At 68.1% G+C, this 57,350-nt stretch carries 53 protein-coding genes and 4 pseudogenes (1 of these 57 running past the window's edge); 34 read left to right on the top strand and 23 right to left on the bottom strand.

Features of this window, described 5'->3' with window-relative positions; genetic code table 11:
* Positions 1-176: the end of a family 2 encapsulin nanocompartment cargo protein terpene cyclase gene (locus SNA_RS10100; protein ID WP_030063753.1), read on the top strand. It extends 1,312 nt beyond the left edge of the window; 176 of the gene's 1,488 nt are visible here — the last part of the coding sequence; the start codon falls outside the window, past its left edge; it ends in the stop codon at positions 174-176.
* A gap of 14 nt (positions 177-190) precedes the next feature.
* Positions 191-1,075, top strand: a complete 885-nt coding sequence (locus SNA_RS10095; protein WP_030063752.1) for a geranyl diphosphate 2-C-methyltransferase — start codon at positions 191-193, stop codon at positions 1,073-1,075.
* An 84-nt stretch (positions 1,076-1,159) separates the two neighbouring features.
* Here the strand turns inward: SNA_RS10095 and SNA_RS10090 are convergent, their stop codons facing one another.
* On the bottom strand, positions 1,160-1,375 hold the full coding sequence (locus tag SNA_RS10090; protein WP_030063751.1) for a hypothetical protein: 216 nt from the start codon (positions 1,373-1,375) through the stop codon (positions 1,160-1,162).
* A 316-nt stretch (positions 1,376-1,691) separates the two neighbouring features.
* On the bottom strand, positions 1,692-2,039 hold the full coding sequence (locus tag SNA_RS10085) for a VOC family protein (RefSeq protein ID WP_030063750.1): 348 nt from the start codon (positions 2,037-2,039) through the stop codon (positions 1,692-1,694).
* 674 nt (positions 2,040-2,713) lie between these two features.
* Between SNA_RS10085 and SNA_RS10080 the strand changes: the two genes are divergently transcribed.
* Both SNA_RS10080 and SNA_RS42170 read left to right on the top strand, forming a co-directional pair.
* Complete coding sequence (locus SNA_RS10080) at positions 2,714-2,923, top strand: hypothetical protein (protein ID WP_030063749.1); 210 nt, start codon at positions 2,714-2,716, stop codon at positions 2,921-2,923.
* 338 nt (positions 2,924-3,261) lie between these two features.
* Complete coding sequence (locus SNA_RS42170; protein WP_157879879.1) at positions 3,262-3,435, top strand: hypothetical protein; 174 nt, start codon at positions 3,262-3,264, stop codon at positions 3,433-3,435.
* A 30-nt stretch (positions 3,436-3,465) separates the two neighbouring features.
* Here the strand turns inward: SNA_RS42170 and SNA_RS10075 are convergent, their stop codons facing one another.
* Positions 3,466-4,260 carry an alpha/beta fold hydrolase gene (locus SNA_RS10075; RefSeq protein WP_030063748.1) on the bottom strand — a complete coding sequence of 265 codons (795 nt, stop codon included), beginning with the start codon at positions 4,258-4,260 and terminating at the stop codon, positions 3,466-3,468.
* 177 nt (positions 4,261-4,437) lie between these two features.
* Here SNA_RS10075 and SNA_RS10070 point away from each other — a divergent pair, with 177 nt between their 5' ends.
* On the top strand, positions 4,438-5,406 hold the full coding sequence (locus SNA_RS10070) for a LysR family transcriptional regulator (protein WP_044364388.1): 969 nt from the start codon (positions 4,438-4,440) through the stop codon (positions 5,404-5,406).
* Positions 5,407-5,434: 28 nt separating this feature from the next.
* On the opposite strand, the gene SNA_RS10065 is transcribed toward SNA_RS10070, so the two are convergent.
* Entirely contained in the window at positions 5,435-6,514 is a 1,080-nt protein-coding gene (locus SNA_RS10065) for an HD domain-containing protein (protein ID WP_241779592.1), read from the bottom strand.
* Between the two features lie 366 nt (positions 6,515-6,880).
* Between SNA_RS10065 and SNA_RS10060 the strand changes: the two genes are divergently transcribed.
* From SNA_RS10060 to SNA_RS10035, 6 genes are all read left to right on the top strand, one after another.
* A complete protein-coding gene (locus SNA_RS10060; RefSeq protein ID WP_030063745.1) occupies positions 6,881-7,606 on the top strand; it encodes a WXG100-like domain-containing protein in 726 nt (241 codons plus the stop codon).
* The gene (locus tag SNA_RS38220) at positions 7,603-8,415 is read left to right on the top strand and encodes a hypothetical protein (RefSeq protein WP_052808893.1); all 813 of its coding nucleotides are present in this window, start codon (positions 7,603-7,605) and stop codon (positions 8,413-8,415) included. The genes SNA_RS10060 and SNA_RS38220 overlap by 4 nt, the downstream gene beginning before the upstream one ends.
* A 40-nt stretch (positions 8,416-8,455) precedes the next feature.
* Positions 8,456-9,334 carry an SUKH-4 family immunity protein gene (locus tag SNA_RS10050; RefSeq protein ID WP_078969808.1) on the top strand — a complete coding sequence of 293 codons (879 nt, stop codon included), beginning with the start codon at positions 8,456-8,458 and terminating at the stop codon, positions 9,332-9,334.
* The gene (locus SNA_RS10045) at positions 9,331-11,508 is read left to right on the top strand and encodes a hypothetical protein (protein WP_044364387.1); all 2,178 of its coding nucleotides are present in this window, start codon (positions 9,331-9,333) and stop codon (positions 11,506-11,508) included. The genes SNA_RS10050 and SNA_RS10045 overlap by 4 nt, the downstream gene beginning before the upstream one ends.
* A 35-nt stretch (positions 11,509-11,543) precedes the next feature.
* Positions 11,544-13,274: an SUKH-4 family immunity protein gene (locus SNA_RS10040; protein ID WP_030063738.1), complete on the top strand. Its 1,731-nt coding sequence runs from the start codon at positions 11,544-11,546 to the stop codon at positions 13,272-13,274.
* A 168-nt stretch (positions 13,275-13,442) separates the two neighbouring features.
* Positions 13,443-14,027, top strand: coding sequence for an HAD family acid phosphatase (locus tag SNA_RS10035; RefSeq protein ID WP_030063737.1), 585 nt, complete (start codon positions 13,443-13,445; stop codon positions 14,025-14,027).
* A gap of 28 nt (positions 14,028-14,055) precedes the next feature.
* On the opposite strand, the gene SNA_RS10030 is transcribed toward SNA_RS10035, so the two are convergent.
* The 3 genes from SNA_RS10030 to SNA_RS10020 form a co-directional block, all read right to left on the bottom strand.
* Positions 14,056-15,204 carry a baeRF2 domain-containing protein gene (locus tag SNA_RS10030; RefSeq protein WP_044364385.1) on the bottom strand — a complete coding sequence of 383 codons (1,149 nt, stop codon included), beginning with the start codon at positions 15,202-15,204 and terminating at the stop codon, positions 14,056-14,058.
* A gap of 131 nt (positions 15,205-15,335) precedes the next feature.
* The gene (polX, locus tag SNA_RS10025; RefSeq protein WP_030063732.1) at positions 15,336-17,066 is read right to left on the bottom strand and encodes a DNA polymerase/3'-5' exonuclease PolX; all 1,731 of its coding nucleotides are present in this window, start codon (positions 17,064-17,066) and stop codon (positions 15,336-15,338) included.
* A gap of 115 nt (positions 17,067-17,181) precedes the next feature.
* Positions 17,182-19,602, bottom strand: a complete 2,421-nt coding sequence (locus SNA_RS10020) for an ATP-binding cassette domain-containing protein (RefSeq protein ID WP_044364400.1) — start codon at positions 19,600-19,602, stop codon at positions 17,182-17,184.
* A gap of 194 nt (positions 19,603-19,796) precedes the next feature.
* Here SNA_RS10020 and SNA_RS10015 point away from each other — a divergent pair, with 194 nt between their 5' ends.
* From SNA_RS10015 to SNA_RS41155, 10 genes are all read left to right on the top strand, one after another.
* The gene (locus SNA_RS10015) at positions 19,797-20,288 is read left to right on the top strand and encodes a helix-turn-helix domain-containing protein (protein WP_420823466.1); all 492 of its coding nucleotides are present in this window, start codon (positions 19,797-19,799) and stop codon (positions 20,286-20,288) included.
* A gap of 10 nt (positions 20,289-20,298) precedes the next feature.
* Complete coding sequence (locus SNA_RS10010; RefSeq protein WP_030063728.1) at positions 20,299-20,715, top strand: VOC family protein; 417 nt, start codon at positions 20,299-20,301, stop codon at positions 20,713-20,715.
* A 459-nt stretch (positions 20,716-21,174) separates the two neighbouring features.
* Complete coding sequence (locus SNA_RS10005) at positions 21,175-22,230, top strand: LuxR C-terminal-related transcriptional regulator (RefSeq protein WP_157879878.1); 1,056 nt, start codon at positions 21,175-21,177, stop codon at positions 22,228-22,230.
* Between the two features lie 88 nt (positions 22,231-22,318).
* Positions 22,319-23,599 (top strand): aspartate aminotransferase type Ic, encoded by a 1,281-nt coding sequence (locus SNA_RS10000; protein ID WP_030063726.1) that lies wholly within the window; start codon positions 22,319-22,321, stop codon positions 23,597-23,599.
* 562 nt (positions 23,600-24,161) lie between these two features.
* Positions 24,162-25,502 (top strand): KamA family radical SAM protein, encoded by a 1,341-nt coding sequence (locus tag SNA_RS09995; protein WP_030063725.1) that lies wholly within the window; start codon positions 24,162-24,164, stop codon positions 25,500-25,502.
* Positions 25,499-26,356 carry an N-acyl homoserine lactonase family protein gene (locus SNA_RS09990; RefSeq protein ID WP_044364382.1) on the top strand — a complete coding sequence of 286 codons (858 nt, stop codon included), beginning with the start codon at positions 25,499-25,501 and terminating at the stop codon, positions 26,354-26,356. Before SNA_RS09995 ends, SNA_RS09990 begins: the two co-directional genes overlap by 4 nt.
* Positions 26,353-28,212: an FAD/NAD(P)-binding protein gene (locus SNA_RS09985; RefSeq protein WP_044364381.1), complete on the top strand. Its 1,860-nt coding sequence runs from the start codon at positions 26,353-26,355 to the stop codon at positions 28,210-28,212. The genes SNA_RS09990 and SNA_RS09985 overlap by 4 nt, the downstream gene beginning before the upstream one ends.
* Positions 28,175-28,651, top strand: coding sequence for a cupin domain-containing protein (locus SNA_RS09980; protein ID WP_044364380.1), 477 nt, complete (start codon positions 28,175-28,177; stop codon positions 28,649-28,651). The genes SNA_RS09985 and SNA_RS09980 overlap by 38 nt, the downstream gene beginning before the upstream one ends.
* Positions 28,648-29,922 (top strand): MFS transporter, encoded by a 1,275-nt coding sequence (locus SNA_RS09975; RefSeq protein ID WP_051877113.1) that lies wholly within the window; start codon positions 28,648-28,650, stop codon positions 29,920-29,922. Before SNA_RS09980 ends, SNA_RS09975 begins: the two co-directional genes overlap by 4 nt.
* A 43-nt stretch (positions 29,923-29,965) precedes the next feature.
* Positions 29,966-30,765 (top strand): IS5 family transposase gene (locus SNA_RS41155; RefSeq protein ID WP_198535016.1). Its coding sequence is split into 2 segments (ribosomal slippage): positions 29,966-30,305 and positions 30,305-30,765, totalling 801 coding nucleotides; the frame shifts between segments, so codons are not numbered across the junction.
* Here the strand turns inward: SNA_RS41155 and SNA_RS09965 are convergent.
* Entirely contained in the window at positions 30,755-31,333 is a 579-nt protein-coding gene (locus tag SNA_RS09965) for a hypothetical protein (protein ID WP_051877538.1), read from the bottom strand. The two genes, SNA_RS41155 and SNA_RS09965, sit on opposite strands and share 11 nt — an antisense overlap.
* Positions 31,334-31,433: 100 nt before the next feature.
* Complete coding sequence (locus tag SNA_RS39325; protein WP_078969805.1) at positions 31,434-31,703, bottom strand: helix-turn-helix transcriptional regulator; 270 nt, start codon at positions 31,701-31,703, stop codon at positions 31,434-31,436.
* Between the two features lie 1,123 nt (positions 31,704-32,826).
* Here SNA_RS39325 and SNA_RS09960 point away from each other — a divergent pair.
* From SNA_RS09960 to SNA_RS42165, 3 genes are read left to right on the top strand one after another with little or no spacing between them, the layout of a single operon-like run.
* On the top strand, positions 32,827-33,561 hold the full coding sequence (locus SNA_RS09960; protein ID WP_044364378.1) for a WXG100-like domain-containing protein: 735 nt from the start codon (positions 32,827-32,829) through the stop codon (positions 33,559-33,561).
* The gene (locus SNA_RS09955) at positions 33,558-37,412 is read left to right on the top strand and encodes a DUF6531 domain-containing protein (RefSeq protein WP_241779591.1); all 3,855 of its coding nucleotides are present in this window, start codon (positions 33,558-33,560) and stop codon (positions 37,410-37,412) included. The genes SNA_RS09960 and SNA_RS09955 overlap by 4 nt, the downstream gene beginning before the upstream one ends.
* A 15-nt stretch (positions 37,413-37,427) precedes the next feature.
* On the top strand, positions 37,428-37,985 hold the full coding sequence (locus tag SNA_RS42165) for a hypothetical protein (protein WP_157879877.1): 558 nt from the start codon (positions 37,428-37,430) through the stop codon (positions 37,983-37,985).
* Between the two features lie 89 nt (positions 37,986-38,074).
* Here SNA_RS42165 and SNA_RS09950 read toward each other — a convergent pair whose 3' ends face one another.
* From SNA_RS09950 to SNA_RS43715, 8 genes and pseudogenes are all read right to left on the bottom strand, one after another.
* Positions 38,075-38,638: a GNAT family N-acetyltransferase gene (locus tag SNA_RS09950; protein ID WP_030072653.1), complete on the bottom strand. Its 564-nt coding sequence runs from the start codon at positions 38,636-38,638 to the stop codon at positions 38,075-38,077.
* Between the two features lie 26 nt (positions 38,639-38,664).
* Positions 38,665-38,862 carry a hypothetical protein gene (locus SNA_RS09945; RefSeq protein ID WP_030072654.1) on the bottom strand — a complete coding sequence of 66 codons (198 nt, stop codon included), beginning with the start codon at positions 38,860-38,862 and terminating at the stop codon, positions 38,665-38,667.
* Between the two features lie 248 nt (positions 38,863-39,110).
* A pseudogene (locus SNA_RS45125) lies at positions 39,111-39,473 on the bottom strand (transposase family protein); the annotation flags it as partial.
* 136 nt (positions 39,474-39,609) lie between these two features.
* Complete coding sequence (locus tag SNA_RS09940; RefSeq protein ID WP_078969804.1) at positions 39,610-40,179, bottom strand: DinB family protein; 570 nt, start codon at positions 40,177-40,179, stop codon at positions 39,610-39,612.
* Positions 40,180-40,418: 239 nt separating this feature from the next.
* The gene (locus tag SNA_RS38215; protein ID WP_051877017.1) at positions 40,419-40,997 is read right to left on the bottom strand and encodes a hypothetical protein; all 579 of its coding nucleotides are present in this window, start codon (positions 40,995-40,997) and stop codon (positions 40,419-40,421) included.
* Between the two features lie 79 nt (positions 40,998-41,076).
* A complete protein-coding gene (locus SNA_RS09930) occupies positions 41,077-41,553 on the bottom strand; it encodes a type II toxin-antitoxin system RelE family toxin (protein WP_044364377.1) in 477 nt (158 codons plus the stop codon).
* Positions 41,550-42,356 carry a hypothetical protein gene (locus SNA_RS09925; protein ID WP_044364376.1) on the bottom strand — a complete coding sequence of 269 codons (807 nt, stop codon included), beginning with the start codon at positions 42,354-42,356 and terminating at the stop codon, positions 41,550-41,552. The genes SNA_RS09930 and SNA_RS09925 overlap by 4 nt, the downstream gene beginning before the upstream one ends.
* A gap of 1 nt (position 42,357) precedes the next feature.
* Positions 42,358-42,962, bottom strand: a pseudogene (locus SNA_RS43715) (DUF4913 domain-containing protein).
* Between the two features lie 121 nt (positions 42,963-43,083).
* On the opposite strand from SNA_RS43715, the gene SNA_RS42155 reads away from it, so the two are divergent.
* The gene (locus SNA_RS42155) at positions 43,084-43,305 is read left to right on the top strand and encodes a hypothetical protein (RefSeq protein ID WP_157879875.1); all 222 of its coding nucleotides are present in this window, start codon (positions 43,084-43,086) and stop codon (positions 43,303-43,305) included.
* 349 nt (positions 43,306-43,654) lie between these two features.
* Here the strand turns inward: SNA_RS42155 and pdxR are convergent, their stop codons facing one another.
* Positions 43,655-45,106, bottom strand: a complete 1,452-nt coding sequence (pdxR, locus tag SNA_RS09915) for a MocR-like pyridoxine biosynthesis transcription factor PdxR (RefSeq protein ID WP_044364375.1) — start codon at positions 45,104-45,106, stop codon at positions 43,655-43,657.
* 116 nt (positions 45,107-45,222) lie between these two features.
* Between pdxR and SNA_RS09910 the strand changes: the two genes are divergently transcribed.
* From SNA_RS09910 to SNA_RS09895, 5 genes and pseudogenes are all read left to right on the top strand, one after another.
* A complete protein-coding gene (locus tag SNA_RS09910) occupies positions 45,223-45,816 on the top strand; it encodes a TIGR03086 family metal-binding protein (protein WP_030065404.1) in 594 nt (197 codons plus the stop codon).
* 378 nt (positions 45,817-46,194) lie between these two features.
* A complete protein-coding gene (locus SNA_RS44680; protein WP_275041994.1) occupies positions 46,195-46,329 on the top strand; it encodes a hypothetical protein in 135 nt (44 codons plus the stop codon).
* Between the two features lie 326 nt (positions 46,330-46,655).
* Entirely contained in the window at positions 46,656-46,979 is a 324-nt protein-coding gene (locus tag SNA_RS09905) for a DUF3159 domain-containing protein (protein ID WP_051877230.1), read from the top strand.
* A 5-nt stretch (positions 46,980-46,984) separates the two neighbouring features.
* Entirely contained in the window at positions 46,985-47,614 is a 630-nt protein-coding gene (locus SNA_RS43710) for a response regulator transcription factor (protein WP_241779595.1), read from the top strand.
* 498 nt (positions 47,615-48,112) lie between these two features.
* Positions 48,113-49,312: pseudogene (locus SNA_RS09895) on the top strand (IS256 family transposase).
* Between the two features lie 59 nt (positions 49,313-49,371).
* On the opposite strand, the gene SNA_RS09890 reads toward SNA_RS09895, so the two are convergent.
* Positions 49,372-50,112 (bottom strand): class I SAM-dependent methyltransferase, encoded by a 741-nt coding sequence (locus SNA_RS09890; protein ID WP_030065406.1) that lies wholly within the window; start codon positions 50,110-50,112, stop codon positions 49,372-49,374.
* Positions 50,113-50,667: 555 nt separating this feature from the next.
* Here SNA_RS09890 and SNA_RS09885 point away from each other — a divergent pair.
* Both SNA_RS09885 and SNA_RS45120 read left to right on the top strand, forming a co-directional pair.
* Positions 50,668-51,168 carry a hypothetical protein gene (locus SNA_RS09885; protein ID WP_030065407.1) on the top strand — a complete coding sequence of 167 codons (501 nt, stop codon included), beginning with the start codon at positions 50,668-50,670 and terminating at the stop codon, positions 51,166-51,168.
* A 392-nt stretch (positions 51,169-51,560) separates the two neighbouring features.
* Positions 51,561-52,639 (top strand): IS630 family transposase gene (locus SNA_RS45120; protein ID WP_420823465.1). Its coding sequence is split into 2 segments (ribosomal slippage): positions 51,561-52,047 and positions 52,047-52,639, totalling 1,080 coding nucleotides; the frame shifts between segments, so codons are not numbered across the junction.
* A 225-nt stretch (positions 52,640-52,864) separates the two neighbouring features.
* Here SNA_RS45120 and SNA_RS44675 read toward each other — a convergent pair.
* The 4 genes and pseudogenes from SNA_RS44675 to SNA_RS09855 form a co-directional block, all read right to left on the bottom strand.
* Positions 52,865-53,326 (bottom strand): DUF6262 family protein, encoded by a 462-nt coding sequence (locus tag SNA_RS44675; RefSeq protein WP_275041992.1) that lies wholly within the window; start codon positions 53,324-53,326, stop codon positions 52,865-52,867.
* The gene (locus SNA_RS09865) at positions 53,316-53,750 is read right to left on the bottom strand and encodes a hypothetical protein (protein WP_241779596.1); all 435 of its coding nucleotides are present in this window, start codon (positions 53,748-53,750) and stop codon (positions 53,316-53,318) included. The genes SNA_RS44675 and SNA_RS09865 overlap by 11 nt, the downstream gene beginning before the upstream one ends.
* 30 nt (positions 53,751-53,780) lie before the next feature.
* Positions 53,781-54,068 (bottom strand): annotated as a pseudogene (locus SNA_RS43705) (tyrosine-type recombinase/integrase); the annotation flags it as partial.
* A 539-nt stretch (positions 54,069-54,607) separates the two neighbouring features.
* Entirely contained in the window at positions 54,608-55,123 is a 516-nt protein-coding gene (locus SNA_RS09855) for a GNAT family N-acetyltransferase (RefSeq protein ID WP_030065415.1), read from the bottom strand.
* Positions 55,124-55,627: 504 nt separating this feature from the next.
* On the opposite strand from SNA_RS09855, the gene SNA_RS09850 reads away from it, so the two are divergent.
* Positions 55,628-56,104, top strand: coding sequence for a hypothetical protein (locus SNA_RS09850; RefSeq protein WP_030065416.1), 477 nt, complete (start codon positions 55,628-55,630; stop codon positions 56,102-56,104).
* Between the two features lie 434 nt (positions 56,105-56,538).
* Positions 56,539-57,350, top strand: an 812-nt coding sequence (locus SNA_RS09845; RefSeq protein WP_044364371.1) for an MFS transporter, incomplete at its 3' end; no start/stop codon positions are given.

The following is a 57,350-nucleotide window of genomic DNA, read 5'->3' as shown; positions in this document are numbered from 1 at the left end:
TAGAGGTCCACAACGACCTCATGCACGACTTCGAATCCGAATCCACCGCCGTGGCCGCCGCCTGTCCCGTCCCGAGCGTGCTGCGCTTCCTGCGGGGAGTGGCCGTTTGGCTCGACGGCAACCACTACTGGCACCAGACCAACACCTACCGGTACAGCCTGCCCGATTTCTGGTAAGGAAGGACTTATCTGTGACCACCACCCAGCTCATCTCCGCCAACGGCACCTCCGCGTTCGTCCCCGCCCCGGCGTCGCCCTACCAGGGTGACATCGCCCGCTACTGGGACCAGGAGGCCAGGCCCGTCAACCTGCGTCTCGGTGACGTCGACGGGCTGTACCACCACCACTACGGCATCGGCGAGGTCGACCACGCCGCCCTCGGGGACCCCGGTGACGGCCAGTACGAGAAGCGGCTGATCGCCGAGCTCCACCGCTTGGAGTCGGCGCAGGCCGAAGTCCTCTTGGACCACCTCGGCTCCATCGGGCGTGACGACACGCTCATGGACGCCGGCTGCGGCCGGGGCGGTTCGATGGTCATGGCCCACCAGCGATTCGGATGCACGGTCCAGGGCGTCACCCTGTCGGCCAAGCAGGCCGACTTCGCCAACCAGCGCGCCAACGAACTCGGCATCGAGAGCCACGTCCACGCCCGCGTGTGCAACATGCTCGACACGCCCTTCGAGACGGGGCAGGCCGCGGGCTCGTGGAACAACGAGTCGAGTATGTACGTCGACCTGCACGACCTCTTCGCCGAGCACTCCCGCGTCCTCGCGGTCGGCGGCCGCTACGTGACCATCACCGGCTGCTGGAACCCGCGTTACGGCCAGCCCTCGAAGTGGGTCTCCCAGATCAACGCGCACTTCGAGTGCAACATCCACTCCCGCCGCGAGTACCTGCGCGCCATGGCCGACAACCGTCTCGTACCGCAGACAGTCATCGACCTGACTGCGGCGACCCTGCCCTACTGGGAGCTGCGAGCCACGTCCTCCCTGGTCACCGGCATCGAGGAGGCGTTCATCAACTCGTACAAGGACGGCTCCTTCCAGTACCTCCTGATTGCGGCCGACCGCGTCTGACCGATCGCCGATCGCCGATCGCCGACCGCCGACCGCCGATCGGGAAGGGCCGGGTCCGTCGAGTGACGGGTCCGGCCTTTCCGGTTACCGCGGCCTTGGCCCGGTCAGGGCGTCGGCGAGGGCGGTTTCGACCTGCACGGGCAGAACCGTGAGCCCTGCCGGCAGCTGTCCCATGCCGGTGGCCGGGGCCCGATCCAGTGCCACGTCTTCTCCGGCGACTCCTCGCGGTTGTTCCTTGGCGCGCAGGAGAACCTGTACGTGGTCGAACCCGGCGAAGGGCGAGGTGGCCGACAAGGTCATGGGCGCGTCGGAGCGGCTGTTCGAGCTCGCCTCCAACCCGGACGGGAGGTACCTGGCGATCGGCAGCTTCAGCCGGAAGCTGAGCTATCCGGTAAGACGGAGACAGCCGTCTTCGGCAAGGGGTCGGGCATCAGTAACTGTCCGTCAGACGAGCAGGGCTCGGGAGACCTCACCCCCTGACGCTGCCGGTTGATTAGGCTCAGGGTGGTTGGGGAGTCGAGGAAGCCGTTCCGCCACGAAGTGACCGTGCTCATCGCCGCCGTCAACGAGTGGCTGTGACCAGCGGGTTCGTGCGAGCGGGGAGTGGCGAGGTCGGCTATCGGTGGCTCAGCACGTTGACCACCCGGCCGTTGGGGTCCCGGACGAAGAACCGGCGTACTCCCCATTCCTCGTCCTGCAACGGGTGCACGATCTCCGCGCCGCTGTCCCGCACGATCGCGTAGACCGCGTCCACATCATCCACTTCGACGCTCATGTCGGGGACCACCGGTGCGGTCTTGTCGTTCGCCATGACACTGACCTGCGCTGCCGGAGCCGACGGCGAGGCAAGCGTCGTGATCCAGCCGAGGTTCATGACCTCCTCGAAGCCCAGCAGGCCGTAGAAGACCCGGCTCTCTTGCAAGGTCTCGGACTGGATGTTGGGCACGACACGGCGTACGGCCATCAACGCCTCCATGTGAGAGAAATGTGTCTCAGGTCCTCCCCGGGGCCCTAGGGTTCACCCCTCATCCCTGTACGGCAGTTCCCTGAGCGGTGCATCCGTCAACCCCGTGACTTCCTTGAGGGCCCAGGGTAGGCGAGCGGGGACTGGCTTGGGCATGCATGACGTGAGGAATGAGGCCCGCAGGGTGCGGGAGAAGAGCAAAAGAGGCTCCTTGCGCGTGTTTCGTACAGCACGTGCGCGGCTCCGGGGGACACGCTCGGGTCAGGCCGCACGCACCGATCCGAGTGAGCAATGCGGGAGCGGGCGGCCCGCAAAGGCCGTCCACTTCCTGGCCTTTGCGAACGCGGCCTGCACTCACATCCGCCTCCGGTGACTCACCAGACGAGGGCCTCCTACTGGGATCAGGCCGACGGCGCGCGAGAAGGATTCCCCCGAGGGCGCTCTCGGCTGAGCTGAGAGTTCTGTGTGCCTCGACGGTGAAGCCGGCGGCAGGTAAATGACGTCGGTGTTCCGCTTCGAGACCTTGTGTGTACAGCGCGTGAAGGGTGGGACGTTCGATGCACCACGCCCTACGTGTGCGTGCAGTCTGGCGTGTGGCGGGGGTCATTCAAGGCGTCCCGCCGCAGTGCGCCATGCATTGCAACCATCACTAGAGAAAAAGGACGCTCATCATTATGAGCAACACCTCCCGCATTGAGACCCGCGAGATAGCTGACGACGACCTCGACAACGTCGCGGGTGGTCTCTCCGTCAGTGGCTCGCTGGAGGGCCTGACGGCCAAGTTCGCCCCGGGTCCCAATGGCGTGCCCGTCCTGACCGGCGGCTCCATCAAATCCCTCAGCGTTACTGTCTCGGACATCCCGCTGGGCCCGATCGGCGGCTGAGACACGGCTGGATACAGCTTTGGCACGGTGCGCAGGCACCGGGGCCTCGGAACTGGCCGGGCCGTTGTGAGGTGAGCCGGGGTGGGTTCCGGGGTGGGTTCTGCGTGACGTCGGCCTTCAAGACCTGGTTGTGGTCTTGGAGGCCGACGTTGTCGTATGGGGTTGGTTGTTGGTTGCTGACGATGGCTGTGTGGTCAAGGGGAGCCTGGCGATCCGGGACCGGGGCGAGCCGGCACGGTTGCTCGCCGATGCGGTGTTCGCGGGGCTCAGCGTGACGCAAAGCCCATCAAGGACAGGAAACCCACCGAGGACATGGACGGCCACGTGCGACCGCAGCGGTGGCGCCTTGGAACGCGGGCGGGTGGTACGGCGTCGCCCTCCTCGGCGTCGGCGTCGGCATCGGTGTACTGCTGCTGGCCGCGCCGATCCCGTGCACCACGAGGGACCCGGTGCCGGTGCCGGTGTGCGAAATCACCCCGGCGCCGACGGATGCAGCCGTCCAGGAGGCATGATGCTTCCTCAGGTGGAGAGCGGATACGAACTCAGCTGGTGGCGGGGGCCGCGCCGGCGCGTGCCATCCGGGCGAGTGCGGTGCGCAGCGCGGTGTTGAATTCGGTGGGGCGTTCCTGGTGTGGCATATGGCCGGAGCCGGCGATGACGGTGACCTCGGCGCCGGGCGTGAGCGCGGCGCAGGTCCGGGCCACCTCCAGCGGGATCGGGACGTCCAGCTCGCCGTGGATGTAGTGGATCGGCACCCGCAGACCGGGCAGCGTCGGACGTGGGTCGTAGTCGGGGGCAGCGGCCTGGTGGTCGTCGATGTAGACCCCGGAGTCCAGGATCTGGCGGACCGTCCAGTCGATCAGGGCGGACGCGGTACCCGGCGCGTACCATCCCGGCACCCAGCCCGCGACCGTACCGGCCCGGTCGCGGCGCAGATCGTCGAGCAGCTCCGCCTGCGGCCCGCTCGACGGCCAGTACGCGGGCCCGTCCACCGAGACCACCCCGCCGATCAACTCGGGGTGCCGTACCGCCAGTTCCGTGGCGAAGGCCCCCCCGACCGACGAGCCGATGACCACCGGCCGGTCCAGCCGCAGTGCGCCGATCAGCGCCACCAGATCGCTGACCACTCCGGCGATGGTGTTCCCACGGGCGGGACGGGCCGAGCGCCCGCAGCCACGCCAGTCCACCGTCACCACCCGGTGGTTGGTGACGAACCCGGCCTGCTGCGCACCCCAGGTGCGCCCGCTCGTTCCCCAGCCGTGCAGGAACAGCAGCGCGGGACCGGTCCCCTCGTCCTCGTAGTAGAGCGTGGTGTCGTTGACGTCCAGATACGGCATACCGCATCCCCTCTCCGTTGCGCCCTTGCCGACCCTCTCGGGCCGGTCGGGCGTGCCGTTCGCTGATGTCTCCACCCAACAGCGATCACCGCCGACGACCAACGAGCGATCCGCGCCTACACTGATCGCGAACGGTGATCAATCGAGGCACGAAGGGTCGGGGGGAGCCGGAGAGCCATGGAAATTCGCCAGCTGCGCTACTTCCTCACCGTGGCGGAGGAGCTCCACTTCGGCCGTGCCGCCGAGCGGCTGCACATCGTGCAGTCCGCGGTGAGCCAGCAGCTCCGCCGACTGGAACACGAGCTGGGAACGGAGCTGTTCGCCCGCTCCACCCGAGTGGTACGGCTCACCGAGGCCGGCCACCGGCTCCTCCCTTATGCCAGGGAGATGCTCGCCCTTCAGTCGCGTGCCCGGGAGGCGCTCGACGAACTGCGTGCCGAACAGGCCGCGACGGTGCGCCTGGGCACCAGTTCCGGGCTGGGCGGACGCCTGGACGCGGTGCTCGCCGCGTTCGCCCGGATCGCCGGTCACGCTCAGCTGGAACTCGTCACCGGCACCACCGAGGAGCGCCTCCGGCAGGTGTGCTCCGGTGAGCTGGACGCCACGCTGCTCCGTGGTGAACGGACCGACCCCGGGCTGGAGTTCCTCCCGCTGTGGCAGGACGCGCTACTGGCCGCGCTGCCTGCCGGCCACGACCTCGCCGCACACGAAACCATCGACCTGGCCCGGCTCGCCGGGCTGCCGCTGCGGCTCTCCCCGGCCTCCCGCAACCTCGCCCTGCACGACCTGGTCATGCGCTCCTGCCGGGAGGCCGGCTTCCAGCCCGTACCCGGACCGGAGTTCACCAACGACCAGGACACCCTCGCGGCCATCGGCCACGGCAGGCCGTCCTGGACGGTGTTCTACGCCTCGCAGGCCCGCCAACTGCCGGTACCCGGCGTGGCCTTCCGTTCCCTGCGCGACCCCGCCCCCGTCATCCGGACCTATCTCGCGGTCCGACCTACCCCACCCCGCGCCGGACTGCGTGCCCTGATCGAAGCCTGCTACGCCATTACGGAAGCGGAAGCGGAAGCGGAAGCGGAAGCGGAAGCGGAGGATCGGGGGTGCCCGGGCCCGCGTACCTCCTCGTCGGACCGGCGGCGCTGACGGTGCATCAGGCCCGCCGGGCCGACAGTCAGCTCCACCAGGCGTGGAATGTCGTGGGCAACGCCCTCAGCGCATCCAACTCGGCCGCCAGCTCGGGTGCGGCCACTTCCATCCGTTGCCCTTCCACCAGCGGCGCGGAGCTGTAGATCTTGCGCAGTGAGAAGTTCCAGGCGTTGCAGACGGCGCGATCCCTGGGAGCAGGCCCGGTCTTGACCTGCAACCGGTGCAGCTCGTACCGGACCATGGCGCTCTCCGGTTCCGTGATGGCGCAGGAGTCGAACGCGGACCACAGCTGCGGATCCGTCATCCGAGCGAGCCGGGCCGGGGTGAGGGTTGTGCTGTCGAGGAGGTGGCAGGCCAGGCGCCGGACCACCGAGGCCGGACCCACGCTGTCCCACGAGGTGTGCAGCCGTGCTTCCCCGCAGATCAGGTCGACGAGCGATGCGGCGGTCGGGCGGTCAGCTGACACCGCGGCGTCCCTGATGTCGAGCCTGCGCAGCATGACAGCGGGATCGGTACCGAGACGTCCGGCGGCCCGCCCACTGCGCACGAAGGAATCGAGATGGTCGAGATTGAGCACGCCCGACGGGTTGGTGAGCGGCGAGTGCGATTGCTTGCCGAGTGCGGCGGTGACGGCCTCGGTGCGGATCCCGTGATTCTCCAGCACAGTACGGATCGGGTCGGTCCGCAGGAGCTGCAAGCCGATGGCGTGATGGTCGAGGCCGGAAATGCCTTCGATGGTGTGGCTCAGGGGGAGGTGGCCGATGTCGTGCAACAGCGCGGCGACCCGCAGAAGTTCGTCCTCCGGACGGAAGTGCGCGACCAGCGCGAGGACACCGAGGGTGTGCTCAAGCCTGGAGTACGACTGCAAGGTGCTGACCGTCGAGGCGCCTCCGTGCGCGACGAAGTGCAGGCGCCGCAGCGGTTCGGTACGCAGCAGAGCGACTTCCACGGGGTTCAGGCGGACGGGTATCCGCCACAGTGGGTCGGTGAACGTGGCGGTCCGGCCCATCACGTTGGTCGGGACGGTCCATGCGTCGTTGTCCCTGGCTTCCCTGGCTTCCCTGGCTCCCTTCGGCGAGCTTGGGGGGTCATTTTGGCTGTCCACCAGGTCAACTCTAGGGCGGGCACTGATGTCGGCACGCCAACGATTTCTGCTACAGGCTTGGTACATAGGAGCCGTGGCGCTGATCCGGGGTGGCGCGAGACGATGGGTGCACAGACCATCGGATACCGAGGAGCTGCCGTGACTGGCGAGTGCCATGGCCCTCTCCCGTCAACCGCGGCACACAAAAGTGCTTGTTACGCTTCCGGGAGCACGTGCCCGACGGCATCCCGTCCCATCCTCGGCGCGTCCGGGGAAATGGACTCGGATGTGGCCGGGGAGGTACTTCTTCCGTGAGGCTAAGTGTCAGTTAGCTGGAGTGGCGTGCCGTCGTAGGCACGGTGCGAGATGCGCAGAGCAAGGGGAAGCGTGGCTATCGAATTGCCGGACGGGCTGGTCTGGGTGATGGACCTGCTCGGGCTGAACTGGCCCCAGGTCAACGAGGACAAGGTTCGCGAGTTCGCCGGCCACGTGAGGGAGTTCGCGGCCAATCTCGAGAAGTCGCATGGTGCGGCGAGCGACAGCATCAAGGCGATGGGAGAGCACTACCAGGCGGCCTCGTACGATCAGCTCGTCGAGCAGTGGTCGCAGATGTCTTCGAGCCATATGACGGAGCTCGTGGACGTGTGCAATACGGCTGCTTCGGTGCTGGACATCGCCGCGGTCGCGATCGTGGGCGCCAAAATGGCGGTGATCGCCGAACTCATCGTCATGGCTGCCGAGTTCATTGCGGACCAGGTTGCCGCCGTCTTCACCTTCGGATTGGCCGAGGCGGCGGAGGTCGCCTTGATCGCGGCCACGAAGAAAATCGTCGATGTGATCCTGAAGGAAGTGGAACAGCGGATCATCGGCGAACTCGTCGAGCAGGCGACCCAGCCATTGCAGCAGGCCGTAGAAAAGGCGGTGAGCGGTCTGGTGTTCAAGGGGGCGGAGAAGGCTCTTGGGGTCGCCTCGGGCGGCGGCGCCGGATCCGGATACACGATCCATCCCGACGAGCTCCTCACTCACGCCTCGAAGTTCAAAAGCCACGCGGAGGACGTCGCCGGACACGCCGCGAAATTCGCCACAGCCACTGAAGGGATGTCCTTCAGTTGACGCACCCGATAGCCAAAGCGCTGGAGGACACGGCCGGCAGCATCTCCAAGGCCGTGGCCAAGGACGCGGCCGGAGCCGTCGGCGGCCTTTATCGCAAGACTGCCCATGGTGCCGAGCAGGTGGCGAAGAACGTCGCCGAAACGGAAGCCAAGCACAGCAAGAGCTTCTCCTCGCTGGCCAAATCCGGAGAGAAGTCCGGCGGCGGCCCCAAGCGCCGCGCGAGCCGATCATCGTCCGGATCCGACAAGGGAAGCCCGCCGCCGAAACGGCAGCGGAAGGACAGCAAGTACCCGCTGCCGTCGAATGCCGACCGCAACCCCAAGCAGACCGCCACGAAGGTCGACCCGAAGACACACGACCTGGCACAGAAGGTGAACGACCGGCGCAAGGCGGACAGCGACCGCTCCAAGAAGAACTACGCGGCCTTCGAATGGGAGGACGAGCACGGCCAGAAGCACGTGGAGATCGGGCACAGCGACGGGACGCATTCGGAACGGGTCATCGGCGTGCCCGTGCTCGACCGCCAAAAGCGTCTGGCCGAGGAGAAGGAGAACGCCCTGACGGAGGGCCGCGACCCCGGCCCGGACCGGAAGATCAAGGTCACGCGTATCTATTCGGAACGTGATTTCTGCAACCAGCGGTCCCCCAACTGCAATGACTGGACTCGGCATTATTTCCCGGATGCCGAGCGGAGCTACGCTGTTGAATATGATCACCACACGCCGGGGTCGAAGAAACAGGGAAATCGCGATCTGGAAGACCACATCCGATGGGTCTTCGGGGACAAACCCATCAAGCGGCGAAGCTGACGTACGAATGCCACGCATGCACATGCAGAGGAGCGCCTGAATGACCACGCCCGCTTCCGGTCGTCGCGGGGGGTTGCCGGCACGTCGCTGGAGTTCCGCACGACTCGAAGACCTGGGGGTGCCCTCGCCCCTCCGGGATCTGCTCGCGGCATCGGGGCTGCCGGAGTCGGTCGGCCCGTACTTCCGCGCCGCCCGCGAGCCCCTGCCCCTCACCGGCTACGCGACCGAGGCCGGGCTTCCCCAGCCGTTCGGGGAGGTGCGCGGGTTCTGGTACCTGGGCGACGACCGCGGCGCGCAGATCTGCTGCGCCCCGGAAGGCGAGGTGGTCTCGACGTCGTGCGCGGGAACGCATCCGACGCGCCTCGTGAACACCACCGTACGCACCTGGCTGGCCTGCCTGGCCGAACTCGGCCGGCTGCTCCAGGACCTGCCGTCCGACCCGGTCGGCCGGGACGCGGTGGCCGCCGTCGCACAGTTCCAGGAACGCCTCACCGCCCTCGACCCGGAGGCGATGGCGGACGAGGAGCACTGGTGGCCGCTGGTCACCGATGACCTCCGCCTCACCAGCTCGGTCGACTCCTCGGGCATCTTCGAATTCCGTACGGCCACGGGTGCGGAGCGGACGGTCTCCGGCTACACCGTCCCCGGGCAGGGGCATGCGCTGCGGCGTCTGGGTGGCGAACTGCTGAAGCGAGGCATCGCACCGGAGCGGGTCACCCGGGCCCATGCCGATCTCGAACCCTGCGCGCTGCCCGGCTGCTACTGCGCCGAGTGGCTGGCCACCACCTTTCCCGGAGCCGAGGTCAGCTACAGCTTCGGCTACGGGCCCGGTGCCGCCGACCGCGAGGCGGGCATCCGGGAACTGGTGGCCTTCATCGAGGACGAGGACGAGGGCGACGAGGAGGAGTCGAAAGAGTGATCGACAGCGATTCCCTGACCGGCGATCCCAGCGCGGCGAGCGCCGGCACAGTGGACGAGGGCTTCCCTTTCGGGCGGCAGGCCGTTGCGGACGCGTTCCGGGAATGCGTGAAGGGGACGCCCGACGGCGGCACGTTCTATGTGACGGGATCCCCCGGCAGTGGACGCAGCACGCTGCTCACCTGGCTGTTCCTCCTCAATCAGGCGGACCGGGACGACGGTCGAACGGATCGGGACGACAGCCGGGCGGATCAGGACGACGAGGGGACGGACGAGCCCCGATCCGGGCCGCTCTTCCACGCGGCGCTCGGTGCGCGGGGCCGCGGCGTCGATGATCTGGCGGTGGCCATCGGCGGGCAACTCGGCTACGAGACCGCCACCGCCGCCGAGCTGCTCTCCGTCATCGCCATGGACGAGCGCCCCGTGTGCGTGGCCGTCGGCGACTTGGACGAGGCGGGCGCCGTGCCGGACGAGCGGCACACGGCCCGCCTCATCGAGTCCCTGCTGGCCCCCATGGCCCGGCTGCCGAACGTACGGCTGGTGACCGAAGGCACGCAGAAGTGGGCCCACCACTTCGAGGACTGCGTCATCGTGGACATCGACACCTCCGACTGGACCGATCGCACGGCCTTCGACCGGTACGTCGCCGCCCTGTGCGCCTTCGTCCCGGAAGCCGAAACCGGCCCACAGCCGAGCGGCGCGCAACCGGACGCGTTCGCGCAGGCGGTGGCGCAGGCCGCCTACCCCAACTTCCTCCTCGCTCAGCTCCTCGTCCTGGACCGGGTCTCCGCGGGGGCAGAGGCGGATGCCGCCGGCGTGGACGTCCTGCCGGATGGCATCGATGTCGAGGGTGTGGTCGCGCGGCACGTGGACCGGCTGTCCGCCGAGTCCCCCGTAGTCGCCGACGCCTTGTACGCCCTTGCCCTGGCCGGGCCGGCCGGGCTCGGCGGGCGCCTGTGGCGCCTGGCCACCGCTGCCGTGGCGGGACGCCGGATCGATGCGGGGGAGTTCGCCACGGCGGCCGAGCTGTGCTGGGCGCTGCTCCAGCCGGACCACGACGGACCCGGCGGTTCCGGTGCGTCGGGAAGCCACTTCGCCCTCCGTCACCCCGCCATAGCCACCGCGCTCCTCGCCCGCCGGTCCCCACAGGCGGAGCTGCAAGCGCGCCGCACGCTCGTCCACTCCCTGGCGGCACAGGTACCCGTCGAAGCGGTGGGCGGGGGGCCGCTGGACGACGGACCACCGGATGAGGGGGGACCGGTGTATGAGGGACCGCCTCGTCCCCTCTGGCAGCGGAGCGACCCGGTGCTGCTGTCGGAGCTGCTGAGGCACGCGTCTGCCGTCCCCAAGGCGCTCGCGCCGTTGCTCGTCTTCCCCGAGGTGCTGCTCAGCGCGGACCTCGAAGAACTCCGCACCGTACTCGACTGCTCCGACGAGCCCGCCGCCGCGGCCCTGCGCCCGGTGGCCGCCCTCCTGCACCCGGTGTCGCACGAGCAGCCGGCCCGACTCCAGGTCGCTGCCCTCCAGCATGGCCTGAACCATCTGGCGGCGGCCGTCGAGTCCGCCTACGGACGGCTGCCGTTCCGCGCGCTGCGTCTCCTTCCGGGGGGAGGCGACGGCGACGCGGCCGGAGCGGCTGCGCCCGTTCCCCTCGATAGCCCTGATCCCTCCGTTCTCCCGGCGCCGCCCGAGGTCGCCCTCACCGAGACGGGGGCCGTGGAGGTCGGTCAGCGGCTCGGCGATGCCCCGGCCCTGCGATGGACGTTGCACGGGACGCCGTGTACCGCCGCGCGGGCCGAGCTGCTCGACGGTGTGACGGTCGTGGCGGTGGCGGACCGCGAGGGGCTGCTCCAGATCCGGAGCGCGGACGACGGGCGGCTCGTCCACCCGATCGTCCGCGCCGACGAAGCCCCGGAGCTCCTGTGCGCCCTCGCGGGGGCGCCGGACCCGCTGAGCGTGTGCACGGCGGCCGACCGGCTGTGGGTGGTGAGGCTGGCCGACGGATCGACGCTCGCCGAGCTCCGCTTCGGCTCGAACATCGCGGCCATCCGCCGTGCCGCCGAGCACGAACTCGACGTCGACCTCGGCGGGTTCGGCATCCGCCTGTCCTTCGACCTCGCCGTACTGCGGACGCTCGCAGGGGCGACGCCCGCCACCAGTGACGCCGGGTACTAGGCTCGGCTGACCCGACGTTCCGTCTTGGAGACACGATGACCTCGCCGTTCACCCCGCTGTGGGCCCGTCTGAGGCCCTCGGACGACGCCACGCCGCGCACGTGGACCAGCTGGCCCGGCCCGGTGATCGCCGCGCAGACGGCCCACCATGAGGGCCGGACGGTGTACGGAAGCATCAGCTTCACCACGCCCCACCGGCTGCACCTCGTCGACGCCCGCACCGGGGAGAAGGTGACGCCCCCGGTCCTCTGCGACGCCGGACAGGACACGTTCTCGCTGGTCGCCGGCCCGGAGGCACTGGTGGCCGCCGGAGCGCGGGAAATGGTGGAGCCCCTGAACGGTGTGCGCCGCTCCTACGAGGCGGACGAAGCGGAGGGGGCGGACGAGGCAGTCGCCGGTGACGCGGACAACGTCGGGCTGGTCGCCGCCGTGAGCGGCTCGGCCGAGCCCGTGCTCGTCACCGTCCATCCGTTCCAGAGCATCGCGTTCTGGGATGCGACCACAGGCGACCGACTCGCCGCCGTACCGCTGGACGACATGAAGAGCCCGGAGCGTCTGTGCGCCGGTGTCGTCGACGGCCGGCTGTGTGCCGTGGTCGGCGAGGGGGCCGAGCTGTGCACGTATGCAGCGGACACCGGCAGCGTCGTGGCGCGCTGGACGATCGCTGACGAGGCGTCAGAAACATGGATCGTGCGGATGGTCTGGGCCCAGGGAGTGGCCGGTGCACCGGCTGCCGTGCTCACCGCGGACACCGGGTCCCGCCTGCGGGCATGGTCCCCGGACACCGGTGAACAACTCGGCGAGGCGTGGCCCCTCCCCGACCGGCCGCTGCACCTCAGCGCCGCCGTCCTGCACACCGAGGGCGGTGAGCTCTCCGTCGTGGCCTGCGCCTACGGGGACGGAGTCCAACTGCTGCGGACCGACACCGGGCGCGTCCTGCTCGACCTCCGGCCGAGCGCCCGCACACGCACAGCGCACCTCACCGCGGACGGACTGCTGCTGCTCGGCACGCTCGACGGCCCGGTCGCCCTCCAGCTCGACACGGAGCGACTGACCGCCGCACCGGGCCACCAGGCCGAAGGCGAAACCGAACATGACGTCGAGCGCGATCTCGCCGTCGGCCTCGACCTGGACCTCGACGGGTGGCTGACGGCCGCCGTGACCGACGAAGACGACTCGCCCGACACCTCCGACCACCCCTCGCACGCCGACCTCGTGGGCCTCTGGGGCGCGGACCAGATCATCCTCCTCGCGGAGGAGCAGGTCGGTGCGGAGATCACCGGCCGGAACCGGGACATCCTGTGCCGCGTCGGCCTCCCCCTTGCGCCGCTCCCCGGTCTGACCCTGGACCAGGACCTGGCCGAGGACGGCCCGGCCCCGCTGGAAGAGGTCGGCGTCGGTCCGGCGGACCCCGACGACCCCGACGCCAGGTACGTCCCCGAGGGGCTGGACGGCTACTACTGGCTGGGCAGCTGGCACGACGACGACCTGGTCCTCAGCCCGACCGGAGCGGTCGAAGCGGTCGGCGCCGAGTCCGATTACGAAGAGGCCCTGCCGGTCAACTCCAGCCTCGCGGCCTTCGTCGCCTTCGCGTATCAGTACGCGGTGGCCGCTCTGCGCCAGGAGCCGGAGTACGGCACCGAGGCGCAGGAGGAGCGCGCCGATGCACTGGAACTCCGCCTGCGCGCCGCCGACCCCCTCGCCTTCGCCGAGCACGGTTCGGAACACTGGGCCGACGCCCTGAGTGACCTGGCGGCCGGCATGTGAGTCGGCCTCGCACGGTTCGGACGTCGTGGACCGTACCCCAACGTGACCACGGTGGCGGGCACTTGGCTGCAAGGGGCAAGTTCCGGCGGGAATCCCTGGATCGCCGCTCCGGGTTTCACCCCCGTTAACCGACCGCCCGTTCGATAGGGCGGAAAGGAGGGGTGATACATGCTCAAGCGCACACGGATCGCCGCGGTGTTGGCCTCGACGATGTGCATGGTGACCGCCGCACTGCCCACGGTGGCGCAGGCCGCGGCCCGTTCGGAGGCGTTGCCCGGTAAGAGCGAGTGGCTGGCCGATGTCGCGCCCGTCGCGTCGGACCTGCGGGACTACTTGGGGCATCGGCTCGCCGGCGTCCCGGCCGGGGAGAAGCCCGCGATCGTCCTGGACATCGACAACACCTCGCTGGCGACCCACTACGACCCGGGCCGGCCGGTCCAGGCCATCCTGGACGCCGTTCGCTACGGTCAACAGCACGGCGCGGCGGTGCTGTTCGCCTCGTACCGCGACGCCGATTCGCATGACTCGACCGTCCAGGAGCTGACCTCGGCCGGCTACCCCGTCGACGGCCTCTGCCTCAAGCCGTCCGGCGACAGCCCCGGCAAGGCGCAGGTGAAGCTCGCCTGCCGGAAGAAGTACGAGGGCGAGGGGTACACGCTGATCGCGAACGTCGGCAACCGCAGCACCGACTTGGAGGGCGGGCACTACGAGAAGGGATTCAAACTGCCCGACTACGACGGCGCGTTGAGCTGACCGAGGCGTATGCCCTCACCGCGCCCCCTCACGCGTTCCAGCGCAGTACGGCGCCGAGGCCGCCCGCCGGACCCGGTGTGCCCGCGGGGACCAGCAGGACCTCGGCGTCGGCCGCTGCGGCGGAGCGGAGGAGGGCGTCGTCCGCACGGGCCCGTTCGGGCTTGGTGACGCCCATGGCCCGGGCCTCGCCGCGTTGTACGGCGACCTGGTCGACACCGGGGCCGATCCAGACGTCGCGGCCCGCGTCGGGTGCGTCCTGTACGAGGAGCAAGGTGTCCACCTGGTGGCTGCGGGCCGCGTCCACGAGGGCGGGCACTCCTTCCGCAGCTTCTCCGGGACGGCTGTCGACGCCGCGCACACCGTGCTCGCCGGGGCGGCCGCGTCCGGCGCGGAAGCGGCCCAGAGCCTCTTCGAGGCGGGCCTGGGCATGCTGCGCGCACGCCTGCGCGATCTGCTGGTCGAGCACGCTCCGGGAGGCGCCCGGGGACCTGCTGCCGTTCTCGGCCTCGACGGTGACGGCCCGGAGCGGCTCGGGCAGCCGGTTGTGCACGGCCCGGCGCTCACGGGGGCCGCCGGTCAGGACCAGCAGCTGTGCGCCGCTCTCCGGCCACTGCCGGGCGAGCTCGCCCGCGATGATGTCGGCGGTCTCGTTCCAGCTGTTCTCGACCTTGTTCCGGTAGTGCCACTCGTACCGGTCCTCGGGGACGCTGCGGTGCCCTCGGCCCCGCCACTCCTTGCCGTGCGCCGTGGCCACGGTCCGGCTGCGCTGCGCGTCACGCAGTTCCAGATCGGCGCCGGTGTGGTCGATGTACGCGACCAGGCACGTCGGCTCCTCGCCGATCAGCCCGGGAAGCGGGGCGATATGCGGCAGCAGGGACCAGGTCGCCTCCGTGCGGACCGGGGTCACACCGAGCGGGATGTCGAGGACGACCTCGGCGCCGGCGGCGAACACCGCCCGGCCGGGAGGCGCCCCGGAAACCGGCTCGTGGGCGAGCCGCTCCGTCACCGCCCGGCACGTATACGGGTCGGCACCCCCGTCGATGAGCTGTGCGGCGACGGAGCGTTCACGGAGCTTCTGCTGTTTGAGCGCGTCCTCGGTCGCGCGGGTGGTGTCGATGTACACGGAGGCCCAGGGGCCCAGACGGTCGAAGAGCGGCTTGAGAAACGCGAGTTCCATGATCTTCCCTCGGTTCGGGGCCGGTTTCGCGGACGGTTTCGACGACGGTGAGAACGACGGGGTCAGGGTGAGGGCGCTGTCCCGAGGCCCTCCCTACGGAGCGGGGCCCTCCTTACGGAGCCGGGCCCTCCTTACGGAGCGGGGCCCTCCTTACGGAGGAAACGGCGCAGGCGCGCCAAGGGCCAGGTGTTGATGACCTCGTCGGCGGTCAGCCAGCCCCGCTGCGCGGTGCCCACGCCGTAGCGCAGGTACTCCAGGTGGAGCGGCGCATGGGCGTCGGTGTTGACGGCGAACTTCACGCCGTACCGCTTGGCGCGCAGGATGTGCTCGTCGGACAGGTCGAGCCGGTCGGGATGGGCGTTGATCTCCAGCGCCGTCCCGGTGCGGGCGCAGGCGGCGAACACCGCGTCGAGGTCCATGTCGAGGCCCGGCCGCTTGCCGATCAGCCGGGTGGTCGGGTGCCCGATGATGTTGATCTGCGGGTTCTCGCAGGCCGTGACGAGGCGGCGGGTCAGGGCGTCCCGTCCCTGGTTGAAGTGCGAGTGCACGGAGGCGACGCAGAGGTCGAAGTCCCGCAGGAACTCCTGCGGCCAGTCCACCGTCCCGTCCGGGCCGATGTTGAGCTCGGTGCCGTGCAGCAGCCGCATCTTGCGGTGCCGGCCGTCGAGTTCGCGTACCCGCTCGCGTTGCGCCAGCACCTTGTCGTCGGTCATCCGCTGCATGAAGAGGTTCGGGGCGTGGTCGGTGATCGCGTAGTAGCGCAGGCCCCGCCGGGCCGCGGCTTCCACCATCTCCTCCAGCGGGGCGAGGCCGTCGGTGAGGTCGGTGTGGGTGTGCAGGTCGCCCCTGATGTCCGTCTCCGTGACGAGGTCCGGCAGCTCGCCGTGCAGCGCAGCGGCGACCTCGCCGCGGTCCTCGCGCAGCGTCGGCGGGATCCAGACCAGACCGAGGCGGGCATAGACCTCCTCCTCGGTCTGCGAGACGATCTTCTTTCCGCTCCTGACGTGGAACAGGCCGTATTCGGAGAGCTTGAGCTTGTGGTGCACGGCTATCTCGCGGGTGCGGATGTTGTGCGCCTTGGACCCGGTGAAGTACTGGAGCCCCGCGCCCCAGGAGTCGGGTGGCACGACCCGCAGATCGATCTGGAGGCCCTTCGTGGTGCGGATGGAGGTCTTCTTCGTGCCGTGGGCGATGACCTCGGCCGTGCCCGGCAGCTGGGTGAAGGCGTCCATGAAGGGGGCGGAGCGGCCGGCCGCCACGAGGATGTCCACGTCACCGATGGTGTCCCGCATACGGCGCAGCGATCCGGCGTACGCGCAGTGCTCGCAGCCCGGCAGGGCGGACAGCTCGGCCACGATCTCCTCGGCGACGTCCATGGCCGCGTTGAGGGGCACCCGGTCGCCCGCGGCCTGCATCAGGCCGATGCCGTGCCGGATGTTCTCCTCGGTCTTCGGGCCGAAGCCCTTCAGGTCGCGCAGCCGCTCCTCGTCGAGGGCGTCGAGGAGCTCGGGCACCGAGGAGATGTGCAGATCCTCGTAGAGCGCCATGGCCTTTTTGGGGCCGAGGGTGGGGATGGCCATCAGCTGGCGTACGCCTGCCGGGACCTTCGACCGGACATCCTCCACGGCGGGCATCCGGCCGGTCTGCAAGTACTGGAGCACCTTGTCGGCGATGGACCTGCCGACGTTGGGGATCTCCCGCAGGCCCTCGGCGTCGAGCTTCGAGACGTCGGCGTGGTGGCCGCCGATGGCGCGTGCGGCCTTTTCGTAGGCGCGGGCCTTGAACGCGTCTCCGCCGGTGATCAGGACGAGGTCGGCGTACTCCTGGAGCAGCGCCTCGACCTCCTCGTTGGGCCGGACCACACGGCCATTTTAGTGCGGGCCGGTGCCGCGGGCCTGGTCCCCGGCCCGCCCCGTCCGGCCCTGGCCCGCCTCGTCCGGCCCCGGCCCGCCTCGTCCTCCCCCCCCGCAGGCCCTCTCAGGCCCCCACGTACGCCGCGAGGTGCTCGCCGGTGACGGTGGAGCGGGCGGCGACCAGGTCGGCGGGGGTGCCCTCGAAGACGATCGTGCCGCCGTCGTGGCCGGCGCCCGGGCCGAGGTCGATGATCCAGTCGGCGTGCGCCATGACCGCCTGGTGGTGCTCGACGACGATGACCGACTTACCGGAGTCGACGAGCCGGTCGAGCAGGCCGAGCAGCTGCTCGACATCGGCGAGGTGCAGACCGGCGGTCGGCTCGTCGAGGACGTAGACGCCGCCCTTGTCGGCCATGTGCGTGGCCAGCTTGAGGCGCTGCCGCTCGCCGCCGGACAGCGTGGTGAGCGGCTGGCCGAGGGTGAGGTAGCCGAGCCCGACGTCGGCCATCCGCTGGAGAATCCGGTGGGCCGCCGGCGTGCGTGCCTCACCGGCGGCGAAGAACTCCTCGGCCTCGGCCACCGGCATCGCGAGCACTTCGCTGATGTCGCGGCCGCCGAGGTGGTACTCCAGCACCGATGCCTCGAACCGCTTCCCCTCGCACTCCTCGCAGGTGGTGGCGACGCCCGCCATCATCGCCAGGTCGGTGAAGATGACGCCGGCGCCGTTGCAGGTGGGGCAGGCGCCCTCGGAGTTGGCGCTGAACAGCGCCGGCTTCACGCCGTTGGCCTTGGCGAACGCCTTGCGGATCGGGTCGAGCAGCCCGGTGTACGTCGCCGGGTTGCTCCGCCGCGAGCCGCGGATCGGGGTCTGGTCGACCGATACGACGCCCGCGCCGGCCGGGATCGACCCGTGGACGAGCGAGCTCTTGCCGGATCCGGCGACGCCGGTGACGACGGTCAGCACCCCGAGCGGGATGTCGACGTCGACGCCCCGCAGGTTGTGCATCCTCGCGCCGCGGATCTCCAGCGAGCCGGTGGGCTTGCGCACCGTCTTCTTGACGGCGGCCCGGTCGTCGAGATGGCGGCCGGTGACCGTGCCGCCGGCCCGCAGCCCCTCGACGGTGCCCTCGAAGCAGACGGTGCCGCCCGCCGTACCGGCGCCGGGGCCGAGGTCGACGACGTGGTCGGCGATCGCGATCACCTCCGGCTTGTGCTCCACGACGAGCACCGTGTTGCCCTTGTCCCGCAGCCGCAGCAGCAGGTCGTTCATCCGCTGTATGTCATGGGGGTGCAGGCCGATGGTGGGCTCGTCGAAGACATAGGTGGTGTCCGTGAGCGAGGAGCCGAGGTGGCGGATCATCTTGACGCGCTGTGCCTCGCCGCCCGACAGCGTGCCCGACGGCCGGTCCAGCGAGAGGTAGCCCAGGCCGATCTCCACGAACGAGTCGAGGGTGTGCCGCAGCGCGGTGAGCAGCGGCGCCACGTTGGGGTAGCCCCTGCTCGAAGAGCTTGGGGAAGGCTCGGCGAGGCCGCGGACCCACTCGGCAAGATCGCTGATCTGCATCGCGCAGGCGTCGGCGATGCTGACCTTCTCGATCTTCGACGACCGGGCCGCCTCGGTGAGCCGGGTGCCCTCGCAGTCGGGACAGGTGGTGAAGGTGATCGCCCGGTCCACGAACTCCCGGATGTGCGGCTGCATCGCCTCCCGGTCCTTGGAGAGCATCGACTTCTGGATCCGCGGGATCAGCCCCTCGTAGGTCATGTTGATGCCCGCGATCTTCATCCGGGTCGGTTCGAGGTGCAGGAAGTTGTGCAGCTCCCGCTTGGTGTACTTGCGGATCGGCTTGTCCGCGTCGACGAGGCCGGATTCGGAGTAGAGCCGGTAGTTCCAGCCGCCCGGCTTGTAGCCGGGGATCGTGAGCGCGCCCTCGCCCAGCGACTTGGCGTCGTCGTAGAGCTGGGTGAGGTCGACGTCGGTGACCGAGCCACGGCCCTCGCAGCGCGGGCACATACCGCCGGTGATGCTGAAGGAGCGACGCTCCTTCACCTTCTGTCCGCCGCGCTCCACGGTGACCGCACCGGCTCCGCTGATGGAGGCGACGTTGAAGGAGTACGCCTTGGGCGGGCCGATATGCGGTTCACCGAGCCGGCTGAAGAGGATGCGCAGCATCGCGTTGGCGTCCGTGGCGGTGCCGACCGTGGAGCGGGGGTCGGCACCCAGCCGCTGCTGGTCGACGATGATCGCGGTGGTCAGCCCCTGGAGTACATCGACCTCGGGCCGCGCCAGCGTCGGCATGAAGCCCTGGACGAAGGCGCTGTACGTCTCGTTGATCAGCCGCTGCGACTCCGCGGCGATGGTGTCGAACACCAGCGAGCTCTTGCCCGAGCCGGAGACGCCGGTGAACACCGTCAGCCGGCGCTTGGGGATCTCGACGCTGACGTCCTTGAGGTTGTTCTCGCGGGCGCCGTGCACGCGGATCAGATCGTGGCTGTCGGCGGCGTGCGGGGTGGGCGTCTGCGTGTCCGTACCCGTGGTCGTGGCCATGCGCATCGTGTCTCCGTGTCCCCATCGGTGAGGCGGACCGCGCATTCGCGGTCTGCGTCGGCGTCGCCTGGTTCGACCTGGTCCGGCCAGGTTTGATCGCGGCAACGGTCGCTGGCCACGATATCGACGGGGTCTGACAAAGCGGCGTGATGCCCGAAATGGGCGGCGTTCGCTGCCGTGCGATGCTGGTGCGCGTGACGATCGAGGATCTCGTAAGGCTTCGCCGTGCACGGGACGTGATGGACCGCGACTACGCGCAACCGCTGGACGTCCCGGCGCTGGCCGATGTCGCCCTCATGTCGCCCGGCCACTTCTCCCGCAGCTTCCGCGCCGCCTTCGGCGAGACGCCCTACAGCTACCTGATGACGCGCCGTGTCGAGCGGGCCAAGGCGCTGTTGCGGCGGGGCGACCTCAGCGTGACGGAGGTCTGCTTCGCGGTCGGATGTACGTCGCTGGGGTCGTTCAGCTCACGATTCACCGAGCTGGTCGGCGAGAGCCCGAGCGCGTACCGGGCCCGCGGCCACGGGGCGGGCGCCGCGATCCCGGCGTGCGTGGCCAAGATCTTCACGCGACCGCTCAGGAACGGCCCGTCGTCCGGCGGCGGCCAGTCGTCCGGCGGTGGCGCCTCGCCCGGCAACGGCGAACCGGTCAGGATCGGAGAAGCGGAATCCGCCGGGGCCTCGTAGCGTCGGAGACATGAACATCAAGCTCTCAACATGTTTCATCGCTGTCGACGACCATGACAAGGCCCTCGCCTTCTACCGCGACATCCTCGGCCTGGAAGTACGCAACGACGTCGCGTTCGAGGGGATGCGCTGGGTGACCGTCGGGTCGCCCGCTCAGCCCGGCGTGGAGATCGTCCTCGAACCGCCGCTCGCCAACCCCAACGCCTCGCCGGCCGACAAGCAGGCGATGGCGGAACTGCTGGCCAAGGGCATGCTGAGGGGTGTGATCTTCTCCACCGACGACGTCGACGCCACCTTCGAAAAGATCCGGTCCGCCGGTGGCGAAGTCCTCCAGGAGCCGATCGACCAGCCCTACGGCGTCCGCGACTGTGCCTTCCGCGACCCGGCCGGCAATATGCTCCGCTTCAACCAGCCCCGCACCCGCTGACCCCATTTTTCGCCCCCCCGAGCCCGCTCGGGGGGCTTGCCCCACCCACGACACCCCAGCTGCCACGACGCCTCACTGATCACGACATCTCAAGGGCGGCGATCTCGCCCGCACCGGATCCGACACCCCCGTCGGCCTCCTCGCCGACACCCCCGTCGGCCTCCTCGCCGACACCCCCGTCGGCCTCCTCGCCGACACCCCCGTCGGCCTCCTCGCCGGCATCGCCGCGGCCCTCGCCGCAGCGGGCGGAGCCCTGGTGTGGTGGATGCGCCGACGCCGGTCCGCACGGCTTTGACGTCTGCGCGGCACGCCGCTCCGCACCCAGCGGAGCGGCGTTGCGGAACGCGTCCCTGACCTCCTCAAGATCTCCACCACGGCGAAGTTCGTTGCCAATTCTTTATTGTCAGCACTGGCGTGGCCTTGGAGGATATGTTCAAGATCGGATAAGGAGTTGGGACCGTGCTGACTACGGGGGACGCAGGGCCGATGCTGGGGCTTGACCGCGATGGGGTGATATCGGGCCATCTGCTGGCCGCCCTGTACGCGCAGGCGGCGGCCCGGGAGAGCATTACCCGCCACGAACTCATCCGGCTTGCCGATGCCTCGTGCGACGAGACGGAACGGGCCATTGACAAGCTGCTGCAACTGCGGGTGTTACGGCCGCTGCCCGGGGAACCGCAACGGCTCGCCCCCGTTGCCCCGGCCACCGCGCAGGCTCAGTTACTGATGCCGAAAATCAGGGAGTTACGCGACCATCAGTCGATGATCAACGAGGCGAGCGCGCTGCTCGCCTGCCTGCTTCCCGTGTACGAACGCAGTGTCATGACATCCACACGAGAGCAGCTGTTGCATCGCCTCGAGGACGTGGAAGCCGTCCGGTCCACCCTGTTGGAGTTATCGGCCCGCGCAACCGACGAAATCCTGACTTCTCAGCCCGGTGGGCCCCGTCCCGAGGGCGTTTTGAAGGAGTCGACCGAGCGTACCGTACAGGTGCTGGATCGGGGCGTGCGGATGCGCACGCTCTACCAGTATACGGCACAGTTCCATCAGCCCACCGTCGATCACGCCTCTCTGCTGATGGAGCACGGGGCCGAAGTCCGTCTGGTCACGGACGCGTTCATGCGGCTCATCGTCTTCGACCGTGAAGTCGCGCTGATCGAGCTGCTCGACAATCCCGACGGGGCCCTGCTGGTCCGCGACGCGAACGTCGTCGACTATCTGACGCGGGCGTTCGAGCGCTCCTGGGACCGCGCTCTGCCCTTCCCGCACGCCCATGAACGCGACCAAGTGCTGCGCAGCTCCGAGGAGATGAAGACCGCGATCATCGAGCTCCTCATCGAGGGCTACGACGACAAAGTGGTCGCCAAACGTCTGGGCATCTCGCTGCGCACGTTACAACGCCATCTGGCCGAGGTGTTGCGCCGTATCGGTGCCAGCAACCGCCTGCACGCCGGCTATCTCCTGCGCGATCTCGACATCGTCCATGAGAAGTACGCTCGGCAGCACAACCCGTGAGCGGCCGGGCCGTTGCCGGTCATCTGCGCCGCGGGCGGGCGCCGCCGTCGAGGGACGCCCGTCAACACCGTCAACTCCGAAGGACATCATGACGACCACCTCTCAGCCTCCTGCGGCTGTGACCACGCTTCTCGACCAGGCGCGCCGCGACTATGCGGCCCTCACGTCCCAGGGCCTCGCGCTGGACCTGACCCGAGGCAAGCCCTCACTCGTGCAGCTCGACATGGCCGCCGAACTCCTCCAACTCCCCGCGGACCGGTACCGGGCCGCCGACGGCACCGATTGCCGCAACTACGGGCCCCCGAGCAAGGGGCTGCGCGAGCTGCGCGAGATCTTCGCGCCCGTCCTCCAGGTCCCCGTCGAGCAGTTAGTGGCGGTCGGCAACTCCAGCCTGGAGCTGATGCACGACTGCCTCGTCCATATGCTGCTGAGTGTCGTGCCGGGGGCCGAGCGCCGCTGGGCCGATCAGGACGTCGCCTTCCTCGCCCCGGTGCCCGGCTACGACCGCCACTTCGCGCTGTGCGAGCGGTTCGGCATCGAGATGATCCCCGTCCCGATGACCGCCGACGGGCCGGACATGGACGTCGTCGAGGACCTGGTGCGCTCGAACCCCAAGGTCAAGGGGATCTGGTGCGTGCCCAAGTACAGCAACCCTGACGGTGCGTGCTACAGCGACGAGACCGCGCGCCGGCTCGCGACCATGGAGACGGCGGCACCCGACTTCCGGATCTTCTGGGACAACGCCTACCCCGTCCATCACCTCACGGATGAGGAGGTGGAGGTCGCCGACATCCTCACCGGGTGCGCCGAGGCCGGGCATCCGGACCGGGCGTTCGTGTTCGGCTCCACCTCGAAGATCACCATGGCGGGGGCGGGGGTGGCGTTCTTCGGCTCGTCGCCCGCGAACGTCGACTGGTGGATCTCGAAGGCCGGCATCCGGTCCATCGGCCCGGACAAGGTCAACCAGCTCCGGCACGCCCTCTTCCTGGGCGACACCGACGGCCTGCGCGCCCATATGCGGCGTCACCGCGAGATCCTGCGCCCCAAGTTCGACACGGTGCTGCGCATCTTTGCCCGTGAGCTGGAGGGCAGCGGGCTGGCGACCTGGTCGGACCCCAAGGGCGGTTACTTCATCGCGCTGAGCGTGAAGAAGGGGTGTGCGCGGGACGTCGTGCGCCTGGCCAAGGAGGCCGGGATCGCCGTCACCCCGGCGGGCGCCACGTACCCCTACCGCAGCGATCCCGAGGACAGCGTCATCCGGATCGGCCCCACCTACCCCTCGCTGGAGGAGCTGGAACAGATCGCCCAGGGCCTGACGGTCTGCGTGCGGCTCGCCGGATACGAGAAGCTGGCCGCCGAACAGAACTGAATTACCGTCAGTAACTGAACTACGCGCACCTACGCGCACCGACGTACACCCGAATACCGACGAACAAGGGCAAGGCCGGGTACCCACCCGCCTTGCCCTTGTTGCTTTGCCTACCGACGTCGGCTCGTCAAGGTGGCCATGACGGATCCGCGCCACCGAAGGTGGGATCGCGCCACGACGGCACACCCGATCCGTCGCATCTTGCCCCGGTTTGCAGTATGGCGGATCTACGCCAGTCGTAAGGGCGATCATTCGCCGACGCGACACACAAGTAAGGGTGGAGGCAAGATCGTGACCGTGCTCCACGGTGCATTGAGTCACCATTGCGCCCGTCGGTAAGGATTGATGAATTCGTGCGCTCCATCGCCCTTCACCTCACTGTCCCGGCATTTTCGGCCCGCTCCGCCGCCGATGTCTCCGATGCCCTCCGCCGCCCACAACTGCCGCAGGCCGGGCGCGCTCCCGCCGCTCCCTGCGACGACCTCGGCTGGGGACGAAACGCCTGACCAGCGCCCCGCCCGGCTTCACCGATCGTGCCACGCGACGACGCTAGGAAACACCCATGGAATTTCCTGAAGCCACCTTCACTCCCTACAACAACAAAACCATTTCCCGGGCCCCGCAATGGGAGCGAATACCCGAAGACCTGCGCGAGGCCGTAAACGTGGTCTCCCAGGTCCTGCCGTTCCGCACCAACCAGTACGTGCTCGACGAACTCATCGACTGGGACCGCATTCCCGACGACCCGATCTTCCGGCTGAACTTCCCCCACCGCGCGATGCTCGAAGACGCCGACTACGCCGCCTTACGCGAGGCCCTCGCGGCCGGGGACCAGGGTCGGATCGCGCTCCAGGTCCGCAAACTGCGGGAGCAGATGAACCCGCATCCGGCCGGCCAGCAGACGCACAACGTGCCGGAGCTGGACGGCGAGGAAGTGCCGGGCATCCAGCACAAGTACGGCGAAACGGTGCTGTTCTTCCCGAAGGCCGGTCAGACCTGCCACGCCTACTGCACCTTCTGCTTCCGCTGGCCGCAGTTCGTCGGCGATGACGAGCTGGCGTTCGCCGCCAAGGACGCCCAGGGCCTGACCAGTTACCTCAGGCGGCACCATGAGGTCACCGACGTTCTCATCACCGGCGGCGACCCGCTCATCATGCGGACGCACACCCTCGCCCGCTACATCGAGCCCCTGCTGGCCCCCGAGTTCGCCCACATCCAGAACATCCGGATCGGCACCAAGTCGGTCGCCTACTGGCCCCAGCGCTTCGTCACCGACCGGGACGCAGATGACCTCATGCGCCTGTTCGAGCGCGTGCTCGCCGCCGGCAAGCACCTGGCCCTCATGGGGCACTACAACCACCCCGCCGAGATCCGCCCCGACATCGCGCAGACCGCCCTCAGGCGCATCATCGCCACCGGGGCCAACGTGCGCCTCCAGTCCCCGGTGCTTCAGCACATCAACGACGACCCCGCGGCCTGGCGCGAGCTGTGGACCACCGGAGTCCGCCTCGGCGCGATCCCGTACTACATGTTCGTCGAGCGCGACACCGGCGCCCGCTCCTACTTCGAGCTGCCCCTGGTGCGGGCCTACGAGATCTTCCGCGCGGCCTACCAGTCGGTCTCCGGCCTGTCCCGCACGGTACGCGGCCCGTCCATGAGCGCGTTCCCCGGCAAGGTCCTCATCGACGGCACGCCCACCATCCGCGGCGAGAAGGTCTTCGCGCTCCAGCTCCTCCAGGGCCGTCACGCCGACTGGACCCGCAGGCCGTTCTACGCCGCGTACGACCCGAACGCGACGTGGTTCGACCAGCTCACCCCCGCCTTCGGCGAGCAGAAGTTCTTCTTCCAGAACGAGCTGCCGCTCCCCGCGGACGAGGCCCGGGAACTGGCGGTGGTCGCATGACCAGCGCAGCAACCCTGCCCGTGTACGAGGTCCTGGCGTTCCGGTTCGGCAGGCACGCCGGACGGCTGGCACGGGAGAACTTCCTGTTCGCGGACGATCCGTGCGCCACCGACGCGCCGGCGGACTACGACTTCTCCTTCTGGGTCATCCGCAACGACGAGCGCGTCATCGTCGTCGACACCGGATTCCGGGCCGAGACCGCCGCGCTGCGCGGCCGCGAGCAGCTCCGCCACCCCATCGCCGCACTCGGCGATCTCGGCATCGACCCGGCTCAGGTGTCCGATCTGCTGGTCACGCACATGCACTGGGATCACACCGGTCACCTCGACGCGTTTCCCGGCGCCCGCGTCCATCTCCAAGAAGCCGAACTCGCCTTCTGCGCGGGGCGCGCCATGCGCCACGCCGCACCGCGCCGCCCCTTCGAGGCGGACGACGTGAACACGGCGATCCGGCTGCTCTTCGAAGAGCGCCTCCAACTGCACCAGGGCCCGGCCGAAATCACGCCGGGAATCGAGGTGCACCCGGCACCCGGGCACACCCCCGGACTTCAGGTCGTACGCATCCACACCCGCCGCGGCTGGGTGGTGCTGGCCAGCGACTCCGCGCATCTGTGGGCCAACATCCGCCGGCGTGCCCCGTTCCCCATCCTCGATCACCTCGCCTCGATGGTCGACGCCTACGAGACCGTCGAGGCCCTGGCAGACGGCGAGGACCACATCATTCCCGGTCACGATCCCCAAGTCGCCTTCCGTTTCCCCGAGTTGGCGGGCGCGCCGGGCTGGGTCCGGCTGCACGAGCCGCCCATCGCGCCGTACGTCGAGCCGGAGCACAAGCCGGCGGAGGTGCGGGCATGAGAACCGCTCAGGTCACCATCGTCGGCATGGGATCGCGCGGCTTGGGTGTCCTTCAACAGCTCGCCCAAGGCGCTGACCGCCTCCCCTCCGGCACCGGGCTGGACGTGCACCTCGTCGACCCCGGCGAGAGCGGACAGGGAGTGCACTCCGGCCGCCAGCCCGACCATCTGCTCACCAACACCCTCGCCAGCCAGCTCAGCATGTTCCCCGACGGAGACGGCCCGACCTTCACCGAGTGGGCCGCCCAGGCCGGTTACCGCCGCTTCGGCACCTCCTACTACCGCACCCACCCGGCAAACGGAGAGCCGATCGGGGAGCACGACTACCTGCCGCGCAACATGCTCGGCGAGTACCTCACCTTCGTCTTCGACCGCACCGTCGCACAGCTGCCCGCGCAGGTGCGGGTGGTGCACCACCGCAGCCGCGTCCTGGACATGGAAGAGGCCGACGGCCGGTATGTGGTGCACACCGAGGACGGCTACCGGATCACCTCGGACGCCGTCTTCCTGACCACCGGCCACGGCCGACGCACCCCGACCGACGACGATGTGGCATTCGAGAACTTCGTCGCCGACAACCGGGCGCGCAACGACCGCCTCGCCTACCTCACGGACCCGTACCCGGTCGAGACGCTTCAGCGCATCGCCCCCGGGAGCACGGTCGCGATGCAGGGCTTCGGACTGACCGCACACGATGTGATCGCCGCCCTCACGGTGGGCCGCGGAGGCCGTTTCGAGGACGAGGGCCACCAGATGCGCTACGTGCCCTCCGGGCGGGAACCCCAGCTGCTGCTGTTCTCCCGCCGGTGCCTTCCGGCCGCCGCCCGAGGCATCAACCAGAAGGGCCTGACCGGGGACTACACGCCGCACTTCTTCACCCCCGACGCCGTACGCGACCTGCGCCGGCAGGCGGAGACCGCCCGAGGGACGACGCAGATCGACTTCGAGGCGGACGCGGTACCGCTGCTGCTGCGGGAGATGGGCTACGTCTACCGCTCGACACGGGAACAGCGCGACATCGAACCCGGCCAGTACGAGTTCACCGCCGAGGACCAAGCGGCGGTCGCCGCCCTCATGGATCCGCTCGGCGGCAAGGAATTCGCGACGCTGGACGACTTCCGGACCTTCTTCACCGCATTCGTCACCGACGATCTCGACCATGCCGCGCGGGGGAATCTTTCGAGCCCTGTCAAGGCGGCGACCGACGTGATCCGCGATGTGCGGGCCGGCCTGCGCGAAGCGGTCGAATTCGGCGGGCTCACCCCCGCCTCGCACCAGGCGTTCGTCTCCCGCTGGGTACCGCTGATGAACCGGATCTCGTTCGGCCCCCCGCGGCGCCGCAACTACGAACTCCTCGCCCTCATGAGGGCCGGGGTGGTCGATCTGGCCGGCGGACCGGGCTGCCGCATCATCCCCGACCGAGAGGCGGCCCGGTTCGCCATCGAAACGCCGTTCACCGACGAGCCCGCCGTACGGCACGCCGACACCTTGGTCATCGCACGGCTCGATCTGTTCCACCCGGAGACGGATGACGCGCCCGTCACCGCACGCCTGTTGGCCCGCGGTCTGATCCGTCCGTATGCGAATGGCGGCTACCAGCCCGGCGGCCTGGACATCACCCCCGCCGGCCGGGTCATCGACAAGACGGGGGAGCCGCTCGCGGGCGTGTGGGCGCTCGGATACCCCGTCGAAGGCCCCCGCTACTACACCTACTACCTGCCCCGTGCCGGGATGGCCTCGCGGTTCACCGTCGAGGCGCGCGACGCCGTCGGCGAACTGTGGCAGCACCTCCACACGACCCTTTCGGAAGAGGACATTGATGCCCGTCCAGACCGGCAGCCGGTTTCCCTACCCTGAATTCAAAGCTCGCTACGACATCCCGCCGCAGCAGCCGGTGCACTGGCAGTGGTCGCAGCTCGCCCAGGGCCTGGGGGACGTCGAGCATCCCGAGCGCGGCACCCTCGCCCTGTCGCTGCCGGACGGCAGCGCCGAAGTCCTGCGTGATGTCGCCGTCGGCTATCAGGTGGTGCCCGCCGGCGAGCACACCGGCCCGCATGCGCACAGCTGGTACCACCTCTCCGTCGTCCAGACCGGCACCGGCACCGTCACCTTCGACGAGAGCGGGGAGACGGTCGAGTTGAACCCCGGCGACATCCTGCTCGTACCCGCCTGGTCGCTGCACCGCTTCACCAACCCCACCAGCCAGGACCTGGTCCTGCTGAACCTCATGAACATCCCCCTCCTCGCCCGGCTGGGGAACCTCGAGGTCGTGCAACAGCAGGAGTCCGCCCCGTGACGACGCAGGACATCGACCCCACCACGGCCCCCGCCCCGCCGGCCACCCGCGCCGGCGGCTCGTACAAGTGGGTCGTCCTGTCCGTCGCGGTCACCGCGCTGACCACGGGCTCCGTCCTCTACTCCGGCGTCAGCGTCCTGATGCCGTTCTGGAAGGACACCTTCCATCTGTCCGCCGCGACGGCCGCACTCGCGGCCACCGCGATCCAGGCCGGGCCGATCACCTCCATGCTGGTCATCGGGAGGGCCATCGACCGCTACGGGGAACGATGGGTCGTCTCCCTGACGATGATCGCCATGGGCATCACCGCGTTCATCGCCGCCGCGGTCGGCCCCAGCTACCCGGTCCTGCTGCTGTTCATCCTGGTCATGGGCGCCTTCTACGGAAGCATCCTGCCCGGCGGACAACGGGCCATCACCCGCTGGTTCGAGCCCTCCCTCCAGGGCATGGCCACCGGCATCCGACAGAGCGGCCTGCCGATCGGCGCCTCGCTCGCCGGTGCGATCCTCCCCGCCCTGGCCCTGCACCACGGCTGGACGGCCGCGGTGGTCGTCCAGGGCGCCGCCGGAATCACCGGCGGCATCATCTTCGCCACCTTCTACCGCAAGGCCGGCGACAACACCGCCGGCACCCGGAAGCCCTCGGTCAAGCTGCGCCGCCTCATTGCGGACCTGGTCAAGGACCGGCTGGTGCGCTCGCTGCTCCTCAGCGGTCTGGCGCTGGCGGCCTTCCAATACGTGTTCTCGGCGCAGATCCTGCTCTTCCTCACCGGTTACCTGCACATTCCCATCGTGACCGCCGGGTTCATGTACGCCGTGGCGCAGGCGGCCGGGATCGGCGGTCGGATCGGCCTCGCCTGGATCAGCGATCGCTTCTGGCCCGGCAAACGGATGCGCTCGCTGAAGTGGCTCCTCGCCGTCTCCGCTCTGCCGGTGGCCGCCCTGACCCTGCTCGGCCCCGGCTCACCCCGCGTCCTGGGCTACGGGCTGTGCGCCCTGCTCGGACTGCTGTCCGTCGGCTGGTACCCGCTCTACCTCGTCCAGATCGCCGATATCGCGCCGAGCCACGCCGTGGCCTCCACGATCAGCTTCGCGATCTCCCTCAACCAGATCATCGCCGCCGCCATGCCGCCGCTGTTCGGCGTGCTCGTCGGCGTCACCGGCTACACCGCCAGCTGGCTGCTGCTCACCGCAGTCCTCGCGGCGACCGCCGTCCAGCTCCATCGCACCCAGACCCTTACCGCCCGCCTCACCAAGGAGCATCGTGCTTAGATGTCATCTCATTTGGCTCGGTAAGCTTGCGGTCGTGGTCTCGATCGTTGAGCGGCTGGTGCCGGATGAGTTGTGGGAACTGTTCCAGCGGGTGGTTCCGGAGGCTCCGTCGAGACCTCAAGGCGGCGGCCGACGTCGGCACGGTGACCGTGAGGTACTGGCTGCAATCGTGTTCGTGGCCACGTCGGGCTGCACGTGGCAGCAGCTGCCGTCCGCGTCGTTCGGCCCGTCCGGAGCGACCGCTCACCGGCGCTTTGCCGAGTGGACGAAGGCCAGGGTGTGGGCCAAACTTCATCGCCTGGTCCTTGACGAGCTCGGCGCCCGCGGCGAGCTTGATTGGTCCCGCTGCGCGATCGACTCGGTGAACATGCGGGCCCTGAAAAGGGGGACCTGACAGGTCCGAATCCTGTCGACCGGGGCAAGTACGGCTCGAAGATCCATCTGATCACCGAGCGGACCGGTCTGCCCCTGTCCGTCGGAATCTCGGGAGCGAACCTCCACGACAGTCAAGCACTGATCCCGCTCGTGAAGGGCATACCACCCATCCGCTCCCGGCGTGGGCGCCGGCGACGCAGACCGGCAAAGCTGCACGCGGACAAGGGATACGACTACGACCACCTGCGGCGATGGTTACGTGGCCGCGGCATCAGGCACCGCATCGCCCGCAAGGGCATCGAGTCCTCGACCCGTCTGGGCCGCCACCGCTGGACCGTCGAGCGCACGATGTCCTGGCTCGCCGGATGCCGCCGCCTGCACCGCCGCTACGAGCGCAAAGCCGAGCACTTCCTGGCTTTCACCAGCATCGCCTGCACCCTCATCTGCTACCGCAGAGTCACCAAATGAGATGACGTCTTAGCCATGCCTTGGCCTTCTTCCTCGCGGCTTTGGGGGCCTTGACCGTCCGGCTGACCTTGCAGGGATTCTTGATCAGGCGCCCGTCGTCGACGGCCGCTTGGAGGATCGTGGAGAGGTGAATCCAGATTACGTGGGCCGTGGACGCCTCGGCCCGCGCCAGCAGCTGGACTTTCCAGGCGCGCAGCACGGCAGCGTCAATGTCCCGGAGCGCCGTTGCACCGAGGAAGGGGATGACGTGGTTCCAGATCTTGCTGCGCATGGGGGCGGCGGTCGACGGTTCGTCTGACCGGCTCGGCCACCAGTACTTCTCGATGTACTGAGTGAGGGGGATCGCCCCGTCGCGGGGGTCGACGAATTCACCACGCGTGTTGTCGGTCTGCGCTTTGGCGAGCCACTGCTTCGCGTCCTCGCTCGTGTCAAACGAGCGGTCTCGGACACCCGGGACGCCCTTCACCCGGTAGCGCTTGCCCTGGCCCCACAGGGCAGTCCGCTCCCGCTTACCGGTGTCCTGGTTGGGCTTCTTCTTGAGCCAGCGGTCTTCTATGTACCCCGCCAAGAGAAAATGCTCCTATGAACTCAACTGCGTATTCCTGTATGTTCTGGTGGAAAAACGCGCACCGGAACTTCGGCGCACTACCTTCCGGCTCGGATTGACGTCAAGGAGTGCGTACTGTGCGTGTCATCGGCTTCTGACTGAGAGGACTGAGAGCAGCGTTGGAACGTGAATCCGCCTGCTCCTGTGCTATCACCCACTCGTTGAGTACCGAGATCCTGTACATCACGCGACCTCCCATGCGGAAGCTCGGAGGGCCCTGCCGTCGGTGACGCCAGATATACAGGGTGTTGGGTGAAATGCCGAGGTATTCTGCCGCGTTGGTCAGGTTCAAGAACTCGGCTTTATGTGTGGACGCGATCTGGTCGTGCATCTCCGGTCTCCAGTGGGTGAGAAGCGTTGATGCGTCCACGATCCGGAGAAGTCCAGGTTTGGTGAAACCGGGAATCTGGTAGCGCGCGTACTGGCTGACTCAGGGGCGCTGAGGTGCGAATGTGAATCTCGGGCGTAGTAGTCCATGGCAGCTGATCGTCCTCCCGTTGAGAAGCGGTTTTGCCGGCACCCGTACGTTGGCATGGTCTCCGGGCAGGTCTCCAGTTATGGGCGTCTGCCGTAGGCGAACTGCCGTGAGCCATTACTCGGCGTATAAGGCCGACTCGTCCGCCCCTACCTGGGACTTCATCTCGGAAAGGCCTTCTGGCCTGCGTCGGGGACCCTTTCCGGCCTTTCAAGCGCTTGCCGCTCTGGGTAGCCGAAACTCCCTCGAAAGTCCCTCTGACAGAGCTGAAAGTCCCTGAAAAACCCCAGAGGTATGGGGCCGCCGGAGGCGTCTGAGCAGCCTCCTTGTCCTCTGTCATCCCAGATGACGACTGCCACTTGGCGCGGTTGGAGAGCCGTCAGTGCGGGCGTCATCCGTGGCCTGCGCACGGGAGAAGTTGTTGCGATCCTCGGCCGCCCTGGAGTGCGACCGCCACGCTGACTGAACAGCGGAAACACGATGGTGGGAGCCGGGGTACGGATCCCCGGCTGGAGCAGAAATGGATGAAAGGGGCACTCTTCTTCGGTGCGATCCGCATGTCGCGTGTGTGCTTGTGGTTCCGAAGCGGCGGTTCACAGGACGAGATCGTCGCGGTGGTCGCTGCACCGCGGCGATGTCGAGGGTCTGGCTCGTCGACCGCGCCCGTGACGGCCTGACCCGTCTGGCCGTCACCGGCTTCTGGTGGTGACGGGCGCCCTGGCCCTGACCTGTTGGGGAGGCATCGGTGGACGGCACGGACACCGTCAACGGGCCGCGTCCAGGGGCGGAGGCGGAGGCACGGCGGACCGGGGCGGTGGGGGATCCCTGAGGGGATTTCAGCGGGCGCCCTGTACTTCTGGCCAATCCTGGCCAAAAGATGCACTGCTGACCCTACCTAGACCATCTATTTACCTACACGTTGCGCCCCCTTGAATATTGTCTGGTGAGCTGCTGCGGGGTTTCGACAAGGGGGAGCAGTATGGCGATCGAACTGCCTGGTCAGGTGGTGTCGTTCCTTCAGTTCATCGGGGTGAACTGGCCGAACATCAATGAGGACAAGGTCCGCGAATTCGGGTCCCACGTACGGGATTTCGCGCAGAAGGTGGATGACACCCACAAGGACTCCACCGCCACGATCAAGCAGCTCGAAGACGTCTACCAGGGCGCGTCGTACGAGGCGCTGCTGGCCAAATGGGGCCAGATGTCCGACAGCCACATGACGGAACTGGTCAACGCCTGCCATGTGGTGGCCGACGCGCTGGACATCGCCGCGGACACGATCGTGGCGATGAAGGTAGAAGCCATCGCCGAACTCACCGTGTTGGCTATCACGTTCGTCGCTGATCAGGCCGCGGCCGTCGCCACCCTCGGCCTCGCCGAAGCCGCCGAGGCCCTGGTCGTCGAAGCCGCCGAAAAGCTCATGGACTACCTCGTCCAGCAACTGGAGCAGTACATCATCGGCCAGGTCATCGAAGCGGCCATCAATCCCCTCGTCGAGACGGTCGGCAAGGCGGTGGGCGGGCTGGTCTTCCAGGCCGCGGAGTCTGCCCTTGGCGTCTCAGCCGGCGGCGGAGGGGGACGTGCCGGCGAGAGCTTCTCCATCCACCCGGAGGCGCTGCAAGCACGCGCGGAGAAGCTGCACGCACATGCACGGACGGTGGCCGGGCACGCCGCCGAATTCGAAACGAAGGCTGCGGGGGCGAGCTTCGAATGAGCAATCCGATCGTCAAGGCACTGGAGCACGCCGCCGAAAAGCTGGGCAAGACCCTCGGCAAGGACGCGGGCAAGGCGGTCGAGGACCTGTACCACGGGACAGGTCAGCGGATGAAGAAGGTCGCCACCAACCACGCCGAGAACGAGGCCAAGCAGGCCGCGGAATTCGGCAAACACCTCAAGGACAGCAAGCAGGACATGCCGCACGCGCCCCACGGCACGAGCGACGGCGGGCGCCCGTCCGGTGGTGGGCAATCCGGCGGCCGGTCCGGCGGAGCCCACGAGCAGGCCAAAGCCGACCACGAGAACGCCAGTACCCGCCAGGAGAAGGGGATGTGCACCGATGGCACGGACCCTGTCGACCTCGCCACGGGCAGGGTGTTCCTTACCCAGACCGACATCTCCCTCCCTGGCGCCCTACCGCTGATCTTCACCCGCAAATACGAGTCCTCGACACGCATCGGACGCCACATCGGGCCGTCGTGGTCCTCCACCATCGACCAGCGCCTGGAAATCGCCAACGACGAGATCATCTTCGTCACGGAGTCCGGGATGCTGCTGCGCTACCCGATACCCGAGACCGGCGAACGCGTACTGCCCCGGCACGGCCCGCGCTGGCCCCTGATGCGCACCCTCCAGGACGACTGGGCCGTCCACGACCCCGAGACCGGCCAGACCCGCTACTTCGCCGATGCCCTGCACACCCCCGGTCTGGCCCTGCCGGACGAGATCTCGGACCGCAACGGACAGCGGATCACCTTCGACTACGCCGACGAGACCGGCATCCCCTACGCCATCCGCCACAGCGCCGGCTACGAACTCAAGCTCACCTGCGACGAGAACGGCCGCCTCACTGCCCTGCACCTGACCGGTGCCGCCGACGATGGCTCGGACCAGCTAATCCGCTCCTACGGCCACGACGAGGACGGCAACCTCACCACCGTCACCAACTCCACCGGCGCCGTGACCCGGTTCGAGTACGACACCGACCACCGCATGACCGCCTGGGTCGACTCCAACGACTCCCGCTACGAGTACAGCTACGACGAACGCCACCGCTGCACCGCCCAGTCCGGCATCGAGGGGCACCTGGCCAACCGGTTCGCCTACGGCGAGGTCGACCTCGAGACGGGCCACCGCACCACCACACGCACCAACGGCGAAGGCTTCCCCACCCGGTACCTCATCAACGACCGCCTCCAGGTCATCGCGGTTACCGACCCTCTCGGCAACACCACACGCACCACCTACGACGCCCACGACCGCCCGCTGCAGATCACCGATCCTCTCGGCAACGCCACACACCTCACCTACGACGAGGACGGCCACCTCGTCTCCGTCATCCGCCCGGACGGCTCCACCAGCACCGCCGCCTACACCGACCTCGGCCTCCCAGCGGAGATCACAGGACCCGACGGCCTCACCCTCCGCCAGGAGTACGACACCAAAGGCAACCGGGTCGCCGTCACCGACCCCACCGGCCACACCACCCGCTTCACCTATGACGAACGTGGTCATCTCACCTCCGTCAGCGACCCGCTGGGAAGCACTACCCGAATCGAGTGCGACGCGGCAGGGCTCCCCCTCACGGTCACCGACCCTCTCGGTGCCGTCACGACATTCCGCCGGGACACGTTCGGCCGCGTCACGTCCGTCGTCGACCCCCTCGGTAACACCACCCATTTGCGGTGGACCCCGGAAGGACATCTCGCAACCCGCATCAATCCGGACGGCACGCAGGAAGCCTGGTCCTACGACGGCGAGGGCAACCGCACCGCCACCACCGACCCCCTGGGTCAGGTCACCACCTTCGAATACGGCCACTTCGACCAATTGAAAGCGCGCACCGACCCGGACGGTGCACGCCACGAGTTCGTGCATGACACCGAACTCAAGCTTATGAAGGTCACCAACCCTCAGGGCCTGACCTGGCGCTACGAGTACGATGAGGCCGGGCGCCTGATCTCTGAAACGGACTTCGACGGGCGCACTCAGACCTACACACAGGACGCGACGGGCCGACTGACCTCCCGCACCACCCCGCTCGGCCACACGATCCGCTTCACCCACGACGCACTGGGCCGCACAACCGCCAAGAACGTCAACGGCGAACTCACCACCTTTACCTACGACGCCGCCGGCCATCTGACCCAGATCACAGGACCGGACAGCGAACTTACCTACACCCGCAACGAGTCCGGCCGAGTCGTTGCCGAGACGGTGAACGGCCACACCACCACCTTCACCTACGACGCCCTTGGCCGCCGACAATCCCGCACCACCCCAACCGGCGCGGTGAGCGCCTGGACCTACGACGCAGCCGGGCAGCGCACAAGGCTTGACGTTTCCGGCCGCACACTGGCTTTCGAGCACGATGCTCGCGGCCAGGAACTCTCCCGCACCCTCGGCGATATCACCATCGCCAACCAATTCGACGCCCTCGGCCGCCTCACCGACCAGCAGGTCACCTCAGCCGCCAAAACCATCCAGCACCGCGCATACACCTATCGCGCGGACGGCAACCTCACCGGCATCGACGACCACCTCAATGGCCCCCGTCTCTTCGAGCTCGACGCCGTCGGCCGAGTCACCACCGTCTCCGCCCACAATTGGACCGAGAGCTATGCCTACGACTCGGCCGGAAACCAGACCCACGCCACCTGGCCCGACCGTCACCCAGCCCCCGAAGCCCGAGGCGAGCGCGCCTACACAGGCACCCGCATCAACCGCGCTGGAGCCGTCCGCTACGAATACGACGCAGCCGGGCGCACCACCCTGCGTCAGAAAACTCGCCTCTCCCGCAAGCCCGACACCTGGCACTACACCTGGGACCCCGAAGACCGCCTGATCGCCTGTACCACTCCAGACGGCACAACCTGGCGCTACTGCTACGACCCCCTCGGCCGACGCACCGCCAAACTACGTCTCACCCCGGACGGCCAGAGCATCGCCGAACAGGTGAACTTCACCTGGGACGGCACGACCCTGTGCGAGCAGACCACCCTCGTCTACGGCGACCCCAGGCAAACGACCCTCACCTGGGACCATCAGGGGCTCACCCCCGTGACCCAGCGCGAACGTCGCACCACATCCCACACCCCGCAACACGAGACCGATCAGCGCTTCTTCGCCATCGTTACCGACCTCGTCGGCACCCCCACCGAACTCCTCGACGAAGCCGGCACCATCGCCGCCCGTACGCGCACCACCCTGTGGGGCACCACTACCTGGAATACTAGCGCCGCCGCCTATACTCCCCTTCGCTTCCCCGGTCAATACTTCGACCTTGAAAGCGGCCTTCACTACAATTTCCATCGCTACTACGATCCGGAAACTGCTCGATACGCCACCCCCGATCCACTCGGGCTCACCCCTGCACCCAATCCGGCGACTTACGTCCACAACCCGTATATATGGAGCGACCCACTCGGGCTCGCCCCAGAATGCACGGTTACGGTATACCGGAAGCAGGATACTTCGATTCCGGAAACCATGCGTCTCACGGTCAACGAAAACGGGGATGTCTCACTTTCAGGGAGTGGCGCTCTCTACCTCAACATGACTGGCGATATTTCTCACACTGAAGCGTTCAAGGGAAATCAGATCGTCGCATTCGATGTCCCTAGGTCCTTCGTCGACGAAATCGACCGTGACTCCCTACCTCAACGTAAACCCAGCTGGTGGGAAGGTAGTGCCCGAGACTGGAACCGAGCGCTCAAGGTTGCGCCTGATCAGTCCGACGGTCCAGGGTTGTTCGGCCTTCCGGATAACACCAAACACGGAAAGAATTACTTCGACGCGCTCAGAAACGCAATAATCCCGGGGTCCGGTAGAGTGATCGATGCCAGTTAACATGAAGAGGAACCCATGAACCGCTATGACCCGACGCATGAACTATCACGTTTGCGAGCGCGCCCGACGCAAGAACCCATCAAGCTGTTGGGACTTCTGATCGTGGCTCCTGCATCCAGCTCTGCAGAATACACAGCACGCTTGCGAAGCCTTCTTTCCGAAGCCATCGAAATCTCCCGTGAGGCAGATTTCGATGAGGAGGATGTCGCACCTGATTCCCTCCCATCTTGGTTCTTGGCTCTCACCAACGGGCATCCGGAAGGTGTGGATGACGATCCCGTCGGCAGTGAAGGGAAGGGCCGGTATCTCGCAGCTCGGGATAATCGCCCCTGGGAGGCTGTGGAGTGGATCTACACCTTCGACCCAGAACTCCGTTCTTGGTCCTGGTGGGACGCCACCGAAGACGACCACGGAAATGTCAGAATCTGGATCGACACCAAAGGGGAGCCGCGCGTTCCCATGGAAGAGCTATGGTGGGCGGTGTACTTGGCGGGCGCCCGTAATGTCGAGCCCATGTCATTGGAATACGCTGAAGTCTGGCGCCGGCAGGCGAGTCTCCCAGCAGATACCTAATCTAGGGCCCTTGAGGCGCTGTGGCGTGGAGGATCTCCGGCCGTGCGGAGATGCTCCGCCGGGTCGCATAGGGGACTGGGTGCGACAGGTCAGGTTCCCTCCACGCCCCGCGCTGCCCATTCCCGCTCGAGGATGGAGTGCACCACGGAGTCTCGCCACTGCCCGGCCTTCTGGATGTGCGCGCGAATGATGCCTTCCTCCATCATGCCGACGGCCGCCATCGTCTTCGCAGACGCTCCGTTGAGCGGGGAACGTGCGCCCCAGACGCGGTGGGGCCCTAGCTCCTCGAATGCAAGGCCGAGCAGAAGGCGGACGGTTTCCAGGCCGTAGCCGACGCCCCAGGCATCAGGTCGGAGGGCGAACCCGAAGGTGGCTGCGCTCTGCTGGTGGGCGTCGGTGGCGAGGCGTCCGAACCCGATCAGGTCGCCGCTGTCGTGCTCGACGACGGCGAGTGCGTACTCGCTGCGTGGCGTCGCGGTCGCGCATGCGATGGAGCGGGCCACGATCAGGCCGACGTCGGCGCGACTGCGTGGCTCGAATGACAGGTGCTCTGTCGCCTCCCGACTGCCGTAGATCGCGAGGACCGCCTCCACGTCGTCGATGGTGAGTTCGCGGAGTTCGAGGCGTGGGCTGCGACGACTGACCGGGTACATGTCTGCGGACTCTACCGGCGTGATCTTTAGCGTGGCAGGGCCGGACGTCGCGCCGGCTCGAAGAGGGCGATCTCTTCACGGAGGTCGCGAGCGAGGATGGCGTCCCGCACGGGGCCGACCGTGACCGCGTGCCGGACGCGGGCGGCGGAGACCACGATGCCGTTGTTCCGTAGTGAAACGGAAAGGTCGAGCACCGGGCGGATGGCATCCGCGGCGCCGTCCAAGTCACCGGCGTGCAGGCGTACCAGGGCGAGGTTGCACTGAGAGCCGGCAAGGTCCCCGAAGGCCCAGGTAGGGTCGTCCGGGTTGCTGAAGCCCCCGACAGCCTCCTGAGCTTGAGCGGCCAGTTGTGAGCTTCCGTGCCCGAGCAGGACCGCGATCGCCCGCCGCGGGCTGGGGATAGGGCGCTGGGCCTCGCCCTCGGCGGGTGTCGGCGAGTGGCGCTGGCGTTCTTGCAGGTAAAGCGGCCGATCGCGGAGTCCGACGCGTCTGCGTCGGTCCTGAGCAGGAGCAGACGGATCGTATCCGCGTGAGGCGGGTGGATGAGGCCGGTCAGCAGATCGGGCCGGAAGCCGAGGCGGGCCAGCACGTGCGGGGGCGCGTCGGCTGCCCACTCGCCGATCGCCGCCAGCGACCGTGCACCGGCCAGTACTGCTGCCGCCGCGCACGCCAGCAGCGCCACGGCCGGGTAGCGCACCCCGCGCGCTTGGCGCGGATCGGGCACTGCTGCGAGGTGACGCCGCAGTTCAGCGGCAGTATCGGCGGTGATGGGAGCAGCGGTGGGCCCCAGCCGGTCAAGCGTGGAGGGTATGAGGGATGATGAACGGGCAGGCACGGTCTCGCTTGGCGGTCACGGGCTTCGACACCACATGATCACCGACGCCGTGCTTGCACTCGTTTCCGGGCGGGGGCTTGTGAGGCTTCACTTCGAGGTGACGTGCTGGTGGGGCGGGTGTAACTCCCGGCCCTCGTCACTGGCCCACCCTTCCGTCGGTGCGCTCGCGCAACAGGTCGGCGTGCCCGCAGTGGCGGGCGTACTCCTCGATCCTGTGCACCATCAGCTCCCGAACCGCGATCCGGTCCTTCCCCAGACGCTCGCCCAGATCCGGGTGCTCGGCCAGCGCGGCATCGGTCGCGGCCTGCTCGCGTTCCAGAGCGGAAAACGCGGCGTCGACCTCGGCCTGCTCGGCGACAGCTCCGTCGAAGTCCGCGTCCTTCTTGCCGTACAGCTTCGGTATCGGGTCACCGTCGCTGATCCAGTTGCGCCAGTCCCGTTCCACCTCGACGAGGTGCCGAACCAGGCCGAGTAGCGACATCGTCGACGGCGGAACCGACCGACGGGCCAGTTGCTCCGGATCCAGGCCCTCGCACTTCATCCGAAGGGTCATGCGGTAGTTCGTCAGAAAGTCCTGCAGCGTCGCAAGCTCGCCGTCCGGACTGGGACCTTCTGTGTTGCGGGGGTCGTCGTCCGGGTTGGCCCACATGTCGGGGTAGACGGTTGCCTGGCTCCATCGCGCGGGTTGGTCACTCATGCATTGCATGTTCGTCTGTGACGAACCAAGCTCGCTACTGAGTTCTCGCTTTGAGGTGATGACAGGGGGCGTCAGGACGCCAGTCGCGGCGATGAGGTGAAAGAGTTTCAGTCGGGTGGGGGCCAGACAGCCCCTGTCGGGAGGCCCATACACCCAGGACTGCACCCGCCCCCACCAGCACGTCACCTCGAAGCGAAAGCCTCAGTTGTGACCTCTCAGGTATGGGGGTAGACCATCGCTTATCCCCATCAACCACCCAACTCCACTTCTTTCGAAGACCCTGCGGTGGTGGGCAGGTCGACGGCCCGGCTGACGTGCCGGGTGGGCGCCGGGTGGGCGCCGGGTTCCACTGCTCCGGGTCGGATGGCGCTGCTTGTAGGGACGGAGGCGCTGCTATTACCCACTCGGGATGGCTGACTCTCTCGCCAACTGTTGAGCGGCCGGATCAAGCCCCCACTCAAGCCGCGCAGCTGGCGCAGGGCGTCCTCCGTGTGCTCCGCCTCGACGACCGCCGGGCCGCTTCCACCGGCGTGTGTGCGGTGCCAGGAAGCGAGCGTGCGGTGCACGCTGTGCGCATTCCGGCCCCAGGGGAGACTTCGTAGACTGTGCCCCGTTCGGTCCAGCAGGCCGTTGGCGTGCATTCGCCGCAGGATCTGCTGCGTGTTCTGGGTGCTGAGCCACGGCAGTGCCGCGGTGATCTTCGTGAAGCGCATCTGGCCGTGCTGCGCGACGGTCTGGAGCGTCCAGGTCGTCAAGCGGGGAGCGAGGCGGTCGATCGCCTGGCTGACGAGTGTGGCGTCGTGTGCCGATATGCGGTGGTCGGGCATGTCCAGTTCTCCGGGAGTCGGTCAGGGCGCTGTCGCGGGAGCGCGCAGAGCGTCCAGCAGGGCGGGTGAATTCGGGGGATCAGGAGCGGGTGCGCCCACCCCGCGGCTGTGTGGCGGGGGCCGCCGGCGTCTGCGGATGGGTGGTGGTCCGGCTGCCGCTGCTGCCGTGGGGTGAGCGGGCCCTGGCGGCCTCGGCGCGACGTCCGAGAGGCTGTGTGGCGGCGGATGCCTCCCGTTCGCGCTCCAGTCGGCGCGCTGCGGTGCGGTAGGCGGCCTGGTCCTGGCGCTCGCCGACGGCCAGGAGGTAGATCTCCCTCTTGTGCCGGGAGGAGGCCGGGGCGTCCCGGTACTGGATGACCAGCCGCCACCGGGTCTCCGGATCGACGTAGACCTTGTGGCAGCCCGCCAGTTCGTGGTGCAGAGCGGCGCCGCGCTCGTTGCCGTGGACCAGGTGCTGCAGTTCCAGCAGGGCCAGGTCACGGATGTCTTCCGGGACGGACCGCAGGTCGGCGAGGGCCTCGGGATGAGCTGCGAAGGCGTACCGGGCCCGGCTCACGGCGCGCTCCGACGTACACGTGCCGGCGCAGCCGACGGCGATCGAGGCGGTATGACGGCAGCCGGTGGCACGGCGAGGCCACCGGAGTTGACCGTCGAGCGGGCACGGGCAGCCTCGGCCCGCAGGCCGATCACGCCGTCGGGAGCCGGAGCCAGGGGAAGGGGAGCGGATCGCTCCCTCACCCAGGTGTCCGCGGCTTCGACGGAGGGGAAGGCGCCCGCGCGCATCGTGTAGGAGCGGAAGTCCTTGGTGGTCTCTTCGAGGAAGACCCGGTACGGCGCGTGCGCGGAGGTGGGGTGGCTGTCGTGGACGAGAGTGCTGACCTCGATGCCGAAGTCGAAGGAGCACGGGTTGTCGGTGGAGTGGTCCAGGACCGTGTACCGATCGTCCGGGTTGGCCCTGAGCATGTCCTCAAGGCGGGCCGTGAGCGCGTCGGCTGGCCGCTGCCCGTGGTTCTTGGACAGCTCCGCCGCTTCGGCAGGGCAGCCCTGGTGGATGAGCCAGTTCTGCGCCAGGGGAATGACTGGGTGGCGCTCGTGTGCGAAGTCGAACGTGCGCTGGGCGGTGTCCCGGGTGATGTGCAGCGTGACGTACTCCGCTGGACCGGGGATGTCCCAGATCGCGGTCCGGTCGTACAGCAGCAGGTAGGTGTCGCGGCCATCGGCGCTGTGGTGCTTGGCAAGAGGCACAAGCATGTCTGCCGAGAGCGTCACCGAGAAGAAGGCGTCCTCGGTCTGTCCGGTGGCGGCCTTGTAGCCGTCGATCCGGTAGTCCGCGCGCGGTGGTTCGTAAAAGCTGGCCATGTCAGACCCCGGCAGCCTCGGGCGAGGCCAGCAGACGGTGGTTGGGCCGGGCCGGGCTGGTGGTGCACGCACCGAACGGGCCGTCCGGCGTGCGGAGTTGCAGGAGGGCCGGGTCGAGGTGGTCGCGGTGCCAGGTGGAGGGTCCGGCCAGGCCGGCCTCGACGTCGGTGAGCTGCTGCCAGGCCAGCCACAGGGCGTGCAGCCGGGCAACGGCCTCGGGGTGCTCGTGCCACTGTTGGCACCACGGGCGGCCGGTGGTGATCTCTCGCCCGTAGACCGGCAGCAGAAGGTGGTGCACCCATGTTGTCAGCGCGGCGAGTTCCTCGGCGTACGCCGTGCCGTCGAGCGCGAGGATGAAGATGGAGGACGGCCCTTCCGCCGGGGGGCAGCCGCATCGCTGCCCGCCGGGGCCGGAGTGGTCTCTTCCGTGTGAACGGGCTCGTCGTGTTCGCTGTCCTGCTGGGGTGGCTGTTCCTCGGTGAGCCGGGCGAGCGTCTCGCCCTGCTTGCGGCTCTCCGTGACGAGCTCTGTAACGGTGGCGACGAGGTCGTCCAAGTTGTGGTCCGGTATGCGTACCGGCTCGCTGTCGCGGGCGGGTTCAGACATCGATACCCCTTGGCGTGAACGTGTGGGGTGTCGAGGTTCCGGAGAAAACAGGTTTTGGCCCTGCCGGGAATTTGGTGTAAAAGCACCGCTCAGAGTTCTAGACGATGCGGACAGCCCTGAGATGAAACTGGCGCTCTGGCACGCGGACGAGGACGCGGTGTGGCTGATGTTGATCCGCGACGCCGACGAAGGGTGCACCTCGCGGCTGCTCGCCAAGGGCAAGCGTGCTCTCAGAGGCGGCAAGCTTCCTCATGGCCACAACATCTTGGGCGTGCTTCGAGTCGGTACGCACTGTGGTGCACACGACATAGAGAACACGAACAGTGAAGATCCACCATCTTGAAGACGCTGGTCAGGGGACGGGTGTGAGTCGTTGGTCGTGTACTCGTGCTGGTCGGGGACCGTTGTCCGTCGTCAAGATCGTCTGCCGTTGGGGGCGCCAGGTGGCTCAGGATGCGGAACCGGACCTTCGGGAGCTGATCACGTCCCCAGGGCCGAACCTGAGGTGCAGGCGGAGAAGTTGAACCAGCAGCTTCAGGAGGTGCGCGCCGAGCTGGAGGTACCCACCGTCGCCGAGCGGGTCGTGCGTCGGCTGGCCGAGCAGTGCAGACAACCGCCCACGACCAGTACGCGTACGAGATCCCTGACTCACACCGGCCCCGATGGCCTGCGGGTTCGAACTTGGAGGAGGCTCAGTGGTCCTGAGGCGGGCCGAGTACGCGGTGCAGGCCCGGCTCGATGTCCGGGGCGCTGATCGAGCCGTAGCCGAAGACGAAGCCAGGGCGCGCGGAGCGGTTCGCGGCGACCTCCGCCAGGGTGTAGACCGCCACGCCGGATGCCCGGGCCCGGCCGGCCCGGTCCGCGAGGGTGTCGGGGTCGGCGAGATGGCCCCGGGTGAATGTGGTCACGTGCAGGCCCGCGGCGGAAGGCACCAACTCGGCCAGGTTCGCGAAGCGGTTGGTGAGCGCGCGGGTGAGGGCTTGGTGGCGGGTCGCGTACGTGTGCTGCATGCGGCGGACGTGCCGGGCGAGCAACCCGTCGTCGACGAAGCGGGCGAGTGCCGCCTGCGTGGGGACCGCTGTGTGCCAGTCGGCGGTGTACTTTGCGGTACGCAGCGCTGTGCGCAGGGGGGTGGGCGCCACCAGGAAGCCGACGCGCAAGGAGGGCAGCATCACCTTGGAGAACGACCCCACATAGATGACGTGTCCGTTCCGGTCCAGGCTCTTCAGCGTCTCGACCGGCCGCCCGCCGAAACGGAATTCGCTGTCGTAGTCGTCCTCGATCACTGCCGCGCCGTGCCGCCGCGCCCACCGCAGCAGCGCCGTCCTGCGCCGCAGGGACATCGGCATGCCGAGCGGGAACTGGTGGGCGGGGGTGACGTACACGGCGCGGGTGTCCGGCGGGATGGCGTCCACCAGCAGACCCTCGCCGTCGACCGGTACGCCCGTGACCTCGGCGCCGTGCGCCAGGAACGGCAGCCGGGCCGGTGGGTAGCCGGGCTCTTCGACGGCCACCCGGTCGCCCGTTTCGAGCAGCACCCGCCCGATGAGGTCCAGGGCCTGCTGCGTGCCGGTGGTCACCAGCACGTCGTCCGGGCCGGTCCGCACGCCGCGGGAGAGTCCGATGTGCCGTGCGAGTGCGGCCCGCAGCCCGGCGTGGCCGGCCGGGTCGCCGTATCCGACCGCTCCACCCGCGGAGGGGCGCAGTTCGCGGGCGATCAGGGGACGCCAGGCGTCGTACGGGAAGAGCCGGGTGTCCGGCAGGCCGGCCCGGAAGTCGTGGGCCGCCGTGATCGGCCCCGTGGTCTCCGGAGCTGTCCAGGGGGACAAGCCCGCCCACAGGGCGCGCGGGCGCAGTCCCGATCCGGTGGTGCCGGTGGCGGTCGCTGCCCCGGGCGTGGGCAGGCCCGTCGTCCGCACATAGGTCCCGGAGCCGACCCTGCTGTCCGCGTAGCCCTCGGCGACGAGCCGTTCGTAGGCGACGCCGACGGTGTTGCGGGCCACTGCGAGGCGGCGGCCCATCTCCCGGGTCGGGGGCAGCGGATCGCCGGGCCGTAGCAGGCCCTCATGGATCGCGGTGCGCAGCTGGCGGTAGATCTGGCCGGACAGGTCGCGCTGCCCGTCGAGCCTGACGTGCACGTCCATCTCGGCTTTCCGCTTTCGGCTCGGCTGTTGTTGGCTTTCAACCCAGCAATTGGCTCAATCATTTGGCAGCCTATTGGCTCTGGAGCTGAACCGCTGTGCGCTTTTACGCTCCAGCCATGGACATACGACAACTGGACCACCAGGCGCTGTTGCTGACTGGGGAGTTGGTCTCCCAGGTGAAGACCGACCACTTGAGGTTGGCGACGCCGTGCGCGGACTGGACCCTGTACGGCCTGCTTCGGCATCTGGTCAACCAGAACGAGGGGTTCACCGCTTCCGCCCGCGGCGTGGGGCAGACGTGGGCCGTATGGCGCGACGGGGACCTCGGCGATGACCCGGCCGGAGCGTATGAGGCGTCGGTGGGCGAGGTCACCGCAGCGTTCGCCGAAGACGGAGTGCTGGAGCGGCGGTTCGCGCTGCCTGAGGTGGGCGAGGGCTTCGCTCTCCCCGGACAGATAGCGATCGGCTTCCACCTGCTCGACTACGTGGTGCACGCCTGGGATATCGCGGTGGCGATCGGCGCTCCATGGGAGCCCGACGCCGAACTCACCGACGCCACACTGCGCGTCGCCGCCCTGGTCCCCGACGAGGGCCGCGGCGCGGGTGCCGCGTTCCGGCGACGGATCTCCGTCCCCGACGACGTCCCGCCGGGCGACCGGTTGCTCGCCCTGCTCGGCCGCGATCCGTCCTGGAGGCCGGGGCCACGCTGAGGAGCCTCCGCTACCAGGGCCCGCCCGGGGACTCCCTTGGCGACCGCGCTGCGGCGAAGGGCGTCGACAGCGGCATGCACGGTAGCCGGAACGGCCCACTGATCGTCAGCATCACCGACTTCTCCAAAGACGCATGCCGAGACTTGTTCGGCGCCGCTGCACACCGCGATGACCTTGAGGGGGTTGGTGAATTCGGCGGCCTGCTCACTGCCGGCCTCACCACGGCGTCACGTACTTGGGCACTCGACGGCGGCCTCTTACACCGCCCAGCGCTTCGAGGGCGCCCGACAGGCACCCGACGCGGCCCGGGATCGACTTGTTGCCGCCTTCCGGTAGGGGTAACAGGCAGGCGCATTCCGAGACTTCGACCCCGACAGGATGGCGACGACCGTACGGCCCGCGATCGATGCGGCGGGCCCACGGTTCGCCGAGGGCACGGACCCCGCCCGCTACGCCGACGAACTGGTCACCCTCTTCGACCGCGCCGCCCGGAAGGCTGAAGGCGATGATTGACATCACGGACCGCGCCGCGGTCGAAGGCCCACACGAGGGCGCGAACTGGGTGGCACTCTTACTGCCCGTCGTCCTCGACGTCGCCGTTCCGACCGCCCTCTTCGACGTACTCCGCGGCAGGGCAGCGGTACCCTACCCTCCGGTCTGCTGTCCGGCATCCTCCCTGCCGTCCGCACGCTCTTTTCAATGGTGACCCGCCGCCCCGTCGACGGTCTCGCCCCCTTCATGCTCAGCGCACTGATCGTGGGCAGCGCCGCCTCGCTCCTGGTACACAGCGCCCTGCTGCTCCTGGCGAAGGACGGCGTCATCACGGCACTGTCCGGGATGTGGATGCTGGGCACATTGGCCCGCCTGCGCCCGTTCTTCCTGCACGCCGGCGAAACCACGCCATCGCCAAGCGCGGCTCGGTCAAGGGCGCCGCCTGGGCCCGACGCTGGGCCGACGAGGCCGCCTTCCGGCACGGACTTCGGCTCCTGACGAGCCTGTGGGGCACCGGCCTCGTCCTGGACGCCGGCATCCGGCTCGCCCGTGCCTACTCCCTGCCCGGCGACGAGGTGCCGCTTCTGACGTGCATCCGGTGGTACGTGCTGGGGGCACTGCTGTACGTCGTCACACTCATCCATGCCGTCCGCAGGAAGCTGCTGGCTTGAGCGGCGTGAAAGCCGACGCGCTCCTACGCCGAACCTCGCGTGGTCAGTTGCCGACGAAGTTCCGCTTCGGGCATGCCGCAGAAACGACTGAGGCGGGTGCGCATGTCGTCGGCAGCAGTGCGGACCTCAACGGAACGGATGCCGCCATCGCGGTCGACCAACCCAGCCTATCCGGCGAGGGTGCCGTCGAGGTCGCCCTGGCGGACCGTACGCCGCCGAGGAACCGGACTCACACAGTCGTGCACGCGCAGTGCCCCCGGCGCGCCTTCGGTCGGTGGTCCATAACGGGGAAAGGTAGAACTGCTTTGTATGAAACATCTACCAACACTGAGAAAGTGCATAGGGAACATGGGCAGCGGGATACCGCGCAGCTCTGGCGACCACCGACGCCCGGAGATCCCGATGCCATCATTGCCCTCACACCACGCGAGCGTGAAGTACTTTTGCTGCTGTCTGGCGCCGCGTCAAACCGCGATATAGGCCGCACACTCAACATAGCCGAACGAACCGTGAAGGCTCACCTGACCAGCATCATGACCAAGATCAGCGTCAGTTCACGGACCGAGGCGGCCCTGTTCGCCTACGCCCACCATCGCCACATCGTCCGCTGCGACAGGCCCGGCACCACCCGCTGAAACGCCATCGCGCCCCGGGAAGGGAAGCCTCCTTCACGGGGCGCCATTCTCTATTCTCACGCACGGTCAGCCGGTACGGCGCAGATACACCGTGTGCCCCGCCACTCCCAGGGTGAAGGCCACAAACACCAGACGTGCTCACGCTGCGTCCACCAGCGATCGGCATCCGGCAGCGAATCGTAGCCCCCCGCCCCGTCAGGTCCACCCCGGGGACCGTACCCGCCAGTGCGCCGGCGGCGCGTTCCGCCAGCACCGCACCACCAACAGCATCAGGACCACCAGCACCGGCCCTACCCTTTTTCGGAGCGGTGCCGCTACCGCCACGCACTGCAGAGCAATGCTCATGACCTTTGGATCGGCCTCGGGTTGGACGCGAAGGGCGTACGTTCCCGAGTGATCGACTTCTGGTCATCGAGTAGGCCGACGTTGCACCGTCGGCCGGCAAGGCACGCCCGTGCTCAGCGTGGTGAATGCCGATGGAACGGCCGAGACCGGCTCCTGATCGACGACGTCGTCCGTGAGGGGGTCCGGCGGATGCTGGCGGCCGCCCTGGAAGCCGAAGTCAACACCTATATAGCGGAGTTGGCCGATCAGCGTGACGAGCGCGGGCGTCGCCTGGCGGTCCGCAACGGCTACCACCAGCCGAGGAAGGTCACCACCGCGGCCGGTGAAGGCGCCGCGAGTCAACGACAAGCGCGTCGACGAGGCCACGGGCGAGCGCAAGCGGTTCTCCTCCGCGATTTTGCCGCCCTGGTGCCGCAAGACCCCGAAGATCAGCGAGGTGCTGCCACTGCTCTATCTGCATGGCCTGTCCTCCGGCGACTTCGTGCCTGCGCTGGAAGCAGTTCCTCGGTAGCTCCGCCGGGCTCTCGCCGGCGACCGTGACGCGGCTGACCACCCAGTGGCAGGCCGATCACGCCGCCTTCGGCGAGCGGGATCTGTCGGGCAGCGACTATGTCTACGTCTGGGCCGACGGCATCCACCTGCGCATTCGCCTGCGGGAGGCGAAGTCGTGCGTCCTGGTGCTGATGGGGGTGCGCGCGGACGGCACCAAAGAACTGATCGCGATGGCCGATGGTTACCGCGAATCCGCCGATTCCTGGGCCGACTTGCTGCGGGACTGCGCACGTCGGGGTATGCGGTCTCCCGCCCTCGCAGTCGGCGATGGCGCTCTGGGCTTCTGGAAGACCCTGGCGGAGGTGTTCCCCGAGACCCGTCATCAGCGGTGCTGGGTTCACAAGATCGCCAATGTCGCTGAACGCCCTGCCCAAGTCCGCCCAGCCCGGCGCGAAGAAGGCCCTGCACGCGATCTACAACGCCGAGGACCGCGACCACGCGCTCAAGGCCGTCACCGCGTTCGAGAAGGCGTACGGCGCGAAGTTCCCCAAGGCCGTCAAGAAGATCACCGACGACGTGGACGAGCTGCTGGCGTTCTACGACTTCCCCGCCGAGCACTGGATTCATCTGCGGACCACGAACCCGATCGAGTCGACCTTCGCCACCGTCCGGCTGCGAACCAAGGTCACCCGGGGCCCCGGCAGCGCGGCCGCCGCCCTCGCCATGGTCTTCAAGCTCGTCGAATCCGCCCAGGCACGCTGGCGGGCGGTGAACGCTCCCCACCTCGTTGCTCTTGTCCGCGCCGGGGCCCGATTCGAACGCGGCCACCTCGTCGAACAACCCGAGACCCTCGCGGCGTGAACACGTCCCATTGCAGAGTAGAGATCTGCCTGATGTTGAGTCGGGCCGCCCGCCTGTGTCTAAAGGTCCGCTACGAGAAGCCGGTAGCCGACGTCTAGTGTTTCGCAGTCGAGCAGGTCAGCATGGCGTTCGTGCCAACGGCCGCAGGACAGGTCGCTGGACAGCCGGGTCAGACCCGGGCGGAGAACCTCCTCGCCGGTCTGGGCGAGCATCGAGATGCCGGCTCGCACCTTCGGATCGAGGTATGCCTCAGGTCGGCGCCAGAAGGCGGCGCCAAATCCGTCGGTGCAGTCGTGCGGAATCGGGACCGTCTCGACGCGGGCGTCTGTCAGCAGCGCAATCAGCCGATCGATGGGAACGGTCTGTGTTTCGGTGAACGCGGCTACCTCGGGCAGGTACTCGTCCAGCAGCCAAAACCTGCGGAAAATGGCCTGGTCCCAAGTGAAGATGACGACGCGCTTCCGGGCGACCCGAAGGACTTCCCCGATACCGGCTTCCAGGTTCGCCCAGTGGTGCACAGTCAGGATGGCCATCGCCGCGTCGGCCGACTCGTCGGCGATGGGGATCGATTCTGCGGATGCCTGCAGGGCCCGCGCGGATCCAGCGGGACGTTGGGCGATCATCACTGCACTGGGTTCAACTGCCAGCACGGTTTGCGGTGGTTCGTAGGAGCCGGCGCCAGCACCGACGTTGATGACAGTGCCGACTTGGCCGAGCGCCTCGTGGATCTTGACAGCGATCCGGTGGTCGGGGCGTCGCGTGTGATTGTAGGTCGCACCGATGCGGTCATACCTCGTCACGACTGACAGTATGCCTCGTCACTCACCACCTGCCGTTGCTGATGAGCCATCCACAAGTATGGACATTCTCCGCACTCTCTGCACCATCCAGCACACTGTTCCACAGGGCCGGGCCCGGCCACCGGCCCAGCCCGCGTGACCCAGGCGACCGAGTGGTTCCCTTCCGCGCCAACACCAGACGAGACCACCCCACTACAGCAGCGCCGACACCGCAACACCGATGGCCGCACCAACCGCGCACTTCACCCGACATGCCTACGGGCGGCCTGCTGCTACCACCCACGTCGTTGGCGCCCCGCCGCGCAGCAGGTCCGTGGAGACAGAGCCCGTCGCGGACACCACCCGATACACGACGCACCAGTCGTGTTCTGCGTTATCCGTTCCAGGCTCACACCCGACCGACCGACTGAGACGTTCGGGCATGACCCCTACGTCTGACGCCCGAAGATGCAATAGAACGCGTGAGCCTCTCACGGCGAAGATGCCTACGGCGCAGGCCGCTTCCGGTCTGAACGCCAACACACCTACCCTTCTAGGAACTTGGGGGATCTTCCCATGAACCGCAAACTCCGCTTGACTGCGGCGTCCGTCGCTGCGGCGGTCGCTCTCGGTGTTGCCGCCCCCACGGCGCAGGCTGCCACCGAGCATGCGCCCGCACGGGCCGCCGCCACGCAGACCATCACCGTGGACAGCAACGCCGAGGCTCGCACGCTGTCCGCCTCCCTCACCCACGACGGCATCGCCGCCAAGACCATCGGCCAGACCTCTTCCGTCACGGTGCAAAGTGACCTGACCACCAAGGGCGTGCCCTGGCGCCAGGTGATCAGGGCCTACAAGCTCCTCAAGAGGGTGCCCGGTGCCGTGAGCTGGTCCGCCAAGGTGGCCAAGGAGGCCGTCAAGCTGGGCAAGGCCAAGGGCGTCGCCTACCTGAAGAAGAAGATCGGCGAGCTGCACTTCTGGAACCCTGTCAAGTGGGTGTGGAAGACCATCCTCGTCTTCGCCAACAACGCCGATACGCTCTGGTCGATCATCCAGTACATCGTCCACCACCACTGATCGGCAAAGGTGATTTACCGGCCCCCGCTGCCCCGCAGCGGGGGCCAGTCCCGTGGCATGAGGAATGCATGACATCGGCATGCCAGGAGACCCGACCGGCCGGCGGCCGCGCAGGAAAAGGGCAAGGTGGCGGCGCTCTTCGGCGAGCCCTCACCCCGTTATGCGACCACCCTGCTGCGGGCTCTGCTCGTACTGAGCGCGCCGAACTCGCACGCTGACACAGACCTTGGGATCAACCGCCCACGACCAGGACGAGTACAAGATCACTGACTCACACCAGCGCCGATGACCTTCAGGTTCGAAGTTGGAGGAGGCTTACTGACTTCGGCTCGTCAGGGTGATCCTTCGCGAAGTCCCTGATCGGGCTGGAGTATTGCCTGTATCCCGTGTGTATGAGGTATGCAGATGGGGGTGGGCTGAGTCCTGCGGGGCGTCAGCGCCGGGAGACGGTACGGATGCAGGCCGCCGAGCTGTTCGAGCAGAAGATCAAGCCACCGGAGACCGCCCGGCGGCTGCGAGTGAGCCGGAAGTCGACTTATGAATGGCACCGGCTGTGGCGGAACGGCGGGGCCGAGGCTCTGGTATCGCGTGGACCGAGTGGATCACGGTGTCGGTTGTCGCCGCGCTGTCTGGAAAAGCTGGCCGCATACCTCGATGAGGGGCCGGCCGCGCACGGCTGGGTGGAGGACCAGGTGTGGACCGCGGCGAGGGTGGCCACGCTGATCGGCAGGAAGTTCCACGTTTCTTACAGCGTCTCCGGGGCCACGAGGCTGATGCACCGGCTCGGCTTCTCTCCGCAGGTGCCCGCACGCCGGGTGGCCGAGCGCGATGAGCGGGCCGTCGAGGTGTGGAAGGAGGCGACCTGGGCCGAGGTAAAAGAGCCCGGGCGGTCTGCGGGAGCTACATCTGCTTCGAGGACGAGGCGGGCTTCACCCGACGGCCGCCCAAAGGACGCACCTGGGGCCGACGCGGCGCCACCCCGGTCGTGACAGTCAGCGGGCGGCGCTCGGGACGGTTGTCAGTCGCCGGGCTGATCGCGATGCGGCCCGGCTCACGCACCCGGCTGTGCCACCGCCTGCGCACCCACCCTGCGGGCAAGGGCATGCGCCGCAGCATGGGCGAGCGCGACTTCATCGCTCTGATCGACGGCGTCCGCCAGCTGGTCAAGGCGCCGATCGTGCTGGTGTGGGACCGGCTGAACACCCATGTCTTCTGCGCGATGCGGCAGTTGATTGCCGAGCGGGAGTGGCTGACGGTGTTCCTGCTGCCTGCCTACTCGCCCGACCTCAATCCGGTCGAAGGCGTGTGGGCTCACGTCAAACGCAGCCTGGCCAACCTCGCAGTCGTCGCCCTCGACCGTCTGGAGACACTCGTACGCAACCGCCTCAAACGCCTCCAACACCGGCCCGACACCCTCGACGGCTTCATAGCCGGAACCGGTCTGCCCCTCGATACCCCAACGTCACCCTGAAGGCCGAAGTCAGTAACGCCCCCTCTCCCGGTCCAATGGTCCGAGCCGGGTATAGCAGAAAAAAAGACACCAACCTGCACTCTCTGCTTCGCTCCGACTCGCACATTGCAGTGCCCACCGAACCCCGAAGCGAGCAGCCCTGTTGCGGTCGGTCACGCGGTTGTCGTCAGCGTGCTCCGCGCGGAAGGCGAGGTCTTCCACATCGCCGGGTCCCGCCGAGCCCTGTCAAGATCCCTTCAAGGCTCGCGCAGGAGTCGTTCTTGCTCGTCGGTGGTCCCCACCATGTCCTCTCACTCGATCAGTCGTCATTCTGTCGGCTCGTTGATCGCCGAGTACGCGGGCGAGTTGGGCACGGAGGCGCCGGTTCTCCTCCGCCAGTTGCCGAACGCGGCTGTTGGCCGCTTCGAGGCGCCGCAGCAGGGAAGCCTCGGACGCGCGCTGGCCAGCCGGGAGCTGATCTGAGGGTGCTCGGCGGTGTAGTGCCCGTAGGCGTTCGACCTCGGTCCGCAGATCCGGCTGGCCGTAGAGCCAGGAACGGGAGACGGGCGCTCGCTTCGCGACGGCCTCGAAGGTGACCGGTTCCCCGGCGGCGTCGAGCTCGCGGAGTGCCTGGATCGCTCTGGAGCGTGTGTACTCGCTGCGGCGACGGGCGGCGTCGACGATGTGCTGGCTGTTGTCAGCTCGCATCGGCGGTCGCCTCCGACTGTCCGGGGTCGGCTTCCAGGCCGGTGATGATCTTCTCCAGGTTGCCGAGAGCCTGGCGGTTCATCTCGGCCACGCGTTCTTGGCCGCGGGCCTCGGCGACCGAGACGATCTGCAGCAGCTGCTGTCGTTGTTCGCGGTGCTGCAGTAGGAACTCGGGGGTGGTGACGAACATCGGGCAGGTCAGGCAGGCATTGGCATGCGGACACGTTCGTTGCATCGGCAGGCCGCAGTAGCCGTTGGGCAGCGCCTGGGTCACGCGCCCGAGTCGCTGCTTGGCCCAGGTGGCCTCGGCGAGAGGGCCGTCGGGATCGACGGTGACGCTCTGGCCCTTGATGTTGACCTTGCGTGCTTTCTCCCAGTGCCGTCGGACCGTGGTGTCGTGCAGCCGGGCATAGTGGGCAGTCATCTCGCCGGAAGAGTGATCGAGAAGGACGCGTACGACTTCCTGCGGGACATCCCGGTTGATCAGCCTGGTACCAAAAGTGTGGCGCCATTGATGAGGCGTCAGGTGGACCGGTCGTCGGTGTTCGTCCTGGACGTCGCATCGCTCCAGCCAGCGGTCGAGCTGGCCTCGGTAGGAGTGTGTGGTCAGTGGGCGAGTGCCGTCGGGGTTGTGCTCCGGCCATGGGTGGCCCCCAACCGGAGCGGCTGGACCTTCTGGACCATCGACAGCACCGGGGAACGCTTGAAAACCCTGCGCAACAAACGCTGACGCCGTCCTCACCCCCAGCAGGGCGTGACGGGGCGGTGGGCTGCACGGTGGGCACGGCTCGACATCTCCCGGCAACCGCCGCCTCGCTGCCCCAGCACCGCCCGGGGCGGAACCCCACGCAACCTAGTCCAACCGCGCCGGGCCCCGGCCGCCGCCAACTCACAGTCCGCCGAGCTACCGGGAACACCGCCCTGTGGTACGCCACCGCACACCCACCACATGCACGCCTACGCCAACACATCGCCGACCCCGCCCCTGTACCGCGCCAGCACAGCCCAGGGCCCGAGACCGGCCTTCGCGCCATCGCCCTCCCGGAGGGCGTAGACCCGCACGGCGCGGTTCGGCACCCCACCCCGTACCCACAACAGACCGGACCTACAACTCGCTTCTTTCGTGTGGGCGCCCCGCGAGCTCACGCTCCCAGCGAGGCCGGACAGGATGCGCTCAGGCCACAGCCCGGGCACAGCCCAGGTCGTGAGGGAGACCCGGGTGCGGTGCACGGTGGCCACTGGGGTGGGGCCCTGAAGGCAGCGCCTCCAGGGCCCTGGAGGTCATCGCCGTGAGTGATCCGGACTTGTCAGCCTGAAGCGGGCCATGTTCTCCTCGGCGGCCCACCGGCGGAAGCCGGCCTTCTCCAGCACGCGGACGGAGGCCGGGTTCGACAGTTCCACGTTGGCGAACACGGTATGGACACCGGGCGCGGAGAGGGCGAACTCGGCGAGAGCCTCGGTGGCCTCGGGGGCGTAGCCCCGGCCGCGGCGGGAAGCCACGATGCCGTATCCGATTTCCAGCATTCCCTCACTGGGCGGCCAGAACAGACCGATCGAACCCACCACCAGACCGCTGTCACGCTCAATGATCAGACGGTGGCCATGTTCGCCGAGCCATGCGGGATTCTGGTCGAAGAGGCCCGCAACGACGTAGTCGCCTTCGGCGGGAAAGTCGTCCGCCCAGCGCGTGGACCTGGTGTTGTCGCGGACTGCGGTGGCCTCGCTCGTGGTCCAAGGCCGAAGGATGAGGCGCTTGGTGATCACGTCAGCGTAGGCAGGTGAAGAAGAGGAAGACACGTGTTTCTCCTGGTCGTTGAAACGACCGGGCCGCGCTTTGCTATCGCGCGGGCCGGACAAGGGCATGCCGATGGGGGCCGGCGACGGCCATATTCATCAACCTCCCTGTCCCGTGATCACGCGTCTGTCGCGCTGGCGCGACGGTAGTAGCTGCTCCCCGGCGGGGGCAACATATTTTCGAGCTTGACCAGTCACCTGATCAGAGCGTCGACCTCAGAGAACTTCAACAAACCCCCGCAGAACACCCCACGAGACCTGCCAGCCGTTGCCGCTGGCGTTCCCTCCCTCAGAAGTGGACGCACAGCTAAGAGGCTGTGGAAGCACAGCTAACGACACCTGGAAGGTATCCCGGCATTCTGATGGAGACAGCCGGACGAATTCGTTGCCGCCTCGAAGAGCGGCACTGTCCCGCGCCGTCGTGTGCCGGCGACGTACGGGGTATCGGCTGTCGAAGAATGCGGCGCCGCTCTACTGGCGGCCCGCTCACCAAAAGGAGGATTCGCCATGAAGCGCAAGTTGGCCATGACGCTCGGCGTCGTATCGCTCGGCGCCGCCAGCATACTCGTCACTGTGTCAAGTGCTGGGGCTGCGACCGTCGGGGAACACACCGCCACAGCACAGCAGAAGGCCGTATACAACCTTTCGCACCCGGCTGTGGTGAGCAAGGCGGCGAAACTCAACGAGCTCAAGAAACTGACGAGTGCTGCATCCTCCGCTCACGACCAGGATGCCGCTTCAAAGTCCGGCCCCATGGTCATGTATGTCGCGTCCCCCCACGGGGCGCCCCTGTACGCCAAGCCGGATTCCCACTCGAAGCGCTTTGGCATCGCCCCGCAAAGCACACGCGAGGAGATTCAGTGCCAGACCACCAAGACTCCTTCAGGAGCACGCTGGTTCAAGCTCTACAACAACTACCCGGACACCTGGGTGTGGAGCGGACACTTTATCTCCTCGGTTCACCACCCCAAGGACTGCTGGTGATCCAGGTCAGCTGTCCAGTGACGTCGCAGTCTGCGGACTGAAACTTCACTTTGCGGGGGATCTTGCGGACTGAAGAGTTACCTTGCGGGTCCGGCAGGCCGCTGCGGGGTGTGGGTGAGTTATCGCGTTGCACGGACGCCGGAGGGGCCTTTACCCTGTTTGAGTTCCGCCTGTGCCCGTTCCGGGGCCCGGCGCTGTGTTTCGAGGTGACGATTTATCTCCCAGGCCAAGTAGCCGTCCGCAGCTCCCCACGTTCTGAGGCTTCGAACGTGTCCGGGGGCGGACGTCGCGCTGGCCTGAGTTGCGTCACCCACCCCCGCGTTTCCCTGTCATTTTCCGGGTGCAGCTCTGCCGACTGCCCCGGGTTTCGTGTTCTCCAACCCCAGCGCGGCTGACGGCAGGGCTCCCCGACTCCTTGAATCAGGAGCCCCACAGTGCCTTCCCCCGCGCTCGGCAACGAGCCGCAGCACACCGCCGACCCCCCGGCTCACGACGTACCGGACCGGTCGCCGAAGATGACCCGGGCCGCCCGGATCGCCCTCGTGGTCGTCCTGGTCGCCGAGCTCATGGACATCCTCGACCAGTCGGTCGTCCTTACCGCCCTGCCCGCAATCCAGGCGTCGACCGGCACCGGACCAGCCGCGGTGCAGTGGCTGACCGCCGGCTACTCGCTGACCGTCGCCGTCGGACTGATCACCGGCGGCAGGCTCGGCGACCTTCACGGCCGGCGCAAGATCCTCCTCATCGGCACCGCCCTGTTCACCCTCGCCTCGCTGCTGTGCGGCATCGCCACCGGACCCGGTGTACTGATCGCCGCCCGCGTCATCCAAGGCGCCGGAGTCGCCGTAATGATCCCCCAGGTCCTGGCCACCCTCCACGTCACCTTCGACAGCGAGAACCGCAGCAGGGCCTTCGGCCTCTACGGGGCCGTCCTGTCGCTGGCCTCCGTTCTGGGGCCGGTTCTGGGCGGCGTGCTCACCCAGCTGGATCTGTTCGGACTGTCCTGGCGGCCGATCTTCCTGATCAACGTGCCCGTCGGACTCGCCGTGATCATCCTCGGACGGAAGTTCATCCCCGAATCGACCGCACAGAACGCCAACCGCCTGGACCTCACCGGGATGCTGCTGTCCGCACTCGCCATGGCCCTGATCATCTTCCCGCTCACCGAAGGCAACACCCACCACTGGCCGCTGTGGTGCTTCGCCATGCTCGCCGGCGGGCTGCTGATGCTCGGCGTCTTCCTGCG

Source organism: Streptomyces natalensis ATCC 27448 (assembly GCF_000935125.1).
Classification (GTDB): domain Bacteria; phylum Actinomycetota; class Actinomycetes; order Streptomycetales; family Streptomycetaceae; genus Streptomyces; species Streptomyces natalensis.
The sequence above is the reverse complement of the archived record's forward strand: the minus strand, read 5'-3'. Positions and strand labels throughout refer to the sequence as shown.

Bases quoted from the DNA above. Each gene is read 5' to 3' on its own strand.
- SNA_RS10090 (WP_030063751.1), bottom strand. From the start codon at position 1,375: ATGACCTTGTCGGCCACCTCGCCCTTCGCCGGGTTCGACCACGTACAG.
- SNA_RS10085 (WP_030063750.1), bottom strand. From the start codon at position 2,039: ATGGCCGTACGCCGTGTCGTGCCCAACATCCAGTCCGAGACCTTGCAA.
- SNA_RS10080 (WP_030063749.1), top strand. From the start codon at position 2,714: ATGAGCAACACCTCCCGCATTGAGACCCGCGAGATAGCTGACGACGAC.
- SNA_RS10075 (WP_030063748.1), bottom strand. From the start codon at position 4,260: ATGCCGTATCTGGACGTCAACGACACCACGCTCTACTACGAGGACGAG.
- SNA_RS10070 (WP_044364388.1), top strand. From the start codon at position 4,438: ATGGAAATTCGCCAGCTGCGCTACTTCCTCACCGTGGCGGAGGAGCTC.
- SNA_RS10050 (WP_078969808.1), top strand. From the start codon at position 8,456: ATGACCACGCCCGCTTCCGGTCGTCGCGGGGGGTTGCCGGCACGTCGC.
- SNA_RS10040 (WP_030063738.1), top strand. From the start codon at position 11,544: ATGACCTCGCCGTTCACCCCGCTGTGGGCCCGTCTGAGGCCCTCGGAC.
- SNA_RS10035 (WP_030063737.1), top strand. From the start codon at position 13,443: ATGCTCAAGCGCACACGGATCGCCGCGGTGTTGGCCTCGACGATGTGC.
- SNA_RS10030 (WP_044364385.1), bottom strand. From the start codon at position 15,204: ATGGAACTCGCGTTTCTCAAGCCGCTCTTCGACCGTCTGGGCCCCTGG.
- SNA_RS10020 (WP_044364400.1), bottom strand. From the start codon at position 19,602: ATGGCCACGACCACGGGTACGGACACGCAGACGCCCACCCCGCACGCC.
- SNA_RS10010 (WP_030063728.1), top strand. From the start codon at position 20,299: ATGAACATCAAGCTCTCAACATGTTTCATCGCTGTCGACGACCATGAC.
- SNA_RS10000 (WP_030063726.1), top strand. From the start codon at position 22,319: ATGACGACCACCTCTCAGCCTCCTGCGGCTGTGACCACGCTTCTCGAC.
- SNA_RS09995 (WP_030063725.1), top strand. From the start codon at position 24,162: ATGGAATTTCCTGAAGCCACCTTCACTCCCTACAACAACAAAACCATT.
- SNA_RS09990 (WP_044364382.1), top strand. From the start codon at position 25,499: ATGACCAGCGCAGCAACCCTGCCCGTGTACGAGGTCCTGGCGTTCCGG.
- SNA_RS09985 (WP_044364381.1), top strand. From the start codon at position 26,353: ATGAGAACCGCTCAGGTCACCATCGTCGGCATGGGATCGCGCGGCTTG.
- SNA_RS09980 (WP_044364380.1), top strand. From the start codon at position 28,175: ATGCCCGTCCAGACCGGCAGCCGGTTTCCCTACCCTGAATTCAAAGCT.
- SNA_RS39325 (WP_078969805.1), bottom strand. From the start codon at position 31,703: ATGCACGACCAGATCGCGTCCACACATAAAGCCGAGTTCTTGAACCTG.
- SNA_RS09960 (WP_044364378.1), top strand. From the start codon at position 32,827: ATGGCGATCGAACTGCCTGGTCAGGTGGTGTCGTTCCTTCAGTTCATC.
- SNA_RS09955 (WP_241779591.1), top strand. From the start codon at position 33,558: ATGAGCAATCCGATCGTCAAGGCACTGGAGCACGCCGCCGAAAAGCTG.
- SNA_RS42165 (WP_157879877.1), top strand. From the start codon at position 37,428: ATGAACCGCTATGACCCGACGCATGAACTATCACGTTTGCGAGCGCGC.
- SNA_RS09950 (WP_030072653.1), bottom strand. From the start codon at position 38,638: ATGTACCCGGTCAGTCGTCGCAGCCCACGCCTCGAACTCCGCGAACTC.
- SNA_RS09940 (WP_078969804.1), bottom strand. From the start codon at position 40,179: ATGCAATGCATGAGTGACCAACCCGCGCGATGGAGCCAGGCAACCGTC.
- SNA_RS38215 (WP_051877017.1), bottom strand. From the start codon at position 40,997: ATGCCCGACCACCGCATATCGGCACACGACGCCACACTCGTCAGCCAG.
- SNA_RS09925 (WP_044364376.1), bottom strand. From the start codon at position 42,356: ATGGCCAGCTTTTACGAACCACCGCGCGCGGACTACCGGATCGACGGC.
- SNA_RS42155 (WP_157879875.1), top strand. From the start codon at position 43,084: ATGAAACTGGCGCTCTGGCACGCGGACGAGGACGCGGTGTGGCTGATG.
- pdxR (WP_044364375.1), bottom strand. From the start codon at position 45,106: ATGGACGTGCACGTCAGGCTCGACGGGCAGCGCGACCTGTCCGGCCAG.
- SNA_RS09910 (WP_030065404.1), top strand. From the start codon at position 45,223: ATGGACATACGACAACTGGACCACCAGGCGCTGTTGCTGACTGGGGAG.
- SNA_RS44680 (WP_275041994.1), top strand. From the start codon at position 46,195: ATGGCGACGACCGTACGGCCCGCGATCGATGCGGCGGGCCCACGGTTC.
- SNA_RS09885 (WP_030065407.1), top strand. From the start codon at position 50,668: ATGAACCGCAAACTCCGCTTGACTGCGGCGTCCGTCGCTGCGGCGGTC.
- SNA_RS44675 (WP_275041992.1), bottom strand. From the start codon at position 53,326: ATGCGAGCTGACAACAGCCAGCACATCGTCGACGCCGCCCGTCGCCGC.
- SNA_RS09865 (WP_241779596.1), bottom strand. From the start codon at position 53,750: ATGACTGCCCACTATGCCCGGCTGCACGACACCACGGTCCGACGGCAC.
- SNA_RS09850 (WP_030065416.1), top strand. From the start codon at position 55,628: ATGAAGCGCAAGTTGGCCATGACGCTCGGCGTCGTATCGCTCGGCGCC.